Here is a 56,356-nt window from a genome sequence, read left to right as displayed (position 1 = left end):
GCGAGGCCGCCCACTTGACGGCGGCCGCCGTGGTGACGGGCCTCGTGCTCGGCACGGTCTACGGGTGGGCGGGGGCGCAGTCCCTGCTCGGCTCGGTGAAGCTGAGCCCGGATGCCTCGCCCGCCGGCACGCTCGTCGCTCCGTCGATCCCGGGGTGGACGATCCTCGGCATCGTCGTGGCAGCCGCGGTGCTGACCCTGATCGCCGCCGTCGTCCCGACCCGCCTGGCCACCAGGGTCACCCCGGTGGCGGCGCTGGCCGAGTAGCCCGGGGCGCGGGTGCCCCGGCGCCCGCGCTCGCCTGCCCCCCACCCGGGCCCCGGCCAAGGCCTCGCGAACGGTCGCGACATGCCGTGTCCTACGTCGGGGTATCGGCGGCAACGGCGTGTCGCGACCGTTCGCGCCGCACCGCACCGCCAAGCGTCCGGCCGTGCCGCCCTGGAAACACCGGGCCGCGCCGCCGGGCCGCGCCGCCGCGCCGGGCAGCACCCGGCCGGGCAGCACCGGGCCAGCAGCTGGGGGCCCTCAGTCGTCGGCGATCGAGACGTCGGACTCGGGGTCGTACGCCCACGTCGGGGCGAGCGCCTTCACGCGCGCTTCGCGCCACTGCCAGACCGCCCAGAGCACGGGCCAGAGGACCGGCGCGGTCGCCCCGCCGATCGTGAGACGGTCGCGCCACAGCGTCTTGCTCGGATCGCCCGGCGCCGGCGAGATCGCCATCTGGTGGTCCCAGACGTCGAGGGTCCCGAGCGCGCCGGTCAGAGGCATCCCGCTGTCGCGGAAGATGCGCACGTCACCGCGGGAATCGCGTGTGAAGCGGTCGCTGGCGTGGATGAGCTGGCGGCCCATCGGCACTCCGGCGAAGGACATCTCCACGGGAACGTCGGTTCCCGGAGTGAACGACGAAGGCAGGCCCTTCGGGTCGAGCGCCGCCAGCTCGAGGAACGGACCGTACAGTTCGCCGACGGCGCTCGGGGAATGCAGAGCGCGCCACGCCGCATCCGCATCGCAGTCGATCACGAATTTCAAAAGGATGCGCATGACTCCAGTCTCGCATCGGCATCGCAGGCGGGTCGCGCAGGCGCTCCCCGTCTGACCCGGCAGACCCGATCCGACGGGATCCACCGCCCGGTGCCCACCCGTTGAACGCACGGTCCGCCGCCGAGTGGACGACGTCGGTGCGCCGTGAACCCAGGCATTCGGCGCGACCTCGTGCGCTCGCCGGTACCCCGGCACCCGCCCGGCACCGCGCCGCACCCGGCCCCGACGGCGGGGCATTCGGCGACGTCTTAGGCTCGAAGGATGTCCGAACGGCCCCCGCAGACAGCCATCGCCTTCGACCAGCACGCCTACCAGGTGCGCTTCGAGTGGGGCGTCGACGGGCTGCGCCGGCTGGCGGCATCCGATGTCGTCGTGGTCGTCGATGTGCTCCGATTCTCGACGTCGGTGACGGATGCCGCGGCCCGAGGCGCCTCGGTCGCCCTCTCCGACGCTCGGGCGACGTCGATCAACGGTGCGGCCGTCGCCGCTGCGGCGGCCGAGCGGGGCGGACCATCGGCCCTCGTCCTCGCCGGGTGCTTGCGGAACGCGTCCGCGGTCGCCCGCGCCATCCTCGACGAGCAGGTGCGTCGCGGAGCGCGCACGAGCGTCGCCGTCGTCGCGGCGGGCGAGCTCGTCTCGCGGAAACCGTCCGCCCCCGTGCGCTTCGCGATCGAGGATCAGCTCGGTGCCGGCGCGATCATCGACGCGCTCGCCGTGCGGGGCATCGACCACAGCTCGCCCGAGGCCGCGATCGCGGGGGAGTCCTTTGGTGCGCTCCGTCGGGCGGCTCGGCACCTCGTGAGCGCGAGCGGCTCCGGCCGCGAACTCGCGGCGGCCGGCCATGGCGAAGATGTGTCCCGCGCCGCACAGGTCGACGCCGACACCGCGGTGGCGGTGCTCCGCGAGGGGGTGTTCGAGCCTCTGGTCTGAGGGTGCGACCGCGGAGCCACGGCGGCCGACCGCGACCCGGCCCTATCCCCGCCGACCCATCCCCGCCGACCCAGCCCCGCCGAACCGCTCCATCAGCGAACTGCCCCGTCAGCGGGGCGTCATCGCCGCCAGTCGGGTCGCCGTCGAGATGTCGCGGCGACTCCACGCGAAGAGGAACCGGTCGTCGAATCTCGGCGCGCACTTCACGCACGACGTCGGTCGGTTCGGTCGGCGGTGCCGGTAGGCGACGTGGCCGGCCGGACACGTGCCGACCCACGGAGCCAGCTCGACGGCAGTCTCACCGTGGTGGGTGACACCGCCGACGTAGCCGAGGTCGCGGGCGATCGCCTTCCACGTCGGGCCGTGTGCCGCGGGGGCGCCGGCCAGGGCGTGGGCGACCTCGTGCAGCAGCGTCTGGTGGTTCGTGTCGTCGTCGTAACGTGCCGTGAGGTACCGAGAGACACTGATGCGCTTACGGGTGTAGTCGCACTGCCCGGCGCGGCGTTTCGCGTTGTCGAACGCGAACGACCACGACGAGTCCAGGTGCTGGGCGATCAGCGCCTCGGCCCAGTGGCGCACACGATGCAGTTCCGACATGTCACAAGGCTAGAACGTACCTACGACACTCGGGTCAGCTGGCGGCGAATGTACGGGTGCGGCGTCGGTCCGCCGCGTCGACGGCCATCAGCGTCGACTCGAGCTGCGCATCCGTGGCACCCGACTCCTGGCGCAGGAACAGTGTGCGCTTGAAGTCCGCACGGGCAGCCTCGAAGTCGCCGGCGTCGAAGAACATCTTCCCGCGCTGCTGATAAGCGAACGCGGCGATGCCCGACCAGTTCTGGCCTTCGGCCTCGTCGGCGCACATCGTCAGCTCCTGCTCGGCGGCCGCGTACGCGCCGCGGAAATGCTGTACGGAGGCGTGCAGGATGCGGGCGCGGAGAAGATCCTTGCGCGTGCCCGCCATGCGGGCCACCCGCACCGACTGCTCGGAGATCACCAGGGAGTCTTCGAGACGGCCGAGCACCTTGAGCAGCCAGACGCGCTCGAGCAGGGCAGGCAGACTCCGCTGCTCGCCGATCTCCTCGAGGCGTGCTGCGCACTCCCGCTCGTCGACGATCTCCCGCAGGGTGTCCTGGTCGTACCCGTGGATAAAGCTCACCGTCGATTCCCTTCGCGCGTGGATGAACGCCGGTCCAGTCTGCCCCGGAAGGCCGGACGATCCTCGAGGGCACGCCGGGCGCGGCATCCGCTCTGCACGTTCTTCGGCGTGTCGTCCCGATCAGCGTTCGAACAGGGATGCCGCGGGCTTCGGTGACGGCGTCGCGTCGGCGTCCGTCACCGGCAGCGCGCCGCGCGTGAACTCGCGCACCTCGGCGCCCTGCGCGACTTTCGCCGGATGCGGCCCCGCCGCCATGAGCCGCGGCAGCCACTGCGTCGGGAGGGCAGTATCGGATGCCGCGACCACGAGGTTCCCGAACCGACGGCCCTTCAGCACCTGGACCTCGGCCAGCACGACGACGTGCGGAAGCACCGCCTGGACGGTCGCGACCTGACGACGGGCGAACGCGAGTCCGGCGCCGTCCGCGACGTTCACGAGCAGCACTCCCTCGGGAGCGAGCAGGTCGGCCGCCGCCCGGTAGAACTCGATCGACGTCAGATGGGCGGGGGTCTGCGAGCCGGAGTACACGTCCGACACGAGCAGGTCGACGGCGCCGGTGAGGGCGTCGGGAAGGCGGCCGACGCCGGCGCGGGCATCTCCGATACGCGTGCGGATGGCCGCCCCGCGGGGGAGGGGCAGCTGCGCCTTGACGAGGTCGACGAGCGCCTGTTCCAGTTCGATGACCTGCTGCCGCGAACCCGGCCTGGTCGCCTCGATGTAGCGGGGGATCGTCAGGGCGCCGGCGCCGAGGTGCACGGCGGTCAGGGGTTGGCCGGGAAGCCGCAGCTGGTCGATGACCGCGCCCATCCGGGCGACGTATTCGAAGTGCAGATGCGTGGGGTCGTCGAGGTCGACGTGCGATTGCGGAGTCCCGTCGACGTCGAGTTCGAACCCCGTGGTGAATCCCGACGGCACGATGCGCGCGATCGTCCCGTCGCTCAGACGCGTCTGGGGGTGTTCGCTCTCGATGACGCGGGCTCTGGCCATGGCTCCACGGTAGACGTCACGCGCCACCGAGAGGTCCCGGAATCGACGTCGCTAGCCTGGACCCATGCGCCCGATCGACCTGAACGCCGACCTCGGCGAGACCGTCGACGGTGTGCCGACGGCCGACGACGAGGCGATGTTCGCCGTCATCTCGAGTGCGAGCATCGCGTGCGGAGGCCACGCGGGGGATGCCGCATCCATGCGCTCGGCGGTGGCCGCCGCCGCGCGCGCCGGAGTGGCCGTCGGTGCGCATCCGGCCTACGAGGACAGGGCGAACTTCGGGCGCATCGCCCACCGGGTCGACCCGCTCGTGCTGCGCAGAGCCGTGACGCGTCAGCTCGACGGTCTGATCGCTGCGGGCGCCGACCTCCGCTACGTCAAACCGCACGGCGCGCTCTACCATGCCGTCACCGTCGATCCGGGGCAGGCCGATGCCGTCGTCGCGGCGGTCGCCGATGTCGCGGACCGGCTCGGCCGGACGCTGCCGATCCTCGGGCTCGTCGGTCGGATCGCCACCGCCGCCGCCGCTGCGGGGGTGCCGTTCGTCCGCGAAGCCTTCCTCGATCGCGGGTACGCCCCCGACGGCGGGCTGATCCCGCGCAACACCCCCGGAGCGCTGCTCCGCGACCCCGAGATCGTTGCGGAGCGCGCGCTGCGGTTGGCGTCCGACGGCGAGGTGATGGCCGTCGACGGATCATGGATCGAGACGGATGCCGCGTCCCTCTGCCTGCACGGAGACACCCCCGACGCCGTGGCGATGGCACGCGCGGTCCGTCACGCGCTCGACGCGGCGGGGATCGAGGTGAGGGCCCCGTGGTGAAGGACGGCCGTACCGGCGTGACCACCCCGGTGCTGCTGCCCATGGGGGAGCGCGCCGTGCTGGCGGAGCTCCCATCCCTGAGCGAGGTGCTCGCGCTGCACGCACGCCTGATGCCCTCCCGTCCCGGGGGCGTCGTCGACCTGGTGCCGGCCGCTCGCACGGTCCTCGTCTCGTTCGACCCCGCGCAAATCTCCGCCACGGCGGTGCGCGCATGGATCGGCTCCGCTCCGGAGTCGCGGGTGATGACGGCGGAGGAGCCCGCCCGCGTCGTCACGATCGACGTCCGCTACGACGGTGCCGACCTCGCCGACACCGCCCTGCTGCTGGGCATCACGCCTCCCGCGCTCATCGATGCGCACCGGACCGCCCGGTGGACCGTCGCCTTCACCGGCTTCGCGCCGGGATTCGGGTACCTCGTCAGCGCGGACTGGACCTTCGACGTGCCCCGCCTTCCGACACCCCGCACGCACGTTCCGCCGGGAGCGGTGGGTCTCGCCGGTGAATTCACCGGGGCGTATCCGCGAGCGACTCCGGGAGGCTGGCGACTGATCGGGTCGACCACCGCGCGCCTGTTCGATCCGGATGCCTCGTCCCCGACGCTGCTCGCTCCGGGAATGTCGGTGCGCTTCCGCCGGGTCGACGAGCCGTGAACCGGCTCGATGGCGGCACGCCTGCCCTCCGTGTCGACGCGCCCGGTCTTCTCGCGACGATCCAGGACCTCGGCCGGCCGGGCTCGGCATCGCTCGGCGTCGCGCGCTCGGGGGCCCTCGACCGTGGCGCTCTCCGCACCGCGAATCGCCTCCTCGGCAACCACGAGGGGGCGGCTGCGATCGAAGTCACGATGGGCGGGTTCCGCGCGACGGCCGTCCGCGACCTGTGGTTCGCGGTCACCGGCGCGTGGGGCGCTCTCCGCCTGGACGGCCGACCCCTCGATCCCTACGAGGCGCACCCCTGGCCCCAGGGCGGGCTTCTCGACGTGGACCGGTTCGCGCACGGCAGCCGTGCGTACCTCGCGATCCGAGGCGGTCTCGACGCTCCACGCGTGCTGGGCTCGCGTGCGACCGACCTGCTGGCGGGCATCGGTCCCGGAGCGCTGCGGCCCGGCGACCACATCGCGCTCGCCGAGGAGGTCGTCCTCCCCATCCCGCCCTCCGTCCTCGCCCCGTGGGGAGCGCCCGTCGACGACGACGTGCGGATCGGGCTCGCCCCCGGACCGCGCTCCGACTGGTTCTCGGCATCCGCCCTGCACGTTCTCTACGACACGGTGTGGACCGCCTCGGACAAAGCCGATCGCGTCGGTGTCCGCCTCGACGGACCCGCGCTGGAGCGGGCGCGGACGGACGAGCTTCCGAGCGAGGGGATGGTGCCCGGTGCACTCCAGGTGCCCCCGGGCGGGCGGCCGACGATCCTCCTCGCGGACGGTCCGGTGACCGGCGGCTACCCCGTCATCGCGGTGGTGGCGGATGCTTCGCTCGACGCCCTCGGGCAGGTCAGGCCGGGCACACGGCTGCGCTTCGTCCACGCCAGGGTCGACCGGTGACCGGTGGACGCCGCGTATTTCCGCGGTTCCGCGCGGTTATACCGCAGTCATTCGCACTCGTCAAGGACCCGACTGGACACGGCGGGTCATCCGCCGTATAGTTGTTCTTTGCGCTCCCATTCCCCCTGTCTTCATATGGTGGTCGGCTGCGCCCTCGCACCCCCGTTGGGAAGTCACGGCGTGTGTTGTGAGGGCACGGGAATGATCTGAGCACTCCACCTGACGACAAGGAAACAGGGCCCTACTCGGGCCCATGGAGGTTATCCCTTGGCTGCTGCGCCCAACGCAACCAACCCCACCACCAACAAGAACGGCCGAGGCGCTTCTCGCCTCTCGTTCGCCAAGATCTCCGACACGCTGGAGGTCCCCGACCTCCTCGCGCTGCAGACAGAGTCTTTCGACTGGCTCGTCGGCAATGAGCTCTGGAAGACGCGCGTTGCGGAGGCGAAAGCCATCGGACGCACCGATGTTCCCGAGATCAGCGGTCTCGAGGAGATCTTCGAGGAGATCTCTCCGATCGAGGACCTCAGCGAGACGATGCAGCTGAGCTTCACGAACCCGTATCTCGAGCCGGAGAAGTACTCGATCGAGGAGTGCAAGGAGCGCGGCAAGACCTACGCCGCGCCGCTGTACGTCGAGGCCGAGTTCATGAACCACCAGACCGGTGAGATCAAGACCCAGACGGTCTTCATGGGCGACTTCCCGCTCCAGACCGCCAAGGGCACGTTCATCATCAACGGCACCGAGCGTGTCGTCGTGTCGCAGCTCGTGCGTTCGCCCGGTGTCTACTTCGACAAGACCCCCGACAAGACGTCCGACAAGGACATCGTCTCGGCGCGCGTCATCCCGAGCCGCGGTGCGTGGCTCGAGTTCGAGATCGACAAGCGCGATCAGGTCGGCGTTCGCATCGACCGCAAGCGCAAGCAGTCCGTCACGGTGTTCCTGAAGGCCCTGGGCCTCTCCAGCGAAGACATCATGGCCGAGTTCGCCGGCTTCGACTCGATCGAGGAGACGCTGTCGAAGGACACGATCCTCACGAAGGAAGACGCGCTCCGCGACATCTACCGCAAGCTCCGTCCGGGCGAGCAGGTCGCCGCCGAGGCAGCGCGCGCGCTGCTGGACAACTTCTACTTCAACTCCAAGCGCTACGACCTCGCGAAGGTCGGTCGTTACAAGATCAACCAGAAGCTGGGTCTCGAGTCGCCGCTGAGCGAGTCGGTGCTGACGGTCGAGGACATCGTCGCGACCATCAAGTACCTGGTGCGCCTGCACCGCGGTGATGCGACGTTCGAGGGCCTCCGCGGCGGTCAGAAGACCGACATCCGCATGACGGTCGACGACATCGACAACTTCGGCAACCGTCGCATCCGCGCGGTCGGCGAGCTGATCCAGAACCAGGTCCGCACCGGTCTGTCCCGCATGGAGCGCGTCGTCCGCGAGCGCATGACCACGCAGGACATCGAGGCGATCACGCCGCAGACCCTGATCAACGTGCGCCCCGTCGTCGCCGCGATCAAGGAGTTCTTCGGAACGTCGCAGCTGTCCCAGTTCATGGACCAGAACAACCCGCTCGCGGGTCTGACCCACAAGCGCCGCCTCTCGGCGCTCGGCCCCGGTGGTCTGTCGCGTGAGCGCGCAGGCGTCGAGGTCCGTGACGTCCACCCCTCGCACTACGGCCGCATGTGCCCGATCGAGACCCCCGAAGGCCCGAACATCGGCCTGATCGGATCGCTCGCCTCGTTCGCGCGGATCAACGCGTTCGGCTTCATCGAGACGCCGTACCGCAAGGTCGTCAGCGGCAAGGTCACCGAGCAGATCGATTACCTCACCGCCTCCGAGGAGAACGACTACATCGTCGCCCAGGCCGGCGCCGAGCTGAAGGCCGACGGCCACTTCGTGCAGGAGCGCGTGCTGGCCCGTCGTGGCGACGGCGGCGAGGTCGACCTCTTCCCGGCGGGCGAGATCGGCTACATGGACGTCTCGCCGCGCCAGATGGTGTCGGTCGCGACCTCGCTCATCCCCTTCCTCGAGCACGACGATGCGAACCGCGCCCTCATGGGTGCGAACATGCAGCGTCAGGCGGTCCCGCTGCTGCGCAGCGAGTCGCCGATCGTCGGAACGGGTATGGAGGGCTATGCGGCCGTCGACGCCGGTGACGTCGTCACGGCCGACAAGGCCGGTGTGGTGCTCGAGGTCTCGGCCGATGTCGTGACCATCCAGCTCGACGAGGGCGGCACGCAGGACTACTTCCTGCGCAAGTTCGACCGGTCCAACCAGGGCACGAGCTACAACCAGCGCGTCGTGGTCTCGGCCGGCGAGCGCGTCGAGGCCGGCGAGGTCATCGCAGACGGTCCCGCGACGGAGAACGGCGAGCTCGCGCTCGGCAAGAACCTCCTCGTCGCATTCATGACCTGGGAGGGCCACAACTTCGAGGACGCGATCATCCTCAGCCAGAACCTCGTGAAGGACGACACCCTCTCCTCGATCCACATCGAGGAGTACGAGGTCGACGCCCGCGACACGAAGCTCGGCAAGGAGGAGATCACCCGTGATCTTCCGAACGTGAGCCCCGACCTGCTGAAGGACCTCGACGAGCGCGGCATCATCCGCATCGGCGCCGAGGTCCGCCCGGGCGACATCCTCGTCGGCAAGGTCACGCCGAAGGGCGAGACCGAGCTTTCGGCCGAGGAGCGCCTGCTGCGCGCGATCTTCAACGAGAAGAGCCGCGAAGTCCGCGACACGTCGCTGAAGGTGCCCCACGGTGAGCAGGGCACGATCATCGCGGTCAAGGAGTTCAACGCCGAGGACGGCGACGACGAGCTGGGCTCGGGCGTCAACCGCCGCGTCGTGGTCTACATCGCCCAGAAGCGCAAGATCACCGAGGGCGACAAGCTCGCGGGTCGTCACGGCAACAAGGGCGTCATCGCCAAGATCCTCCCGATCGAGGACATGCCCTTCCTGGCCGACGGCACGCCGGTCGACATCATCCTGAACCCGCTCGGCATCCCCGGCCGCATGAACTTCGGCCAGGTGCTGGAGCTTCACCTCGGATGGATCGCCAAGCAGGGCTGGAAGGTCGAGGGCAACCCCGAGTGGGCGGCTCACCTTCCGGAGGCTGCCTTCTCGGCACCCGCCGGCACCAAGGTCGCGACCCCGGTGTTCGACGGAACGCGCGAGGACGAGATCGCGGGTCTGCTCGACTCCACGACCCTCACGCGTGACGGTGAGCGTCTGGTCGACTCCTCGGGCAAGACGCTGCTGTTCGACGGTCGCTCCGGCGAGCCGTTCCCGGCACCCGTCTCGGTCGGCTACATGTACATCCTGAAGCTGCACCACCTCGTCGACGACAAGATCCACGCGCGCTCGACGGGTCCGTACTCGATGATTACGCAGCAGCCGCTGGGTGGTAAGGCGCAGTTCGGTGGTCAGCGCTTCGGCGAGATGGAGGTGTGGGCCCTCGAGGCCTACGGTGCGGCATACGCCCTCCAGGAGCTCCTCACGATCAAGTCCGACGACATCCTCGGCCGAGTCAAGGTCTACGAGGCGATCGTCAAGGGCGAGAACATCCAGGAGCCCGGCATCCCCGAGTCGTTCAAGGTGCTCATGAAGGAGATGCAGTCGCTCTGCCTGAACGTCGAGGTCCTCTCGGCCGACGGCACGCCGGTGAATCTCCGCGACACCGACGACGACGCGTTCCGTGCAGCCGAAGAACTCGGCATCAACATCTCCAGCCGCTTCGAGTCCTCGTCCATCGACGAGATCTGATCCCGGCCTCCCCGCAAGAATTCCGACACAGGAGAACCAGTGCTCGAATCAACCACTTTCGACCAGCTTCGCATTGGCCTCGCCACTGCCGACGACATCCGTCGTTGGTCGTTCGGTGAGGTCAAGAAGCCCGAAACCATCAACTACCGCACGCTGAAGCCCGAGAAGGACGGCCTCTTCGGAGAGCAGATCTTCGGACCCAGCCGTGACTGGGAGTGCGCGTGCGGCAAGTACAAGCGCGTCCGCTTCAAGGGCATCGTCTGCGAGCGCTGCGGCGTGGAGGTCACCAAGTCCTCCGTCCGCCGTGAGCGCATGGGCCACATCGAGCTCGCCGCACCCGTCACCCACATCTGGTACTTCAAGGGCGTGCCCTCGCGCCTCGGCTACCTGCTGGACATGGCGCCGAAGGACCTCGAGAAGGTCATCTACTTCGCCGCCTACATGGTGATCTCCGTCGATGAGGAGGCGCGTCACCGCGACCTCCCCACGCAGGAGAGCAACATCCGGCTCGAGCTGAAGACCCTCGCCGACCGCCGTGACTCGCGCATCGCGACCCGACTCCAGAAGCTGGAGGAGGAGCTCGCGGCGCTCGAGGAGGAGGGCGCCAAGGCCGACCAGAAGAAGAAGGTCAAGGACGCCGCCGAGAAGGAGATGGCCTCGATCCGCAAGACCGCGGATGACCAGGTCACCCGCCTCGAGAAGGTGTGGGAAGACTTCCGCACCCTCTCCGTCGGCGACCTCAAGGGCGAAGACGAGATCTTCCACGAGCTGCAGGACCGCTTCGGTCAGTACTTCGAGGCCCACATGGGCGCCGAGTCGATCAAGCGTCGTCTGCTCGCGTTCGACCTCGCACAGGAGTCCGAAGACCTGCACCTGCAGATCTCCGAGGGCAAGGGCCAGCGCAAGATCCGCGCGATCAAGCGCCTCAAGGTCGTCAACTCGTTCCTGCAGACCGGCATGAGCCCCGCCTCGATGGTGCTCGACGTCGTCCCGGTGATCCCGCCGGAGCTGCGCCCGATGGTGCAGCTCGACGGTGGCCGCTTCGCGACCTCCGACCTGAACGACCTCTACCGTCGCGTGATCAACCGCAACAACCGCCTCCGTCGTCTGATCGATCTCGGCGCCCCCGAGATCATCGTCAACAACGAGAAGCGGATGCTGCAGGAGGCCGTCGACGCACTGTTCGACAACGGCCGCCGCGGTCGTCCCGTCACGGGTACCGGCAACCGGGCGCTGAAGTCCCTCAGCGACATGCTGAAGGGCAAGCAGGGCCGGTTCCGCCAGAACCTGCTCGGCAAGCGCGTGGACTACTCGGGTCGTTCGGTCATCATCGTCGGACCCCAGCTCAAGCTGCACCAGTGCGGTCTGCCCAAGCAGATGGCGCTCGAGCTCTTCAAGCCGTTCGTCATCAAGCGCCTGATCGACCTCGGCCACTCGCAGAACATCAAGGCGGCCAAGCGCTCCGTCGAGCGCGCGCGCCCCGAGGTGTGGGACGTGCTCGAGGAGATCATCCGCGAGCGCCCCGTGCTGCTGAACCGCGCACCGACCCTGCACCGTCTCGGCATCCAGGCTTTCGAGCCCCAGCTCGTCGAGGGCAAGGCCATCCAGCTGCACCCGCTCGTCTGCACCGCGTTCAACGCGGACTTCGACGGCGACCAGATGGCTGTCCACCTGCCGCTGTCGGTCGAGGCCCAGGCCGAGGCGCGCATCCTGATGCTCGCGTCGAACAACATCCTGAAGCCGTCGGACGGTCGTCCGGTCACCCTGCCGTCGCAGGACATGATCATCGGCCTGCACCACCTGACCACCCTCAAGGAGGGGGCGATCGGCGAAGGCCGCGCGTTCGGTTCGGTGGGCGAGGCGATCCTGGCCAAGGACGAGGGAACTCTCGACCTGCAGGCCAAGGCGCGCATCCGCATCCCGGGTCTGACGTTCCTCGAGGCCGAGGGTGACACCCCCGAGTCCATCGCGGCGTACGAGCGCAACGGCCTCGTCGAGACGTCGCTGGGTCAGGCGATCTTCAACGACACCCTGCCCAAGGGCTACCCGTTCGTCCGCGAACCGGCCGACAAGGGCAAGCTCTCGCAGATCGTGAACAAGCTGGCGGAGGAGTACCCGAAGGTGGAGGTCGCGGCCTCCCTCGACCGGATCAAGGACGCCGGCTTCTACTGGGCCACCCGTTCGGGTGTCACCGTGGCGCTGTCCGACATCCTCACGCCCCCCAACAAGGGCGAGATCGTCGGTCGTCACGAGAAGCGCGCAGCCAAAGTCCAGTCGCAGTTCGAGAAGGGACTCACCACCGACGCCGAGCGTCGTCAGGAGCTCATCAAGATCTGGACAGAGGCCACCGACGAGGTGCAGGTCGCGATGCGGGCCAACTTCCCGGAAGACAACACCATCAACCGCATGGTGTCCTCCGGTGCTCGTGGTAACTGGCTGCAGATCCGCAACATCGCGGGTATGCGCGGCCTGGTGAACAACCCCAAGGGTGAGATCATCCCCCGTCCGATCATCTCCTCGTACCGCGAGGGTCTGTCGGTGGCGGAGTACTTCATCGCGACGCACGGTGCCCGCAAGGGTCTGGCCGACACGGCTCTGCGTACCGCAGACTCGGGGTACCTCACGCGTCGTCTGGTCGACGTCTCGCAGGATGTCATCATCCGTGAAGAGGACTGCGGCACGAACAAGGGCCTCGAGCTGCCGATCGCGACCGCGGGTGCCGACGGCGCCCTGGTCAAGGACCCCAACGTCGAGAACTCGGTGTTCGCCCGGACGCTCGCGTCCGAGGTCACCGGTCCCGACGGCACGGTCCTGGCGGTGGCCGGCGACGACGTGGGCGACATCCTCATCAACAAGCTGGTCGGGGCGGGTGTCGAGACCATCAAGGTGCGCTCGGTGCTCACGTGCGAGTCGGCTGTCGGTGTCTGCGCGCAGTGCTACGGCCGTTCGCTCGCGACCGGCAAGATCGTCGACATCGGCGAAGCGGTCGGCATCATCGCCGCCCAGTCGATCGGCGAGCCCGGCACCCAGCTGACGATGCGTACCTTCCACACCGGTGGTTCCGCGTCGGCCGACGACATCACGCAGGGTCTTCCCCGCGTGCAGGAGCTGTTCGAGGCGCGCACCCCCAAGGGTGCGTCCCCGATCGCCGACTCCGACGGTCGTATCACGATCGACGAGACCGACCGCGCCAAGAAGGTCATCCTCACGCCCGACAACGGTGAGGAGCCGCACGTCTACCCCGTGCTCAAGCGCGCGACGCTGCTGGTCGAAGACGGCCAGCACGTCACGGTCGGTCAGCCCCTGCAGGTCGGCACGCTCGACCCCAAGGAGGTCATGCGTGTCATGGGCGCCCGCGAGGTGCAGCGTTACCTCGTGAACGGCGTTCAGGGCGTCTACCGGTCGCAGGGTGTGCCGATCCACGACAAGCACATCGAGGTCATCGTGCGTCAGATGTTGCGCAAGGTCACGGTCGTCGACCACGCCGGCACCGACCTGCTTCCGGGTGAGCTGGTGGACTTCAAGAAGTACCAGCAGATCAACCGCGAGGCCGTGGCCGAGGGCAAGCGTCCCGCGTCGGGTCGTCCCGAGCTGATGGGTATCACGAAGGCGTCGCTCGCGACCGAATCGTGGCTGTCGGCCGCCTCCTTCCAGGAGACGACCCGCGTGCTCACCCAGGCGGCGATGGAGGGCAAGAGCGACCCGCTCGTCGGCCTCAAGGAGAACGTCATCATCGGAAAGCTCATCCCCGCCGGAACGGGACTCGCGAAGTACCGCGACGTCATCGTCGAGGCGACGGAAGAGGCGAAGAGCGAGCGGTACCCCAACCGCATCTTCGCTTCGGACGGCGCGTACAGCGACGCCGACCTGAGCTACGTCGATTTCGACAGCTTCTCGACGGACGACTTCACGCCCGGCACGTACAACTGATCGATCGGATGCCTCGTCCCTGCGCACTGCGCACGGATGAGGCATCCGCTCCTCCTCGAAGGGCCCCGGTTCACGCCGGGGCCCTTCGTCGTCCCCGCGTGCCGAGCCGGGGCGTGGCAGCCTGACGATTAGCGTGGAGGAGGGCGGGGGAGGTGGAACGTGGCACGCATAGGCGGGCGCAATCTGTGGATCGCGATACCGGTCGGCGTGCTGTGCACCGCTGTCGTGGGTGCGCTGGTGGTGCTCTCGGCACCCATGATCCCCGTCGCTGCGACGTGGGTCGGTGATTCCCTGCGCACCGCGTCCACGTACACCGAGCCCAGCGCCACCCCCGGGTCGCCGCAGGCGTTCGCGTCGGCGACGACGTCGGGGTGCCGGTCGCTCTACCCCGACAGCCTGTGGTCGGAGCTCACGTGGACGCCGGACGTGCTGCTCGAGCAGACGACCGGGCCGCCCGCGGGGGATGCACCTCTGACCGCGGCGCTGGCGCCCGACGTCCGGGTCACGTGCGTCTGGAACGCGCCCGGCGGCAGGTCGATCTCCACGACGGTCGCGGCCGTGGCGGGCGGCTCCGCCGACGTCGCACAGGCCGCACTCACGGCCTCCGGATTCACCTGCGACACCCATGCCGGACTCCTCTGCATCCGCGCGTCGGGCGATGTCGTCGAGGAGCACCTCGTGCGGGACGACCTGTGGATCTCGAGCGTCGAGTCGGCCTGGCATCCGGTGGGGTACACGGCCCGTGTCCGCGATTTCATCTGGGGGTGAAGCTCAGCCCCAGATCGACGCGATGATGCTGTCGGTGTACCCGGACGGTGCGAGGTTGGAGTACATCGTGTCGATGAGGACACCGTCGCGCCAGTAGAGCGTCCGCCCGTCGGTGACGGGATACTGCATGTTCTGCCAGGTCTTCTCGCACCGCGTGCCCATGTCGGGCGTGTAGCAGTTGAAGCCCTCGGTGTCGGCGAGGTCGTTCAGCATGTCCAACGCCGGTCCGCGGTTCATCCGCGAGATGGTGGTGAACAGGCCGGTCGTGTCGGCGCGGGGATCGCGCCAGGCGCACTCGAGGCTGCCGTCGGCCTGCACGCCGGTGGGCACGCCGAGCGCGGGGTCGTTCAGCGGGGTGCCGGCGAGCTGCGCGCGGACCGCATCGGAGAGCATCGCTTCGCAGTCCACGGGAATGGCGACCGGAGCGCTCGTGGAGGTCGGCGCGGGGGAGGGGCTGCCGGTGGGCGACCCGGAAACGCCCGGCGAGGCTCCGGGTGTGGCGCCGTCTGTGCGGGACGGTGCGGACGTCGCGGGTGTCGCCTCGCCGTCCGCGGGAGCGCAGGCGGCCAGCATGGCGCTCAGCGCGACGACGGATGCTGCGAGGAGTACGGTGTGACGGCGCCGTCGTGTCATGCGCCCACGATAGCGGCGGCGACCATCTTCCCCGCGGATGCGACACACGACGGCATGCCTGCGGGGCCCCGCAGAGGGTGCGCGCTAGCCTCCGTATGCGGGGACGTCCCTCGCGTGAGGAGTGCTTCCGATGAGTGACCACAAGTCGACGTACGGCGAACCGGTCGAAGACACGACACCGGTCGACGACACCACGCATGTCGACGACGTCGTGGGGAGTGCGCACGCGGGCCTGGCAGACGCAGAGGCCGCGCGCAGCGCGGTCGACGAGACTCCCGGCGACGACAAGGTGCGGTTCTCCGACGCATCCGCATCGGAGCCTGTCGCCGACGCCCTCGTGGACGGCGATTCCACGTCCCCCCACGACCACTCCGCGCGCGACTCTTCGCGCGACGTTGCCCAGCCCGCCTTCGCCACTCCGGTCGAGCCCGTCGAGTCGGCGGAGCCGATCGTGGCCGTCCCCGTCACCGACCGTGCGCGCGACGACGCGGACACGGTGGTGACGCCCGCGTCCGACTCGGGCGACCTCTCTTTCGACGAATCCGCCTACATCACGTCTGCCGCCGTCGCGGCGCCGGCGGCGGTCGCCGCCCCGGCCCCGCAGCCGATCTTCGTGCAGGCGCCGGAGATGCCGCGTCCACGCGGGAACCGCGCCGCGGCAGGAGCGATCGGTCTCCTCGCCGCCGTCGTCTTCGCGATCCTCTACCTCGGTGCGTGGCTGGCGCTCGGCACCCTCGACGGCACCGTGACGGCGCAGAACGTCGGCGAGACCGTGGTGTCCACTTTCGGGACCTGGGCCTTCTGGGTTCCCGTCGTCGTCTTCTACATCTCCTTCTGGCTGCTCGGTGCGATCATCAACCGCGGTCGGTGGGGCATCTGGGTGATCTTCGGCCTGCTCGTCGGGGCAGCGAGCTACGGCGGTCACATCCTCGGCCAGCTCTTCCAGGCGCCGTTCTGGATGCTGACGGCCACCGCAGGACAGGAGCTCATCGAGAGCCAGCTGCTCGCTCCTCTCGCGATCGTCGCCTTCGTGCTGGGCCGTGAGATCACGATCTGGTTCGGCGCATGGGTCGCCGCCCGTGGGCGGAAGGTGACCGAGCTGAACATCGAGGCGCAGCGCGAATACGAGCGCACGCTCGAAGCCGGCCCGCAGCTCGTCCGCGCCTGAGATGTCGGGAATGCCCGAGCCGTCGGGCGTTCCCGTCCGCCCGGGCATGGCGCTCGTCTTCTCGCTCGTCGGCTTCTTCGCACTCGCGATCTTCGGGTTCGGGATGACGAGTCTCATCACCGACTCCGACGTCATCGCGGTCGAAGGGCTTGGACCCATCCCGGGGGTGTTCGCGCTCGTGTGCGCCGCTGGGGGATTCGCGGGTTCCCTGTGGCTCGGCATCCGCAGCGTCCACCCGTCCTACGTCGTCGCACTGCCGGTGGCGATCGCGTCGTTCCTGTTCTATCTGGTGGGTCTCGGCTTCGGCGCGCTGGTCGGCGACGCCGGCCTCGTCCAGGCGGTGTCAGCCGTCGGTGGCGTGGCGACGTCTTGGTTCGGAATGGTCGTCGCGGTCACCGGCCTGGTCTGCGCCGCAGGCGGTGTCGCGCTCGTCCGACCGCGGACCGCACGCCCCCATTGGCCGTGGGAGAACGGCGACGAGTAGTCACGACATCCCCTTCCCGCGGAATCATCGCCGGTGAACCGGCGATTCCCGGATGCAGCGCAGTACGGTGGAGCACGTGGAGCGTTCGCTCGAGACTCAGGTGAGCCAGGCGGTGGATGTCTGGTTGCGCTGGCTACCCCGCTGGGAGCCCGCGACACACCGTGGACGGATCGCTCCCTGTCGGCGTTGCTTCGGTTCGCCCGTGCTGTCGGCAGCGGGACTCGGCGCCGACGTGCCGCACGGCGTGCAGCACGGACTTTCCACGCGCATCAAGACCATCGTCGATCACTCGGTCGCCGAGTACACGGCTCGGAACCTTCCGATGCTGCAGACCGAGCTCGATCAGCAGTCGGAGCGCAACCGCGCACGCAGCTATCGCCCGGCGGAGGGCCTTGAGCCGGAGTTCGAGGGTCTCCCGCTCGACCCCGAGCCGGTCCCCGGCGCGCCCTTCCTCTTCACGATCTCGGAGCTCGCCGAGGAGGCGGCCGCGGATGTCCCGGCACTGCCGCCGCTCACCCCTGCGGCGAAGGCGGCATTGCGCCAAGAGGTCGGTCTCGCCGACGATTACGCGAACATGATCGGGCGGGAAGTCTGCGCGATCCTGCTCCACCATCGTCTGCGCATCCAGGCGGCCATCGCGCAATACGTCGAGCCGCAGATCGAGGCGATGCTCGACGAACTCACCCGATCGCTGGACGCTCCCTTCGACCCGCGAGACTCCGGGGACGCCGGTTCTCCACCCCGCTGAGGGGCCTTCGTCGGCCCTCGACGTCGACGGCACCGTGTCGAGTATTCTGATCTGGCCCGAGATCGCCGAGAGGAGGGGGCGCGTTCCGCATCGGACACGCCCGCGTACATGAGTGACCTTTCCCCCGTGATCATCGGAGTCTTCCTCTGGCTGGCCGTCTACGTCTGGACCGCCGCCAGCCTGCACGCACTGTTCCGCAAGGCCGGCGAGGAAGGCTGGAAGGCCTGGGTGCCGTTCCTGAACGTCGCCACGCTGCTGCAGCTGGGAGGGTTCTCCGGCTGGTTCGTCCTGCTCGGCCTCGTGCCGCTGGCGAACATCGGTCTGCTGGTCCTCCTGATCATCGCCTACCACCGCATCAATCTCGCTTTCCGCTACGGCGTGGGCATGACCGTCCTCGCCGCCCTGCTGCTCCCGGTCTGGTCGAGCATCCTCGGATGGGGTTCCGCGCGATGGGTGGGAGCGCCCACGGCCGCCGCAGGACCGATGCGCAGAGGCGAGGGCGGTGACCACGGGCAGAGAGCGCCGGCGGCCTACCACCCGGCGGTGAGCGGAGACGCGCCGACCAGGGCGTCTACCACGTCCGGTTCCGCCGACGCGTCGTCCGTTCCACCACTGCCGCCTCGCCCACCGCTGCCTCACACGAGCCCGTCGTCGACCGGCAGGACCGACGACACCCGCCGTCCCGTCGCTCCGGCCTGGGCGCCGAGCGTCGACTCGGCTCCCGCGCCCCGCCGTTCGTCCGCCGTCTCCGCAGACGAGCTTTCTCACCCCACCGCGACCGTCGCTCAGCCTCCTGCCTTCGTGCCGACGCCTGCGCCGACTGCGGCGCCGACCGCGTCGCCTGCCCCTGCGCCTTCGGCGACGTCCTCGTCCCGAGAGGAGGATGCCGCGCCGCTGGACTGGTGGGCGGTCCCCCCGGTCCCGCCTCTGGCCGACGAGCCCCCGCTGCCCCGTCGTTCGAACGCGGTGGGGCTCGATCCCCTCGATGAGGACACCCGCGACGTCGGCGGCCTCGGTCGTGACGATGCGGCCGTGTATGCCGATGCGGATGCGTGGGCTGCTCCCGAGATCGCGCCGCCTCCGCCGGCGTACTCGGCGGGGCCGCTCCGGTCTCGTCGTGCCGCACCGGCGCCGGACGAATTCGCGGACGAACCGTTCGACACGTCCTTCGAGGTCTCGGCGGTTGCAGGGGCCCCCACGCTGGGTGCACCGGTGTCCGCGATGTCCTCCGTCTCGGCCGTCCAAACCGGTGCAGCTCTGCCGGACGACGCGGTGTTCCGCGTCGAAGAATCTCCGCTCGACGACGACGATGACGTCTTCGACGAGACCGTCGTGGCTGTCCGCCGTCGCGCGGTGTGGCACCTGAGCCCGCCGCTGGGCGCACCGATCGCGGTGACGAGCGACGTGCTGATCCTCGGTCGTCGACCGGCGACCGATCCCGACTTCCCCGACGCTCAGCTCGTCCCGATCTCGGACGAGACGCGGACGATGTCCAAGACGCACGCCCGGCTGGAGTTGCGCGGCGACGAGTGGGTCATCATCGACCTGGACTCGACGAACGGCGTCGTCCTGCTGCGGGACGACGGCGCGGAGGAGGACGCCGCACCGGGGGTGGCCGAGCCCGTCGGCACCAGCTTCCTCCTCGGCGACGCGGAGCTCCATCTGATCAGGGACGTCCCCCTGACCTGAGGTGTTCGCGGCAGGCGATCATCGCGAGACCGGCCACGTTTGACCCACCCGGGTGATCACGCGTATCATTGGGAGGGTGTGCGCTCATGCGCGCCCTGCGTTGCGCCTCGGCACAGCATGGGGAGCTGCCGCACCATCTCAGGGAACCGACCTGCGAACAGGTCAACCCCCACGGCATGTCCACCACACACCCGACGGTCATTCTGTCGCGCAGGTGGATCCACGTGAACCCGTTCGTCACGAATCGAAAGATTCGGGATGCCTCGGTGGAGAGAACACGAACGCTGTCACCGTGCAGCAACAACAAGGAGAGAACGTGCCAACTATTCAGCAGTTGGTTCGCAAGGGACGCTCGCCCAAGGTCACGAAGACCAAGGCGCCGGCGCTCAAGGCGAACCCGCAGCAGGCGGGTGTCTGCACCCGCGTGTACACGACCACGCCCAAGAAGCCGAACTCGGCGATGCGCAAGGTCGCCCGTGTGAAGCTCCGCAACGGCGCCGAGGTCACCGCCTACATTCCCGGCGAGGGCCACAACCTGCAGGAGCACTCGCTCGTGCTCGTCCGCGGCGGTCGCGTGAAGGACCTCCCCGGTGTGCGTTACAAGATCGTCCGTGGCGCCCTGGACACCCAGGCCGTCAAGAACCGTAAGCAGGCTCGCAGCCGCTACGGCGCGAAGAAGGGCTGACCCCGATGCCTCGTAAAGGTCCCGTCACCAAGCGCCCCGTCGTCAACGACCCGGTCTACGGTGCTCCGATCGTCAGCCAGCTCGTGAACAAGATCCTCGTGGACGGCAAGAAGTCCATCGCCGAGTCGATCGTCTACACCGCCCTCCGCGGCGTGGAGGCCAAGAACGGCGGCGACGCCGTCGCCACCCTCAAAAAGGCGCTCGACAACGTCCGCCCCACCCTCGAGGTCAAGAGCCGCCGCGTCGGTGGCTCCACCTACCAGGTGCCGATCGAAGTCAAGCCGCACCGCGCGAACACGCTGGCGCTGCGCTGGCTCGTGAGCTACGCCAAGGGCCGTCGCGAGAAGACGATGATCGAGCGTCTCCAGAACGAGATCCTGGATGCCTCGAACGGTCTGGGTGCCGCGGTCAAGCGCCGCGAGGACACCCACAAGATGGCCGAGTCGAACCGCGCCTTCGCGCACTACCGCTGGTAACCCGCTTCGTCTCCGACTTCGCTCGCTCACCGACCGACCCCGGCCGGTGAGCGAGCGGGCGAGACGGAACGCCTCTGAACCAAAACCACAAGTAAGGACATCCCCGTGGCACAAGACGTGCTCACCGACCTCACCAAGGTCCGCAACATCGGCATCATGGCTCACATCGATGCCGGCAAGACGACGACGACCGAGCGCATCCTGTACTACACGGGAACCAACCACAAGATCGGCGAGACCCACGACGGCGCCTCGACGACCGACTGGATGGAGCAGGAGCAGGAACGTGGCATCACGATCACCTCTGCTGCAGTGACCTGCTTCTGGGACAAGAACCAGATCAACATCATCGACACCCCCGGCCACGTGGACTTCACGGTCGAGGTGGAGCGCTCGCTCCGCGTCCTCGACGGTGCCGTCGCCGTCTTCGACGGCAAGGAGGGCGTCGAGCCCCAGTCCGAGACCGTCTGGCGTCAGGCCGACAAGTACAACGTCCCCCGTATCTGCTTCGTCAACAAGATGGACAAGCTCGGCGCGGACTTCTACTTCACCGTCGACACGATCATCAACAAGCTCAAGGCCAAGCCGCTGGTCATCCAGCTGCCCATCGGCGTCGAGAACGACTTCGTCGGCGTCGTCGACCTGGTCGAGATGCGAGCGCTGGTCTGGGCGGGCGACTCCAAGGGTGATGTCACCATGGGCGCCAAGTACGACGTGCAGGAGATCCCGGCCGACATGGCCGATGTCGTCGCGAAGTACCGCGAGATGCTGCTCGAGACGGTCGCCGAGACCGACGAAGAGCTGCTCGAGAAGCACTTCGGTGGCGAGCCCCTGACGGTCGCCGAGATCAAGGCTGCGATCCGCAAGCTCACCGTCAATTCGGAGATCTACCCCGTGCTGTGTGGCTCGGCGTTCAAGAACCGCGGCGTGCAGCCGATGCTCGACGCAGTCGTGGACTACCTTCCGTCGCCGCTGGACGTACCGGCCATCGAGGCTCATGACCCGAAGAACGAAGAGACGGTCATCCTGCGCCACTCCGACCGCGAGGAGCCGTTCACGGCCCTGGCGTTCAAGATCGTCACGCACCCGTTCTTCGGTCGCCTGACCTACATCCGCGTGTACTCCGGCCACCTGGATTCGGGTGCGCAGATCGTCAACTCGACCAAGTCCAAGAAGGAGCGCATCGGGAAGATCTTCCAGATGTACGCCAACAAGGAGAACCCGGTCGATTCGGTCACCGCCGGTCACATCTACGCCGTCATCGGCCTCAAGGACACCACCACGGGCGACACGCTCTCCGATTCGCAGCACCAGGTCGTGCTCGAGTCGATGACGTTCCCCGAGCCGGTCATCGAGGTCGCGATCGAGCCGAAGACGAAGGCCGACCAGGAGAAGCTGGGTCTTGCGATCCAGAAGCTCGCCGAGGAGGACCCGACGTTCCGCGTCGAGCAGAACTCCGACACCGGTCAGACCGTCATCAAGGGCATGGGCGAGCTTCACCTCGACATCCTCGTCGATCGCATGAAGCGCGAGTTCCGCGTGGAGGCGAACGTCGGCAAGCCGCAGGTCGCCTACCGCGAGACCATCAAGAAGTCGGTCGACCGTCACGACTACACGCACAAGAAGCAGACCGGTGGATCGGGTCAGTTCGCGAAGATCCAGTTCGCGCTCGAGCCCCTCGAGGTGACGGCCGACAAGACCTACGAGTTCGAGAACAAGGTCTCCGGTGGTCGCATCCCGCGCGAGTACATCGCGCCGGTCGACCAGGGCTTCCAGGACGCCATGAACGTCGGCGTGCTCGCCGGCTACCCCATGGTGGGTGTGAAGGCCATCCTCATGGACGGTGCGTCGCACGACGTCGACTCGTCCGAGATGGCGTTCAAGATCGCCGGTTCCATGGGCTTCAAGGAGGCCGTCCGTAAGGCGAACCCCGTCATCCTCGAGCCGATCATGTCGGTCGAGGTCCGTACTCCCGAGGAGTACATGGGCGACGTCATCGGCGACCTCAACAGCCGCCGTGGTCAGATCCAGTCGATGGAGGATGCCGCCGGCGTCAAGGTGGTCCGTGCGAACGTCCCGCTGTCCGAGATGTTCGGCTACATCGGCGACCTCCGCTCGAAGACCTCCGGCCGCGCCGTCTACTCCATGGAGTTCGACAGCTACGCCGAGGTCCCGCGCGCCGTCGCGGATGAGATCGTCCAGAAGACCAAGGGCGAGTAGTCCGTCGGATGCTGCGGCCCCAGGGTCGCGGCATCCGCTCATTCACAACTTCACAGTTTCACCCCATCCCTCCCTACTAAAGTAGGAACCAATCCCCGTAGAGAACCGGTCGCAAACCAGTGCCCGGAACTCCTACAAGAACGTCCTGAGGAGGACCCAGTGGCTAAGGCCAAGTTCGAGCGCACCAAGCCGCACGTGAACATCGGAACGATCGGTCACGTCGACCACGGCAAGACCACGCTCACCGCAGCGATCTCCAAGGTGCTTGCAGACAAGTACCCGTCGGCGACCAACGTCCAGCGCGACTTCGCGTCGATCGACTCGGCTCCCGAGGAGCGCCAGCGCGGCATCACGATCAACATCTCGCACGTCGAGTACGAGACGCCGAAGCGCCACTACGCGCACGTCGACGCCCCGGGTCACGCTGACTACATCAAGAACATGATCACCGGTGCCGCCCAGATGGACGGCGCGATCCTCGTGGTCGCCGCGACCGACGGTCCCATGGCTCAGACGCGTGAGCACGTGCTGCTCGCCAAGCAGGTCGGCGTGCCCTACCTGCTCGTCGCGCTGAACAAGTCCGACATGGTCGATGACGAAGAGATCCTGGAGCTCGTCGAGCTCGAGGTCCGCGAGCTCCTCTCGAGCCAGGACTTCGACGGCGACAACGCCCCCGTCGTCCGCGTCTCGGGCCTGAAGGCTCTCGAAGGCGACGCCGAGTGGGTCGACAAGATCCTCGAGCTCATGGAGGCCGTGGACTCGTCGGTTCCCGACCCCATCCGCGACAAGGACAAGCCGTTCCTCATGCCCGTCGAGGACGTCTTCACGATCACCGGTCGTGGCACGGTCGTCACGGGCCGCGCCGAGCGTGGCACCCTGTCGATCAACTCCGAGGTCGAGATCGTTGGTCTGCGCCCGACGCAGAAGACGATCGTCACCGGTATCGAGATGTTCCACAAGCAGCTCGACGAGGCCTGGGCCGGCGAGAACTGTGGTCTGCTCCTGCGTGGCACCAAGCGTGACGACGTCGAGCGCGGCCAGGTCGTCGTGAAGCCCGGTTCGGTCACGCCGCACACCAACTTCGAGGGCACGGCGTACATCCTGTCCAAGGAGGAGGGTGGGCGTCACAACCCGTTCTTCACGAATTACCGCCCGCAGTTCTACTTCCGCACCACGGACGTCACCGGCGTCATCACGCTGCCCGAGGGCACCGAGATGGTCATGCCCGGCGACACCACCGACATGACGGTCGAGCTGATCCAGCCCATCGCCATGGAAGAGGGCCTCGGCTACGCGATCCGTGAGGGTGGCCGCACCGTCGGCGCCGGCACGGTCACGAAGATCATCAAGTAGGTTCTCCTACTCGCAAGGGGTCGTGCCTTCGGGCACGGCCCCTTCGTCGTACCCGGCGCGTGGCGTGCCCGCATCGGGCGGGGCCCGTCGCTCCGGGTCCTGACAGCCCGGTTGGGCTCGATCGTGCGGTGATCCTGGTCGGAAAGCGGTCTCCTTGTCCCCCATTTGTCCGGGTTGACGGCCCTCCAGATCGGCCATAGCGTGAAAGCGTTGCCTCCATAGGCGACGATTTTGCCCGATCTCGATGCGGCCGGTCCTCGCCCGGCAGTCTCGTCCCGTGGTCCGGGGGGACCACTGAACAAGGATGCCGATGGACTCTCTTCGTCGCGCCCGCAGACACGTGCGAGGCGGCGGTTTCGCCGTGTCGACGGCGTTGGTGGCCGCGCTGATCGGCGGCCTTCTCGGATCCCCGAGCGGGCAGGCGGCGGCAGCGGTGCCCTCACCGACGCCGACGACCACGTCCGCGGTCGAAACACCGGCGCCGACGCCCTCGGAGACCGAAGAGCCCTCGGAAGGCGTCGATCCCACGGAGACCGCGACACCGGAGCCCAGCGACAGCTCCTCACCCGCGCTGCCCACGGATGACCCGGACACGGCCGACGCGGGCGTTCCGGTGCCTACGACCGCACCGGTGCCCGGTGAGACCCCCGCGGGGGAGGCGTCCAGTCCGACGACCGACGCGCCGGCGCCCGACCCGCACAGCTGGGAGGAGCAGCCCCGCGCGGGACCATTCTCGGCCAGGGCGGAATTCGGGATCCTCGCCGCCGGTGTCCCCGACGCGCCGACGCAACTGGCGATCGAGACATTCGAGCAGAATCAGGCGAACGTGCCGACGGGCATCGCGACATACCCGACCTCGGGCGCGGCGCGCTACACGGCCGCGGCATTCTGGCAGTCCACGTCGAACTGCACGGGTGTGCTGACGAACTACGACGCGGTGTTCCCGGGCAACACCTACTGCTCGACGCTGCTGGGCCTGGGTACCCTCCCGCAACGACAGACGCGTCGCATGGCGGATGTGCTCGGCCAGGTGTCGGCCGGCGTGGTGGGTGGAGCGACGACGGCCGTCAATCAATCCTCGGCGACGACGCGGGCCAACCACGCACTCGCGGCGACCACCGCGGCGACCATCTCGTCCTCAGCGAATCAGATCGTGATCGAGTCCGCGGCGCCGACGGGCATCGCTCCGACCGCCTCGCGCTACTACACCCTGGGTCTCGACATGGTCGGGGACGAGTGCGGCTCGACACAGGCCCAGCTCGACATGTTCTTGCTCATCGGCACGACGCCGCGTCAGTTGACGGCGTCCGCGTTGAACGCCTGCGCGCTCACCGGCAACCTCTACACGTCGCCCACGATCAGCACCACGAACCCCGTGGACGTCGCGTGGGGTGCATCCGTCAAGGCGGCCCGGCTGACCGCCGACACCGCCGTGCTGCTCACCGCCGCAGAGGCGACCGCGGCACGTGTGCGCGTCACGAACCGCACCGGCGCAGTGAACGGGAACGTCTTCGCGATCGACAACGTGCGGCTGCTCGATGCGACCCCGGCGCTGGATGTCGCTTTCGCGCCGGCCTCGGTGCCTGCGGGGACGGTCTCGACCCTGACCTACACCGTCACGAACACCAGCGAAGCAGCCGCCAAGCCCGACTGGTCGTTCTCGAACAGCCTCCCGGCGGGTCTCGTCGTGGCACCGACACCCGCCGTGGGTGGGACGTGCGCGAACTCGACCGGAACGGCTTTCACCGTCGCGGCCGCGGCGGGCGGGTCCACCGTCTCCGCCGTCGGCGGGGACCTGGTAGCGGGCACGACATCGTGCACCGTCACCGTGAACGTGCTGTCGACCTCTGTCGGCAGTTACACGGTCGGGCAGGCCGACCTGACGACACCGCTCCTCGACGACACCACGGCGACGCTCGCCGTCACGGCGGCCACCACCATCACCGTCCGGAAGAACATCGTGTCTCGCGCGTCGTCGACGGATCAGTTCACGCTGTCGCTCCGCAACGGCACGACGGTACTCGCGTCCGCAACGACGACCGGCACCGCGACGGGTCTCCAGGCCGCTCAGGTGAATCGGTACATCGTCCAGCCCAACACCACATACACGATCCATGAAGCCCCCGTATCGGGTGCGGGACTCGCGTACGGAAGCAGCTACGAGTGCGTCCGCGGGGGAACCGTCGTGGCTGCCGGGGCGAATCCGGCGGGGACGATCACGACACCGGCCGACCAGGGCGCCGAGATCGTCTGCACCTTCACGAACACGACGCAGACGGTGCGGCTCGCCTGCGACACCAACCACTTCTACTCGGTGAGCCCCGCCGGGGCGCTGGTGCAGGGCGACATCGTCTCGGGGACGACGACGACGGTGGGTTCGTGGTCCGCGGCGACGTCCAGTAACGCGCTCGGCATCGGTGCGGGGGGCACGATCGCCTATTCGATCGACAGGTCCTCGGATGGCACGGACGTCACCTCCGTTCTCAAGTGGAGCGCCGGCGGCGGATTCCAGACCCTCCCCAGCTCGAGCTTCGCCACGGTCGCCGGCGGAACAGAGATCACCGGCTCGATCGTGGCTGGAGCGGTCGACCTGTCGGGCCAGCGCTATGTCTTCGGCAAGTTCGCCAACTCGCAGTTCTATCTCTGGAGCTTCACCGAATCGAACCCCACCGCCACCCGGTTCGCGTTCCTGGGGTCGTTCCCCACCGGATCCGCGCCGAACGGCAACGGCGACATCGCCTTCGACGCCCGGGGAAACCTGTACGTGCTGGGCGCGACCAGCGACACGTCCAACAGCGCCGCGATCTTCACGGTCACCGCCGCGGCACTGGCCGCCGGGACGGGGGGAACGCTCGCCGTCGGAGCATCCACGTCGAAGGTGTTGGCCGGCACCGATACGAGCCCGACCTTCGGAAGCGTCAACGGCATCGCCTTCACTCCGCGGGGAACCGCCTACCTGTCCTCGACGACATCGGCGTACGAGTTCGACCCCACGACGTGGACCCGTGTCCCGAACACCCCTCGGGTGGCCATCGACTCCACCGACCTCGCGGGGTGCACGTCGCCGTCCACCCTGACGGTGCAGAAGAACATCGTCGGCCGGGCCGCGACGGCCGACCAGTTCCAGCTGACGGCGAGCAACGGCGCCGTCACCATCGCCACGGCCACCACCACGGGCTCGGCGGTCGGTCGGCAACCCGCGCAGATCGGACCCGTGCCCGTCGTCACGGGCACCTCCGTCACCATCTCCGAGGCGATGGCGACGGGCTCGACGTCGGTGATCGGGATCTACACGACCATCTACGAGTGCTGGGCCGACGGTGTCAGGCTCGCCACCGGCACGACCACGACGGGTTCCGTGACGATACCCGCCCGGCTGAGTGCTCAGGTCGTCTGCACCTACTTCAATTCGCCCCGGGCGGCATCGTCCGTCACCGTCACCAAACTCGTCCAGGATCCGGTGTCCGGCGTCACGCAGCCCAGCGCCGGCTGGACACTCGGCGTGTCCGCCGCGGCCACAGCCGGGGCCGCGACGGTTCTCCCCAGTGAGGCTCCACAGCAGCAGTCGGATGCTGCGGGGACGGCTGTCTGGTCGGTGCTGTTCAGCGCTGTCACGGCGCGCGCGACGCTCACCATCTCGGAGGTGCAGCGTACGGGCTTCACATTCGTCTCCGGATCGTGCACGGTCAACGGCGTCGCGACCCCGGTGTCGTTCTCGACCTCGAGCTCCGGGATCGTCAGCGGCACGATCGCCGGTGTGCAGTCGGCGTCGACCGTCGCGTGCACCATGACGAATCGGCCGACGGCGTCGCTGACCCTGGTGAAGATCGTCAGCTCCGGGTCCGCGCTCCCCACCGATTGGGTGCTCTCGGCCGTCGGCCCCACAGGCGCCCTCCCCGGTCCGAGCGGACGTTCCGGGAGCGCTCAGGCGACGGCCGTCCCGGTGACGCCGGGCCTGCCCTACCGGCTGGGCGAATCGGCCGGGTCGCTGGTGTACGTGCAGACCGGAGCATGGCAGTGCGTCACTGGTACCGGTCAGCAGGTCGCGGTCTCGTCGGCAGGAGACGTCGTCGCGCCGTCGTCGTCGACGGTGACCTGCACGGTGACCAATGCCACAGCATCCATCACCCTGCTGAAACAGGTGCAGAGTCCGCAGACCGGCTTCCAGCCCGCGAACTTCCGGGTCACGGCGACACCTGCCGCGATCAGTGGCGGAGTGGTTCCGACCGAGAGCCGGCTGGGTGCCGACTACTCCGCGACGGGAAATCCGTCGAGCACCTTCGAGGTGCGGCCCGGGCATTCCTACACCCTGACGGAGGCCGCGGCGGACCCCGCGCGTCCCCTGGCGTACCGACAGCTGCGTCTCGAGCGCCTCGTCGGATCGACATGGACTCCCGTGTCGTCCGCGACCGTCACGGCCCCGGCAGCGGGCCAGGCGGCGATCTACCGATTCGTCAACGCGCCCGTGCTCCCTCCCCAGCTGCCCTTGACCGGCGGCACCGGAACCGACGTGTACCTGTACACCGGATCCGCCGTCTTGGTCCTCGCACTTGCCCTCGCCGTCTGGCACGGGCGACGCCGTACGCGAAGGAGTGCCTTCTGACACCGATGACTCTTGCGCCCGGTACCCGTCCCTCACCTCACACAGTTCCACACCACCTCATCACCGAATGGAGAAATCCCATGTCCTCGTCCACTCTCCGGCGGGTCACCGCCGCTCTCGGCGCGCTGGCTCTGGCCGCCGGCGCGGCGATCGTGACCGTCACACCCGCGCAGGCCGTCACCTCGCCGGGAAACATCGACACCACGCAGCCACGCAGTCTCACCGTGCACAAGTTCGCGCTCGGCCCCGGCAACGGGGCTCAGGCGGGCACGGGTCAGGAGCTCCCTGCCGGCACCAACCTGGGCACCCCCCTTCCGGGGGCGGTCTTCACCGCGACGCTGGTCGCGGGCGTGGACCTCACCACACCCGAGGGCTGGGCCATCGCGACCAACCTGACCCCGCAGACGGCGTCGACACGCCTCTCCACGACGTCGTTCACCTCAGCGCCCTCGTCCGCGAACGGCACCGCGACCTTCCCGTCGACCATGCCGATCGGCCTGTTCTACGTGCAGGAGACGGTCCTGCCCGCAGACGCGACCAACCCCACGGCACCGTTCCTCGTGTCCCTGCCGCTGCCCACCGGACCCTCCGGCGCGCCGGCGAACCAGTGGATCTACGACGTGCACGTCTACCCGAAGAACGCGGTGACCGAGCTGACCAAGACGAGGGTGGTGCCCGCGGCGAACTCCGCTGAGGCGCGAAACCCCGACCTGATCCGCTGGGCGATCGCCTCCAGCATCCCCACGCTGGCGGCGGGCGACACGATCACCACCTTCACGCTGGTGGACAACGTCCCGACCGACCTGGAGTTCGTCGCCACGCCGCCGGCAGGCGTCTCGCCCACGACCGTGACGGTCACCAGTGCCGCCGGCATCGCGCAGTCGTTCGCCATCGGCACGGACTACACGGTCACGAACACGGCCGCGACCTCGACACTGGCGTTCACCCCGGCGGGACTCGCTCGTCTGACTCTTCTGCAGGGTGGGGTCGTGTCCTTCAACGTGCTGACGCGAGCCGTGTCGATCCCCGGCAACGGACTCATCGTCAACAGCGCCACGGGCAACATCAACGGCGCGGTCGAGACGGTGACGGGTACGACGCCGATCGGTCAGTTGACGGTCTCCGCGTACTCGGCCGGCAACGGCAGCCCGCGGGCACAGCTCGCAGGCGCGGTCTATCAGGTGTACCTGAACCAGAACGACGCGAACCTGCAGCAGAACGCGATCCTCATCAACGGGATCACGGACTGGACGACCGCGGCGAACGGCCTCGTCGCGATCCCGATCATCACCCCCGGTAACTACTACGTGCGTGAGATCACCCCGCCCACCGGCTTCAACCTGCCGACGTCGAACCCGGTGCAGACGGTCGTCGTCGCCGGCCCGAGCTCGACCGTTCCGCCGGTGCAGAACTACGTCGAGTTCAACCACACCCAGGTGTCGGCAGCGAACTTCCTCCTGCCGCTCACGGGTGGCGATGGCGGTGTGTGGTTCGGTGTCGGCGGTGGCGCCCTCGTCATGCTGGCGATCGGCGCCGCGCTCATCGTGTCGCGTCGCCGTACGCTGGCCGAGCGCGCGTCCGCGTAGCCTGACGTGATGACAGCGAAGGCGGGGCGTCGGCACGACGCTCCGCCTTCGTCGTTCCCGGCAGTGGCCACGGAGGCCCCGACGCGCCGGATGCTGCGCCGATCGACGCGGTGGCGGCTTCCCGCCGTCCCGCTCGCGATCGCGCTCGTCTGTCTCGCCGGCGCCGGACTGCTTCTGTTTCCGACGATCGTCTCCTGGTTCAGCCAATACGAGCAGTCGCAGCGCATCGATCAACTGACCCACGACGTCGCCGACCTCGGCGCCGAGACGCTGCACGAGCGCGTGCAGGAGGCACGGGCGTACAACGAAGCCCTGACCGGCGGCGGCGCGAACATCGCCGCGAACGAGCGACTGCCGCTGGCGGACGAGCCCACCCCGGACGGCGACTACGCGGATGTGCTCCGCGCCGACGCCGACGGACTCATGGCGCGCCTGAAGATCCCGTCCATCGATGTCGACCTGCCGATCTACCACGGCACGAGCAACGAGGTCCTGGACCATGGTGTCGGCCACCTCGAAGGCACGGCCGTGCCGGTAGGTGGAGCATCCACTCACTCCGTCCTGACGGCGCACCGTGGCCTGGCGACGTCGGAACTGTTCACGCACCTCGACCGGGTCCGACTCGACGACGTCTTCACCGTGGAGGTCTTCGGCGAGGTGCTGGCCTACCGGGTGATCGACACACGGGTCGTCGAACCGTCCGAGACGGAGGCTCTGCTCCCCGAGACGGGCAAGGACCTCATCACCCTGGTGACCTGCACGCCGCTGGGCGTCAACAGCCATCGCATCCTGGTGACGGGGGAGCGCATCATCCCCACTCCGGTGCAGGATCTCGCGGACGCCGGCCAGCGCCCCGACATCCCCACCTTCCCGTGGTGGGTCCTCATCGCGGTCGGGGTGATCCTGCTGCTGGTGCTCTACGTCTGGCTCTCCGGTCGGCCTCGTCGACGGCCGTGACGCGGGGTGACCGGGGTGTGGCGGGCGGCGGGCCGAGCCGCCACAATGTAACTCGACGTCCACGTCGGGCGAAGAAGGAGTGGGATATGGGCATCGATGACCTCGTGAACCAGGGCAAGCAGTTCCTCGATCAGAACAAGGACAAGATCGGCGACGCACTGAAGAGCGACCAGGCCGAGCAGGTGAGCGACAAGGCGCTCGACGCGGCCGCCGAGTTCGTGAAGAAGATCGCTCCCGACAGCGTGGACGAGAAGGTCGACGGCATCCGTGCCTCCGTCGACAAGCAGATCGGCACCGAGTAGGCGTTCGCACCAGAAGCGGCCGGCGCGGATGATCCCGCCGGCCGCTTCCGCGTGTGCGGGCGACCCACCTGCGAAGCGCCTGAGTCCGGGGCTGCGCGACACGCCCGAGTTTGCGACACGCCCGGGCGACACGTAGACTACTGAGGTTCCACATTCCGGCGGTTGCACTCGTGTGCCCCGGATCACTGCCAGGGCAGTGCATAGGCGGCGCTCCGGCGCACAGTCTAGGCCGCGGGCAGCAGGACGATAATCCACTTCTCCACCCGGTTCGCGCCGGGCGCACGCGTGCGTGCCGGGGAAGCGGAGCCGGATGCCTCGGCAGCCGGTCTGACAGCTGAACAGTGGTGCAGCATGCGCCGCGGCAACGCGGTGAACGAAGTGCCTATGGGTGCGGGATAACGGATCCCACACCCCCGTGCGTCCAATGCGGTTCACGGCCCTGATACGGGGCCGGGGACGTAAGACGCGAGAAGAGAGAGAGCAGACAATGGCGGGACAGAAGATCCGCATTCGCCTGAAGTCGTACGATCACGCAGGCCTCGATTCGTCGGCCCGCAAGATCGTCGACACCGTGACCCGTGCAGGCGCGACCGTCGTGGGCCCCGTGCCCCTTCCGACCGAGAAGAACGTCGTCGCCGTCATCCGGTCGCCCCACAAGTACAAGGACAGCCGCGAGCACTTCGAGATGCGCACCCACAAGCGTCTGATCGACATCATCGACCCGACGCCCAAGGCCGTCGACTCGCTGATGCGTCTCGACCTGCCGGCCGATGTCAACATCGAGATCAAGCTCTGAGGTTCGACATGGCTGACATCAACTCAAAGATTTCGAAGGGACTGCTGGGCACGAAGCTCGGCATGACCCAGGTCTGGAACGACCAGGGCAAGCTCGTCCCCGTCACCGTCATCGAGGTGGCGCCGAACGTGGTCACCCAGGTTCGCACCCCCGAGAAGGACGGCTACAAGGCCGTGCAGATCGCCTACGGGCAGATCGACCCCCGCAAGGTGAACCAGCCGCTGACCGCGCACTTCGAGGCCGCCGGCGTCACGCCGCGCCGTCACCTCACCGAGGTCCGCACCGCGGACGCCGCCGACTACACGCTGGGCCAGGAGCTCACCGTGGACGGCGCGTTCGAGGCCGGCCAGCTCGTCGACGTCGTCGGCACGAGCAAGGGCAAGGGCTTCGCCGGTGTCATGAAGCGTCACAACTTCAAGGGCGTCTCGGCATCGCACGGTTCGCACCGCAACCACCGCAAGCCCGGCTCGATCGGCGCATCGTCGACTCCGAGCCGTGTCTTCAAGGGCATGCGCATGGCCGGCCGTATGGGTGGCGAGCGCGTGACCGTCCTCAACCTCACGGTGCACTCCGTCGACGCCGAGAAGGGTCTGCTGCTCGTCAAGGGCGCCGTCCCCGGTGCTCGCGGCCGCATCGTCTACGTCCGCAACGCAGTGAAGGGGGCCTAGTCTCATGGCCGACTCGACTCTCGCGCTCGACGTCCTGACCGCCGATGGCAAGAAGGCAGGCTCCGTCGAGCTGCCCGCCACGGTGTTCGACGTCAAGACGAACATCCCGCTCATCCACCAGGTCGTCGTCGCGCAGCGCGCGGCGGCTCGCCAGGGAACCCACTCGACCAAGCGTCGCGGTGAGGTCTCGGGCGCCGGCCGCAAGCCCTTCAAGCAGAAGGGCACGGGTAACGCCCGTCAGGGATCGATCCGCGCGCCGCACATGACCGGTGGTGGCATCGTCCACGGACCCAAGCCGCGCGATTACTCGCAGCGCACGCCCAAGAAGATGATCGCGGCAGCCCTCCTGGGTTCGCTCAGCGATCGCGCTCGGGGCAACCGGCTGCACGTCGTGGAGTCCTTCGCCATCGAGGGCGCGCCTTCGACCAAGGCGGCTTCTTCGGTGCTCGCCGGGTTCTCCGCGACCAAGAACGTCCTCGTGGTCATCGACCGCAACGACGAGATCACGGTCAAGAGCGTGCGCAACCTCGCGTACGTTCACGTGCTGACGTTCGACCAGCTCAACGCCTACGACGTGCTCGTCTCGGACGACATCGTCTTCACCAAGGCCGCATACGACGCTTTCGTCTCGGCGAAGCTCGCGGCCAAGGCCGACGCCAACGAGGAGGTGACGGCATGACCGCCGTCAACAAGGACCCCCGCGACATCATCCTGAAGCCGGTCGTATCGGAGAAGAGCTACGGGCTCATCGACGAGGGCAAGTACACGTTCTATGTGGACACCCGTGCGACCAAGACGGAGATCAAGCTCGCGATCGAGAAGATCTTCGGCGTCAAGGTGGCCGCGGTCAACACGATCAACCGCGTGGGCAAAGCCCGCCGGACCCGCTTCGGCACGGGGAAGCGCAAGGACACCAAGCGCGCCATCGTGACCCTGAAGTCGGGCACCATCGACATCTTCACGGCAGTCGGCTGACGGCCGGGACAGAGGACTAGAGAACAATGGCAATTCGCAAGTACAAGCCCACGACCCCGGGTCGTCGCGGCTCGTCGGTGGCCGACTTCGCTGAGATCACCCGATCGACGCCCGAGAAGTCGCTCCTCCGCCCGCTCAGCAAGACCGGTGGCCGCAACAACCAGGGTCGCATCACCACCCGTCACATCGGTGGTGGGCACAAGCGCCAGTACCGTGTCATCGATTTCCGTCGCAACGACAAGGACGGCATCGACGCGAAGGTCGCTCACATCGAGTACGACCCGAACCGCACCGCGCGCATCGCCCTCCTGCACTACGCAGACGGTGAGAAGCGCTACATCATCGCGCCGAACAAGCTCTCGCAGGGCGACGTCGTCGAGTCGGGTGCCGGCGCGGACATCAAGCCCGGCAACAACCTGCCGCTGCGCAACATCCCCACCGGTACCGTGATCCACGCGATCGAGCTGCGTCCCGGTGGCGGTGCCAAGATGGCGCGTTCCGCCGGAGCATCCGTTCGCCTCGTGGCGAAGGACGGCATCTACGCCCAGCTGCGTCTGCCCTCGGGTGAGATCCGCAACGTCGACTCGCGCTGCCGCGCGACCATCGGCGAGGTCGGCAACGCCGAGCAGTCGAACATCAACTGGGGCAAGGCCGGTCGCAACCGCTGGAAGGGCATCCGCCCGACCGTCCGCGGTGTCGCGATGAACCCGGTCGACCACCCGCATGGTGGTGGCGAGGGCAAGACGTCCGGTGGACGTCACCCGGTGTCGCCGTGGGGCCAGAAAGAGGGCCGCACGCGTCACGCCAACAAGGAAAGCGACAAGTACATCGTCCGTCGTCGCAACGCCGGCAAGAAGCGCAAGTAGGAGTAGAGGAAGATGCCACGCAGTCTTAAGAAGGGCCCCTTCGTCGACGATCACTTGCTTCGCAAGGTCGTCGTCCAGAACGAGGCGGGTTCCAAGAACGTCATCAAGACCTGGTCACGTCGCTCGATGATCGTGCCGGCCATGCTCGGCCACACGATCGCCGTCCACGACGGTCGCAAGCACATCCCCGTGTTCGTGACCGAGACCATGGTCGGACACAAACTGGGCGAATTCGCGCCCACCCGCACCTTCCGCGGCCACGTGAAGGACGACAAGAAGGGCCGTCGCCGCTAACGCGGTGGCGCAGAGGAGAGAGAAATGGTGGACTCCATCGCACGCGTGCGACACATCCGCGTGACCCCTCAGAAGGCTCGTCGTGTCGTCGCTCTCATCAAGGGGAAGCAGGCCGAAGAGGCCCTCGCCATCCTGAAGTTCGCGCCGCAGAGCGCGAGTGAGCCGATTTACAAGCTGGTTGCGTCTGCGATCGCGAACGCTCGAGTGAAGGCAGACTCGACGAACGAGCACCTGGATGACCAGGACTTGTACGTCAAGAACGCCTTCGTCGACGAGGGTTCGACGCTCAAGCGCTTCCGGCCCCGCGCACAAGGTCGCGCGTTCCAGATCAAGAAGCGCACGAGCCACATCACGGTCGTGCTTTCCACGCCCGAGGTCGCTGACGCGGCTCCGGCCGCCCAGCAGAAGGCGAGCAAGTAATGGGCCAGAAGGTAAACCCGTACGGCTTCCGCCTCGGCATCACCACTGATCACGTGTCGCGGTGGTTCTCGGATTCGACGAAGCCCGGACAGCGCTACGCCGACTACGTGGCCGAGGACATCAAGATCCGTCAGCTCCTCCAGAAGAACCTGGACCGCGCGGGCGTCAGCAACATCGAGATCGAGCGCACCCGTGACCGCGTTCGCGTCGACATCCACACCGCCCGCCCGGGCATCGTGATCGGTCGTCGCGGCGCCGAGGCCGAGCGCATCCGCTCCGACCTCGAGAAGCTCACGAGCAAGCAGATCCAGCTGAACATCCTCGAGGTGAAGAACCCCGAGGCCGACGCTCAGCTGGTGGCGCAGGGTATCGCCGAGCAGCTCACCGCTCGTGTGGCATTCCGCCGCGCGATGCGCAAGGGTCTGCAGGGCGCCCAGCGCGCCGGCGCCAAGGGTGTCCGCATCCAGGTCTCGGGCCGTCTCGGCGGCGCCGAGATGAGCCGGTCGGAGTTCTACCGCGAGGGTCGTGTGCCGCTGCACACGCTGCGGGCGAACATCGACTACGGCTTCTACGAGGCCAAGACCACCTTCGGCCGCATCGGCGTGAAGGTCTGGATCTACAAGGGCGATCTCACCAACAAGGAACTCGCACGCGAGCAGGCCAACGCGCCGAAGGCTCCCCGCGGTCGTGACGACCGTGGTGGCGACCGTCGTCGTGCGCCCCGCACCGAGGCCCCCGTCGCAGAAGGAGCGTCTGCCTGATGCTTATCCCCCGCAAGGTCAAGTACCGCAAGCAGCACCACCCGGGTCGTTCGGGCCAGGCAACCGGTGGCACGAAGGTGTCGTTCGGTGAGTACGGAATCCAGGCTCTGACGCCCGCCTACGTGACGAACCGTCAGATCGAGTCCGCTCGTATCGCGATGACCCGTCACATCAAGCGTGGCGGCAAGGTGTGGATCAACATCTACCCCGACCGTCCGCTGACCAAGAAGCCCGCCGAAACCCGCATGGGTTCCGGTAAGGGTTCGCCCGAGTGGTGGGTCGCGAACGTCAAGCCGGGTCGCGTCCTCTTCGAGGTCGCCGGTGTCAACGAGGAGCTCGCTCGCGAGGCCCTGACCCGTGCAATCCACAAGCTGCCCCTGAAGGCACGCATCATCAAGCGCGAGGAGGGCGACGCGTAATGGCGATCGGCACCAAGCAGCTCGCTGTGAGCGAGCTCGATACGTTCGAAGACCAGCGCCTCGTCGAGGAGCTGCGCAAGGCCAAGGAAGAGCTGTTCAACCTGCGCTTCCAGTCGGCCACCGGCCAGCTCGAGAGCCACGGCCGCATCCGTGCGGTCAAGCGCGACATCGCGCGGCTCTACACCGTGATCCGTGAGCGCGAGCTCGGCATCCGTGCCACGCCCGCTCCCGTTGAGGTCGCGACGAAGGCGAAGAAGACGAAGGCCAAGAAGGCGGATGCCGCCGACGAGGCCGTGAAGGAAGAGGCCGAGTGATGGCTGAGACCACTGAGAAGAAGGCCGCGCCCAAGAAGGCTGCGCCCAAGAAGAGTGCACCCGCGAAGGCTGCTGCCGAGGCCCCCGTGGCCGAGGTCGTGGAGGCCAAGGGTCACGAGAGCTCCGAGCACGACGTCCGCGACGCCGCCGCGCGTGGCTACCGCAAGTCGCGTCGTGGCCTCGTCACGAGCGACAAGATGGACAAGACGATCGTCGTCGAGGTCGAAGACCGCGTGAAGCACCCGCTTTATGGCAAGGTCATCCGCCGCACGTCGAAGGTCAAGGTCCACGACGAGAGCAACAGCGCCGGTATCGGCGACCTCGTGCTCATCAACGAGACCCGTCCGCTCAGTGCTACGAAGCGCTGGCGTCTGGTCGAGATCCTCGAGAAGGCCAAGTAGGCCTCCGGCCCACTTGGAACCCAAGGAGTAAGAAGTGATTCAGCAGGAATCCCGCATCAAGGTCGCCGACAACACCGGCGCCAAGGAGTTGCTCACGATCCGTGTGCTCGGTGGCTCGCAGCGTCGGTACGCCGGCCTGGGTGACACCATCGTCGCCACGGTCAAGGACGCGATCCCGGGCGGCAACGTCAAGAAGGGCGACGTCGTCAAGGCTGTCGTCGTTCGCGTCGTCAAGCAGACCCGCCGTCCCGACGGCTCGTACATCAAGTTCGACGAGAACGCCGCCGTCATCCTGAAGAGCGACGGGGAGCCCCGCGGCACCCGCATCTTCGGACCGGTCGGTCGTGAGCTTCGCGACAAGAAGTTCATGAAGATCGTCTCGCTCGCCCCGGAGGTCATTTGATCATGGCGAAAATCAAGAAGGGTGACCTGGTTCAGGTCATCGCGGGCGCCAAGCCCGAGCGTGGCGGAGACCGCGGCAAGCAGGGGAAGGTCCTCGAGATCCTCACCGAGCAGAACCGCGTCATCGTCGAAGGCGTGAACTACGTCACGAAGCACAACCGTGTGGGCCAGACCCAGCGCGGCACCAAGACGGGTGGCATCGAGACCTTCGAAGCCCCCATCCACATCTCGAACGTCGCACTCGTCGACCCCTCGACCAAGAAGCCGACCCGCGTCGGACACCGTGTCGAGGAGCAGACCAAGGACGGCGTCAAGCGCACCGTCCGTGTGCGCTTCGCGAAGAAGTCAGGCAAGGACCTCTGATGAGCAGCACCACTGCCGTGGAGGCTGGCAAGACCCAGCCCCGCCTGAAGCAGAAGTACCGTGGCGAAATCCTGCAGAAGCTGCAGGAGGAGTTCGGCTACACGAACGTCAACCAGATCCCCCGCCTTGTGAAGGTCGTGGTGAACACCGGCGTCGGCGAGGCAGCTCGCGACGGCAAGGTGATCGATGGTGCGGTCGACGACCTCACCAAGATCACCGGCCAGAAGCCGATCGTCACCAAGGCACGCAAGTCGATCGCGCAGTTCAAGCTGCGCGAGGGACAGCCCATCGGCGCCCACGTCACGCTTCGTGGCGACCGCGCCTGGGAGTTCCTGGATCGCCTGGTGAACCTCGCTCTGCCCCGTATCCGCGACTTCCGCGGCCTGTCGGGCAAGCAGTTCGACGGACACGGCAACTACACGTTCGGTCTGCAGGAGCAGTCGGTCTTCCACGAGATCGACCAGGACAAGATCGACCGCGTCCGCGGCTTCGACATCACGGTCGTCACGACCGCGGCGACGGATGACGAGGGTCGTGCGCTGCTGCGTCACCTCGGCTTCCCGTTCCGCAACGAGGACGCGAAGGCGTAAGACTCTCGTGGACCCGGAATTCTCCGGGTCCACACCACCACAGGTCGGCGGGCGTGCACCGCGCGTCGAAACCTGGTGAACGAAGGAAAAACACACATGGTAATGACAGACCCGGTCGCAGACATGCTGACCCGTCTGCGCAACGCGAACTCGGCGCACCACGACACCGTGTCGCTGCCGAGCTCGAAGCTCAAGACGCACATCGCCGAGATCCTCAAGCAGGAGGGCTACATCGGCAGCTGGCTCGTCGAGGAAGCTCGTGTCGGCCAGACGCTGACCCTGACGCTGAAGTACGGCCCGAACCGCGAGCGGTCGATCGCCGGCATCAAGCGCGTCTCGAAGCCCGGACTCCGCGTCTACGCGAAGTCGACCGAGATCCCCACCGTCCTCGGTGGCCTCGGCGTGGCGATCCTGTCCACCTCCTCCGGTCTGCTCACAGACCGCCAGGCAGAGCAGAAGGGCGTGGGCGGAGAAGTTCTCGCCTACGTGTGGTGACCCCCGAATGTCTCGTATCGGACGTCTTCCCATCGACATCCCGGCCGGCGTGACCATTGCGGTCGACGGTCAGGCCGTGTCGGTCAAGGGCCCCAAGGGCGACCTGTCGCTCGTCGTGTCGCGGCCCATCGAGGTCAAGGTCGAAGAGGGCCAGGTGCTCGTCACCCGTCCCGACGACGAGCGCGAGTCGCGCTCGTTGCACGGCCTCACGCGCACGCTCATCAACAACAACATCATCGGTGTGACCGAGGGCTACACAAAGGGCCTCGAGGTCGTCGGAACCGGTTACCGCGTTGCGCAGAAGGGCGGCTCGATCGAGTTCGCCCTCGGCTTCTCGCACCCCGTGCTCGTGGAGCCGCCCGCCGGCATCACGCTCACCGTCGAGGGCAACAACAAGGTCACCGTCAGCGGCATCGACAAGCAGGCCGTCGGCGAGGCGGCCGCGAACATCCGCAAGATCCGCAAGCCCGAGCCCTACAAGGGCAAGGGTGTGCGGTACGCCGGCGAGGTCGTTCGTCGCAAGGCCGGAAAGAGTGGTAAGTAGTCATGGCCGTGACATCTAAGTCCGTATCCCGTTCACGCCGTCACGCCCGTCTTCGCAAGAAGGTCGTGGGGACGTCCGTGCGGCCGCGCCTGGTCGTGACCCGCTCCGCGCGTCACGTCTTCGTGCAGCTCGTCGACGACAGCCAGGGTCACACCGTGGCCTCGGCATCGACGCTCGAGACCGATCTCCGTGGGTTCGATGGCGACAAGACCGCCAAGGCGCGCAAGGTCGGCGAGCTCGTCGCCGAGCGTGCGAAGGCCGCCGGCGTCTCTGACGCCGTGTTCGACCGTGGTGGCAACCGCTACGCGGGTCGCGTCGCCGCTATTGCGGACGGCGCCCGCGAAGGAGGTCTGAACCTGTGAGTGACAACAAGGAGAACACTGTGACCGCCGAGACCGAAGCTCCGGCCCAGGCGACCACCGAGGCGGCAGCCGCTGCCACCGAGGCGCCCGTCGAGCGTGAGCGTGAGCCCCGCCGCGGCGGACGTGAGCGCAACCAGAACCAGCGGGACCGCAACAGCTCGCGGGATGACAAGAGCCAGTTCCTGGAGCGCGTCGTCACCATCAACCGCGTGTCGAAGGTCGTCAAGGGCGGCCGTCGCTTCAGCTTCACGGCACTCGTGGTCGTCGGCGACGGCAACGGCATCGTGGGCGTCGGCTACGGCAAGGCGCGCGAAGTGCCCCTGGCCATCTCCAAGGGTGTCGAAGAGGCCAAGCGCAACTTCTTCCGCGTTCCGCGTGTCGGCTCGACCATCCCGCACCCCGTGCAGGGTGAGGCCGCTGCCGGTGTCGTGCTTCTGCGTCCTGCGTCCTCCGGTACCGGTGTGATCGCCGGTGGCCCGGTCCGCGCCGTCCTCGAGTGCGCCGGAATCCACGACGTCCTGTCGAAGTCGCTCGGTTCGTCGAACACGATCAACATCGTGCACGCGACCGTCGCGGCGCTGAAGCAGCTCGAAGAGCCGCGTGCGGTCGCCGCACGTCGCGGACTCGAGTTCGACCAGGTCGCTCCGGCCCGTCTCGTCCGCGCCGAGGCTGACGCCTTGGCCGCCCAGAAGGTAGGTGCCTGATGGCCGCCCGGCTCAAGGTGACCCAGATCAAGTCCAAGGTGAGCGAGAAGCAGAACCAGCGCGACACGCTGCGCAGCCTCGGTCTCAAGCGGATCAACGACTCTGTCGTCCGCCCCGACGACGCGCAGACGCGCGGTTACGTCAAGACCGTCGCCCACCTCGTCAAGGTTGAGGAGATCGACTAATGGCCGACAAGGCTGACAACACGGCGAACACCGCCGTCGAGCCGAAGAAGGCCGCCTCCAAGAAGGCCGCCGACAAGGCTCCCAAGAAGGCATCGACGAAGACGGATGCTCCGGCATCGCGTCCCGGCGTGCTCAAGGTGCACCACCTGCGTCCGGTGCCCGGATCCCACAAGGCCAAGACCCGCGTGGGTCGCGGTGAGGGATCGAAGGGCAAGACGGCAGGTCGCGGTACCAAGGGTCAGAAAGCCCGTTACCAGGTCAAGGCAGGATTCGAGGGTGGGCAGATGCCGCTGCACATGCGCACCCCGAAGCTCCGTGGCTTCAAGAACCCCTTCCGCGTCGAGTACCAGGTTGTGAACCTGGAGAAGCTCGCGGAGCTCTACCCGGCAGGCGGCGACGTCACCGTCACCGACCTGGTGGCCAAGGGTGCGGTTCGCAAGAACGAGAAGGTCAAGGTGCTCGGCGCCGGCGACATCGGCGTGAAGCTGAACGTCGCGGTCGACAAGGTCTCCGGTTCCGCACAGGAGAAGATCGTCGCCGCAGGCGGCACCGTCAAGTAGTGCATCACAGGAGGGGCCGGAGTTCGCTCCGGCCCCTTCTGAGTTACCCTGGATGCCGGTGCGCCTGCGCGCTCCGGCATCCCCTCTGGAGGCAACCTCTTGTTCAGCGCCATCGCGCGGGTCTTCCGGACCCCCGACCTACGTCGGAAGATCGCATTCACTCTGGCGATCATCGCCATCTACCGCCTCGGCGCCCACGTTCCCGCGCCATTCGTCGACTTCCCCAACGTGCAGTCCTGCCTCGCGCAGAGCTCCGGCACCGAGGGGCTGCTGTCGTTGGTCAACCTCTTCTCCGGTGGCGCGCTCCTGCAGCTGTCGATCTTCGCGCTGGGCGTCATGCCGTACATCACCGCGACGATCATCGTGCAGCTGCTCCGCGTGGTGATCCCGCACTTCGAGGCTCTCTACAAGGAGGGCCAGGCGGGCCAGTCGAAGCTGACCCAGTACACCCGGTACCTGACGATCGCTCTCGCGCTGCTGCAGTCGACCACGCTGGTCACCGTCGCGCGCAGCGGGGCACTGTTCGGCACCACCGGCATTCCGGAGTGCGAGCAGCTTCTGACGAATGACGTGTGGTGGGCTCAGCTCCTGATGATCATCACCATGACGGCCGGTACCGGCCTCATCATGTGGTTCGCCGAGCTGGTCACCGAGCGTGGCATCGGCAACGGCATGTCCATCCTGATCTTCACGTCGATCGCGGCATCGGTGCCCGTCGCCTTCTGGTCCATCTGGCAGGCGAAGGGCTTCGAGGTCTTCCTGCTGGTGGTGGCGGTGAGCATCGTCGTGGTCGCCCTGGTGGTGTTCGTCGAGCAGTCGCAGCGACGTATCCCCGTGCAGTACGCCAAGCGCATGGTGGGTCGCCGCACCTACGGCGGCACGAATACCTACATTCCGATCAAGGTGAACATGGCCGGTGTCGTGCCGGTCATCTTCGCGTCGTCGCTGCTCTACATCCCCGCACTGATCGCGCAGTTCAACCAGCCGCAGGCCGGCGAGACCGCCCCCGGCTGGGTCGTGTGGATCACGACGTACCTGACGAAGGGCGATCACCCGCTCTACATGGCGCTGTACTTCCTCCTGATCGTGGGCTTCACGTACTTCTACGTCGCCATCACGTTCAACCCGGTCGAGGTCGCCGACAACATGAAGAAGTACGGCGGGTTCATCCCCGGCATCCGTGCCGGTCGGCCCACCGCCGAGTACCTCGACTACGTGCTCACCCGCATCACCCTCCCGGGGTCCATCTACCTGGGTCTGATTGCCCTGCTCCCGTTGATCGCGCTCTCCCTGGTCGGCGCGAACCAGAACTTCCCGTTCGGCGGGGCGTCCATCCTGATCATCGTCGGCGTCGGACTCGAGACGGTGAAGCAGATCGATGCTCAGCTGCAGCAGCGTCACTACGAAGGGCTCCTCCGATGACGAACGCCTCGCAGAACGCCGACGACAGGCGGCCCGCGGCGCAGCAGCCCCGCCTGCTCATCGTCGGGCCGCAGGGCTCGGGCAAGGGAACGCAGGGCGCGCGGGTCGCCGAGATGTTCGGCATCCCCGCCATCTCGACCGGCGACGTCTTCCGCACGCACATCAAGGACGAGACCGAGCTCGGCACGAAGGTCAAGGCGGTCATCGAGTCGGGCGACCTGGTCTCCGATGAACTGACGTTCGCGCTGCTGCGCGATCGTCTCAACGAGGGCGACACCGGCGGCGGCTTCCTCCTCGACGGCTTCCCGCGCAACCTCGCGCAGCTCGGGCTCCTGAACGAGTTCCTGGCTCCGCGGTCCGAGGCGCTCACCGCCGTCATCGCCCTCGACGTACCGCGCGAGATCAGCGTCTCCCGCCTCGCCGAGCGCGCCCGTGTCGAGGGTCGATCGGATGACACCGAGGAGATCATCTCGAACCGTCTCGCGATCTACGAACGCGAGACGGCGCCGATCCTCGACGTGTACCGCGACCACGGCATCGTGGACGACATCGACGGTGTCGGCTCCCTCGATGCCGTGACACACCGGATCGTGGCCGCGCTGGCCGAGCGCGGCATCGTCCCCGCCTCCTAACGTGGGACTGCGCCGCTCGATCTACAAGACCCCCGCGCAGCTGCGGGCCATGGTCGAACCCGGGCTGATCACGGCTGACGCGCTGGCCGCCGTCCGCGCGCTGGTCGCACCGGGGGTGACGACGCTCGAACTCGACGCCGCGGCATCCGCGGTGATCACGGGCCGCGGGGCGAAGTCGAACTTTCAGATGGTGCGCGGGTACCGGCACACCATCTGCTCGTCGGTGAACGAGCAGGTCGTGCACGGGATCCCCGGCGATCGGGTACTCGAGCCCGGCGACATCCTCTCGATCGATGCGGGCGCCGAGTACAAAGGGTGGAACGGGGACTCCGCCTTCACGATCGTGATCCCGGACGAGACCCGCCCCGAGGTCGTGGCCGAGCGCGAAGAGCTGTCCCGCGTGACCGAGGGATCGCTCTGGGCCGGAATCGCCGCGCTGGCGACGGCAGCCCATCTCGGTGAGGTGGGCGCGGCCATCCAGGCGCACATCGACGCCACCGGGCACGGGTACGGCATCCTCCGGGACTACGTCGGGCACGGCATCGGTCGCAAGATGCACGAGGCGCCGTCGATCTTCAACTACCGCGTCGCCGATCCGGGCCCCGAGGTGCGCCCGGGTCTGGCGGTCGCGATCGAACCCATGGTCGTGATCGGCGATCAGGCCACCCTCGTCGAGGACGACGACTGGACGGTCTCCACCGTGGACGGCTCGGCGGGCTCACACTGGGAGCACAGCGTCGCCGTCCATGATGGCGGAATCTGGGTGCTCACCGCGCCCGATGGTGGGGCAGCGGGTCTGGCGCCGTTCGGCATCGAACCTGTCGCGATAAAGGACTAGGAACGGGATTATGGCTACGGCAGTGCGCAAGAGGAATTGGTTCGCGATCTGGATCAGTGTGGCGGTGGTAGTAGTTCTCGTCGCTGTCGCCGCTCTCGTCGTGGTGTTGAACAACGCCGCCTCGGGCCCCGGGACCGCACCCGAGGCCGCGAACATCAACGCCGAGACCGGAGCCATCGCCGTAGGTGAGGGGAGCGGAACGCTCGACACCTACATCGACTTCATGTGCCCCGTCTGCAAGCAGTTCGAGACGTCCTACGGATCGTCGATCCAGGGGCTCGTCGACGACGGCACGATCACGCTGAACATCCACCCGATCTCGATCCTCGACCGCGCCTCGTCGGGCACCGAGTTCTCCACCCGCGCGGCCAGCGCGATGTACTGCGTGGCGGCCGCCGACCCCGACAACGCGCTGCCGTTCATGCAGGCGATGTTCGCGAACGCCCCCGCCGAGGGTTCGACCGGTCTCACCGATGAGGAGATCGTCTCGATCGCCGAGGGCGCGGGCGTGACGGATGCCTCGGACTGCATCACGAACGGCACCTACACGAAGTACGTGGCGTCGATGACTCCGAAGACCCCGGTCGCGCCGGGGTCGTCGGGGATCGGCACCCCGACGATCGCGGTCAACGGCGAGGTCATCGCGAACTCGACGCTGCCCGCGCCGGCCGAACTGGCGTCGCTCTTCCAGTAGCAGCAGCCGGGCTGGGGGCGGCGTGTCACGACCGTTCATGGGATGCGTTGCTGCGGTGCGGAGCAGGGCGAGCGCCCATCGATCGTTCGGTCGCGCACCCGCGATCTCCGCGACACGCCCGAGTTGCCGAGAGTGCCGATAACACATACACTTGATCTTTGGTGCTTGCGCCCGTTTCGGCGTGTCCGACGGAGAAATCCGCGGAACCCGAGCACCACAATCCCATCCAACGCAGACCGACCGGTCTGCACAAGTGTGAGCGAGTGTATGGCGAAGAAAGACGGTGTCATCGAGATCGAAGGCGTGATCTCAGAGGCCCTGCCCAACGCGATGTTCCGTGTTGAGCTGAGCAACGGACACAAAGTCCTCGCGACGATCTCCGGCAAGATGCGGCAGAACTACATCCGCATCATCCCCGAGGACCGCGTGGTCGTGGAGCTCAGCCCCTACGACCTGACTCGCGGGCGCATCGTCTACCGCTACCGCTAGACCGGTCGAGAAGTAACGAGCGAAGAGCGGGTGCTCCGGCATCCGATCATCGACTCGAAGACAGCGAAAGAAGCACAACATGAAGGTCAAGCCCAGCGTCAAGCCGATCTGCGAGCACTGCAAGGTGATTCGCCGCCACGGTGTCGTCATGGTCATCTGCAAGAGCAACCCGCGCCACAAGCAGCGCCAGGGCTGAGACACAGATTTCTCCGGATGCCGCGGCGACGCGGCATCCGGATCCCACAACTGAATACACATCGGCAGCACCAGAACCTCGCGAGAGGGGACACCCCGGGCTGGAGGCCCGGGCACAGGTTCTGCTCCACACCTCCACGACACTCCTAGGAGAGCCGCATGGCACGTCTCGCCGGCGTCGACATCCCGCGCGATAAGCGCGTGGTCATCGCCCTGACCTACATCTACGGCATCGGCCGTACCCGTTCCACCGAGATCCTCACCGCCACCGAGATCAGCCCCGACGTCCGCGTCAAGGACCTGAGCGACGACCAGCTGATCCAGCTGCGCGATCACATCGAGGGCACCTACAAGGTGGAGGGTGACCTCCGTCGCGAGGTCGCCGCCGACATCCGCCGCAAGGTCGAGATCGGATCCTACGAGGGCATCCGCCACCGCCGCGGCCTGCCCGTGCGCGGACAGCGCACCAAGACGAACGCCCGCACCCGCAAGGGACCCAAGCGCACCGTCGCCGGCAAGAAGAAGGCGCGCTAGGCCGCCGCCTGCGCTCAGGATTCAGGAGAACAGAACTATGGCTCAGGCCAAGACCGCCGCGCGCAAGCCGCGCCGCAAGGAGAAGAAGAACATCGCGTTGGGCCAGGCCCACATCAAGTCGACGTTCAACAACACCATCGTCTCGATCACCGACCCGGCCGGCGCCGTCATCAGCTGGGCCTCGTCGGGTGGCGTGGGCTTCAAGGGCTCGCGCAAGTCGACCCCGTACGCTGCCGGTATGGCTGCCGAGTCCGCTGCGCGCCAGGCGCAGGAGCACGGCGTCAAGAAGGTCGACGTCTTCGTGAAGGGCCCGGGTTCGGGCCGCGAGACCGCGATCCGCTCGCTGCAGGCCGCCGGCCTCGAGGTCGGCTCGATCAACGACGTGACGCCGCAGGCGCACAACGGCTGCCGTCCGCCGAAGCGCCGCCGCGTCTGACCGACTCGCGCAGGGTGCGGGTCCTACGGGATCCGCACCCGGCCGGTCGGCACGGTCGCTCGGCGGCCCACACGCATTCAGACAGCGGATGCCTCGGCCCCGTGCCATCGCGGGAACCCCACGGCATCCCGAACAAAACTCAACACCTCACCACATGCAAGTGCCATATAGCGGGCACTTCGCCGAAAGGAACACATAGTGCTTATCGCACAGCGTCCCACACTGACCGAGGAGAAGGTCGGGGAGTTCCGCAGCCGTTTCGTCATCGAACCGCTGGAGCCTGGCTTCGGCTACACGATCGGCAACGCGCTGCGTCGCAGCCTCCTGTCGTCCATCCCCGGTGCAGCCGTGACCAGCATCCGGATCGACGGCGTGCTCCACGAGTTCAGCACGATCCCCGGTGTGAAGGAAGACGTCACCGAGATCATCCTGAACATCAAGCAGCTCGTGGTCTCGAGCGAGCGCGATGAGCCCATCACGGCGTACCTGCGCAAGACCGGCGCCGGTGAGGTCACTGCAGCCGACATCTCCGCCCCGGCCGGTGTCGAGGTGCACAACCCCGAGCTCGTCATCGCCACGCTGAACGACACCGCGAAGTTCGAGCTCGAGCTCACGATCGAGCGTGGACGCGGCTACGTCTCCGCGACGCAGAACCGCAACGAGTACGCCGAGGCCGGACAGGTCCCGATCGACTCGATCTACTCGCCGGTCCTCAAGGTGAGCTACCGCGTCGACGCGACCCGCGCCGGCGAGCGCACCGACTTCGACAAGCTCGTGCTGGACGTCGAGACCAAGAACTCGATCAACCCGCGCGATGCCGTCGCCTCCGCCGGTCGCACGCTCACCGAGCTGTTCGGTCTGGCGCGCGAGCTCAACGTCGAGGCCGAGGGCATCGAGATCGGCCCCGCGCCAGTCGAGACCGTCCTCTCCAACGAACTGTCGATGCCGATCGAAGACCTCGATCTGTCGGTGCGTTCGTACAACTGCCTCAAGCGTGAGGGCATCAACACGGTCAGCGAGCTCGTCGCACTCTCTGAGACGCAGCTCATGAACATCCGCAACTTCGGTCAGAAGTCGGTCGATGAGGTGCGCGACAAGCTCATCTCGCTCGGCCTGTCGCTGAAGGACTCGGTCCCCGGGTTCGACGGCGCTCACTTCTACGGCGGCTACGACGACGAAGCCGTCTGAGCCCCACCCGAATTCTGATCTGGAGTAATTGAGAATGCCTAAGCCCACAAAGGGACCCCGCCTCGGAGGCGGACCCGCACACGAGCGTCTGCTCCTCGCGAACCTCGCCGCCGCGCTGTTCACGCACAAGAGCATCACCACCACCGAGACGAAGGCCAAGCGCGTCCGCCCGCTGGCCGAGCGTCTGGTCACGTTCGCGAAGCGCGGCGACCTGCACGCGCGTCGTCGCGTACTGGGCGTCATCGGTGACAAAGAGGTCGTGCACGTCCTCTTCACCGAGATCGCTCCGCTCGTCGCCGACCGCGAGGGTGGCTACACGCGCATCACCAAGATCGGCAACCGCAAGGGCGACAACGCCCCCATGGCGGTCATCGAGCTCGTGCTCGAGCCGGTGAACCCGAAGCCGAAGTCGGCCAAGAAGTCCGCCGCCGCCGCTGCCGCAGCGCCCGTCGAGGCCGCCCCGGTCGAGGACGCTCCCGCCGAGGACGCTCCGGTCGAGGACGCGTCGGCAGACGCCGGCGCCGAGTCGCCCGAGGAGGGCGCGGCCGCCGAGGCTGCCGCCGAAGACGCGACCGAGGCCCCGGCCGAGGCGAAGTCCGAGTAATCCGATCCCGCCGGCTCGCCCCGGCGACGTTCGACGCGAAGCCCCGCGTGCCCCGTGCACGCGGGGCTTCGTCGTGCATGCAGGGATCCCGCTCGCCGGTCGACCGACCCGACGGCCGCCCGTCCCCGACTTCTGTCGAACCGCCGCGCACCAGCGGGAATCAGCCCCACAGCACGACTCCCGCGTCACGCGGCAGAACTTGGGGACGCAAAGCGAGCGGCGGCGATGAACTGGCTACCCGACCAGCGCCCACGCGGTCGCCGACGTCGGAACGATCGAAGCCGCCGCGCTCGGCGCACGTAGGCTGGGGGCGTGCGTCTCCGCCTCGACCTCTCCTACGACGGCACGGCGTTCCGCGGATGGGCCCGTCAGCCGGGCCTCCGCACCGTTCAGGGCACCCTCGAGGATGCCCTCGCCCGGGTGCTCGGGTCCGACCCGCGCCTGGTCGTCGCCGGACGCACCGACTCCGGAGTGCACGCGACCGGGCAGGTCGCGCACCTCGATCTCGACGAGGCCCAGGTGGCACGGCTCTCCCAGCATCGGGCGCAGGCCGAGGCCTCCGACGCTCTCCTCGCTCGTCGCGTCAACGGCGCGCTCGGGGCGTATTCCGATGTGACCATACGCTCGAGCGCCGTGGCGCCCGAGGGCTTCGATGCGCGCTTCAGCGCCGTCTGGCGCCGCTACGAGTACCGCATCGCCGACGCATCGGCGGGCTACGACCCCCTCGAGCGACACCGGACGACGAACGTGCGCACGCGGCTCGACGAGCAGGCGATGGATGCCGCAGCCCGTTCACTCGTCGGGTTGCACGACTTCGCCGCCTACTGCAAGCCCCGCGAGGGGGCGACCACCATCCGTACCCTCCTGGATTTCGCATGGCGACGGGACGGGCGAGGCATCCTCGAGGCACAGGTGCGCGCCGACGCGTTCTGTCACAGCATGGTCCGCGCGCTGGTGGGCGCCTGCGTCGCCGTGGGGGAGGGGCGGCTCGCCGTCGACGACGTCCAGCGCATCCGGGACGACGGGCTGCGCACGCCCGACGTCACCGTGTTGGCTGCTCGCGGTCTGACCCTGACGGAGGTGGGCTACCCCGCCGATGACCTGCTGGCCCTGCGCGCGGAGCAGACGCGGGCCCGGCGGGACGCGGATGACGGGCGCATCGGCGGCAGCGAGCGATAACCGTCGCGGCGCTATGCATCCCCTTCGAAGTAACCTTCCGGTCACCGGCGCGGGCCTAAACTGAGGGCCTCATGAAGGTCATCTCGTACAACCTCCGTAAGCATCGGGCCGCCGGAGAGCTGACGGCTCTGGTCGAACGCTACAACGCCGACGTGCTGTGCGTGCAAGAGGCCGACACCACCGACATCCCCGAGCGCGTCGCGGGTCTGAGGCTCGCCGACTCGACGAACCGCAACAGGCTGGGTCTCGCGGTGTATTACCGCGAGAACACGTTCCAGCTCGTCGAGGTACGCGCCCTGGCACTGAAGAAGTCGCTGCACGACCGCGTCCTCAAGCCCGCAGAGGAGCGGATGCTGGGGGTCCGGCTCCACGACATCGACGACCGCCGCGATGTGATCGTGGCCTCGTTCCACGCGGCGCCGCTCACGGCGCTCAATTCCCTCCGACGCCATCAGATCAAGACGGCTCTGACCGAGCTGTCCGCGCTCGGCGAGGGGCTGCCGGCGCTGATGGTGGGCGACTACAACTACCCGGTGTTCAAAGAGAATCTCGGACAGAAGGTGCGCGAGCACGGGTACGAGCTGAACCTCAGCGATTCCCGCACGTACACGCGGTACAAGTTCTTCCGCGGGCACTACGACTTCGCGACATCCGTCGGCTTCACCATCGACGGAGTGCGGACCCTCCCGCAGGGACTCAGCGACCACCTTCCGATCCTGGTGACCGCGCGGCATCCCGCGGATACGGCGGTCGGCGTCGCCTGAGCCGCCGAAAGAACGGGTCAGCGCGCCTGCAGACTGCCGATCAGCGTCTGGATGGCGGCACCGCCCGTGCGCTCCCACCGGTCACCGCCGTTGTCCGTGGCGAGGGCGGCCGCCGCACGTGCCAGGTAGACGAGGGCGTTCAGTTCGTAGCCGACAGTCGAGGTCTGCGCCCAGCCGATACTCGCGGAAAGCTGTAGCGGCCGGTCTCCGGCGTCCAGCCCCGCCACTTTCGTCAGCACGTCCCGCAGAAGGTCGCGCACCACGGCGTCGGAGCGGGGGACGACCGCGATGACGACTCCGGGCTCGGGGGTGCCGATGGTGCTGTCCAGCGGGAGCACCGCCGCGATCTCGGCCTCGAACTGCCGGACGATCGCCCCGATGGCCGAGGCCCCTGCGGTCTGACGGACGTCGGCGACGTCATCGAGCACGATCGCGACGACCGACCAGGATTCGCCGAGACGCTGAGCCTCCGCGAGATCGGTGAACGCCGCCCGCTCGAAGGCCTCCCACTGCCCCGCGGCGGGCCGGCCCTGCCGCGAGCGGCGGCCGATCGCCAGACCCAGCACGGTGACGAGTGAACAGGCCATGTAGAGGAGGACGACGAACATCGACGTGACGCGCACTTCGTCGACGCTCGCGTCGGTGTTCGCGAGCTGGACCGTGAAACCGCCGGCCACGTTGGCGAGTCCGAAGAGGAAGAAAGCGGCCGAAGCCACCACGAGCGGGAGGAGGATTCCCGGTCGAGGTCGCGGCACCCGCCACCACTCCACGACGATGAGTCCGGCGAAGGCTCCCGCGGCGAAGATGACGGCACGGCGTGCCACGTCGGCGCCGTCGGCCTCATACGTGACGACGAGCAACGTCCCGGCGCCCACGGCGACCACGGCAGCGATCCACGGGAGGCTGCGCACGCCGCGCACGGCACGCAGGCCGGACCACATCAGTGCGGGAACACCCGCAATCGCGCCGAACGACAGGGGGAGCAGGAGCGGGATGCCGCTGATGCCGCTCGTGATGCCCGCGAACGTGCCCACCATCAGCAGCGTGTAGGCGTACGACCAGTACAGCGTCGCCCGGCTGGGGGACAACAGGAAGGCCACGCCGATCGACAGCATGGCTCCGATCGTCGCGAAGGTGGCCAGGGCGATGCTCAGGTACGGCATCCATTGCATGATCACGCCGCTCATCGCGCGGCATCCGTGTCGGCACCGGCATGCTGGGGGATGCGGACGGTCACCGTCGTGCCCTGACCGGCTTCGCTCTCGATGGTCAAGGTGCCGCCATGCGCCGACACGATGTCGCGACTGATCCCGAGACCCAGGCCGGTCCCGCCGGACTTCTCCTTGGCGTTCGCGGTGCGGAAGTAGGGGGTCATGATCTTCGGCAGATCGTCCTGCGAGATCCCGATCCCCGTGTCGGTGACGGTCACGGCGACCGCATCGTCGAGCACTGCCCCCACGATCTTCACGCCGCCCGCTCGCGGGGTGTACTTGATGGCGTTGCTGATCACGTTGTCGATCACCTGACGCAGGCGGAAGGCGTCGACGGCCGCACGCAGGGGGGTGTCGGCGCGGATGTCGATCGACACGTCGTGTGCGCGCGCGGACGGACGGAAGGAGTCAACGGAATCGATCAGGATGCCACGTAGGTCGATCTCGTCGACCGGAGCCGGGGCTGCCTGGCCCGCGCGCGACGAACTGAGCATCGTCGTCGTCATCTCCAGCATCCGGTCTCCCGCGTTCAGCATCGCCTCGAGCCGCGCCCGCATGCGAGGTGCGAGGGTGTCGTCCTCGAGGGCGAGCTCCGCGGTGCTGATGATGATCGTCAGCGGATTGCGCAGTTCGTGGGAGGCGATCGCCACGAGACGCTCGCGCTCACGCTGGGCGTGCGTGATGGCGGTGACGTCGTGCACGAGCAGAAGCGTGCTGGACTGCTCTTCATCGGCGCCGCCGAGCCGCCTCGCGCTGATCGACAGGGCGCGCCACTCGCCGTCCGGCGTGAAGAGCCACACGCGTGCGTCCTCGAACGTCTCGCCCCGCGCCGCGCGCGCGAACGGTCGATCGGGTATCGGGACGGGCATGCCTCGCTGGGTCGCATACTCTACGGACTTCCCGGGCTGGTTGAGGTCCAACGCATCCAGCCCGTAGAGGCGGGAGTACGTGTCGTTCACCGCGAGGATGCGTCCCGCGAGCGACAGCCGGGCCACCCCCATGTCGACGCTGTTCAGCAGCTCGTTGGCCTGCCGCTCCAGTTGGGCCTGGCGGATCGCCGTCGCTTTCAGACGGCGGGCCTGGCGCCGCTGCAGTCGCCGATAGGCGCGGATCTGACTCATGGCCTGGTGCACGCTGATGGCGACGAACGAGAACGAGAGGGTCACGATGATCGTCCGCAGGGCGTTGGCGCTCGTCGGTGCGCTGGCCAGATCGACCACCATCATCATCGTGATCAAGCCGAGCATCGCGCTCGTCGCGATCACATCGAAGTGGATGGCGACCCAGACGACGGGGAACACCCAGAGGAACCCGAATCGCAGTTCGGTGGTGCCGGCGAGCACTCCGATCGCCAGAGCGTCCAGGAACGGGAGCACGAGCACGGCACCCCGGGGCAGCTTCGCCCACGGCACCGCCAGCGAGGCGAGGGTGATGACGACGATCACCAGAGATCCCACCGTGAAGTGCCACGTCGCGAGGAGCTGCGGGGAGATCGCGAAGACCAGGACGGCGAGGATCAGGATGCTGGCTCCGAGAAGGAGCTGCGTCAACCAGATCGATCGCGTGCGAGAGCTGACGGGCACGCGTATCCGCGCCGTCAAAGCTTCACCTACTGAGGACGCGCCCCCGCTCGTCATGTTTCCGAGTGTAGGCGCTCGCGCGTCCGTCCTCGTGGACCCTGCCCGCACCGGGAGCGGCGCGGGCGTGCCAAGCGCGTCGCGAACCCTAGACTGAGCGGGTCTTCAGTTCTCGCGTCGGTCGCTCGACGCGGAACGTCGTATCGGAGCGGGGGCCCCAGGTGAACGATGTTGCTCGACGCCGGATGACGGCGGGTGCGCTCGCCGTCGCAGTGACGATGGTCTTGACGGGCTGTGGAGCGGCGCCCTGGGCGACCCCGGGAAGCGGGGGGAGCAACGGCCCGAGCCCGAGCGCCAGCCCGAGCACGTCGGAGGTGCCCGCCCCGATCCCCAACGACCTCTCCGGGGGCTCCACCCAGCGCGAACTCCAGGCCGGCGCGGTCGCCGCGAGCGTCAACTACTGGTCGGACCTCGCGATGGTGGACTGGACCTCCGGTGCGCTGAAGCCGGTGAGCATGTCGCTCGAGACCACGATCACCCCGAGCGACGGCCAGAAGGTGTATCTGCAGAAGGCGACCATGGTGGCTTCCCCGTTCAGTGCGGATGGTGCGCTGTCGTCGCTGTCGCCGCAGATCGACTCCGCCAGCGTCAACCCGGGCTATCTCGTCCTCAGCCCGTACAGCTACTCGCAGACGTTCAACGTCGGACCGGTCCCCGCGGAGTCCACGTACGTCGTGCTGCAGTTCACGTACGACTTCCTTGTGCAGACCACTCCGACATCGAACGAGTACGCGAAGCAGACCGCGACGGACTCGGTGACCGTCGCGATCGCCCCGGGTTCCTGACCCGTCGCGATCGTCGCCTCCGTCGGCCCTCGAGTCGCTCACGCACCGCGCGGGCGGGGTCGGCAGCCCCCCGCTGATTCCTTGCGCAAACCTTGCGCTTACGTCCGCTGTTTTCGGGTGATTACTTCTGGCGCGTGCGCCACTCTGGATCCATAGGGCGGGGGGACCGTTCCGAAGACACCCACGAGAACGAGACGAGACCGCCGTGACCAGTATCGACAGCTCGCGCAAAGCGACCGAGCCGAGCGTGGACGAGATGTCCACCGACATCCAGCTCGCCACCGATTTCGAGTCGGTCCTCGAGCACACCTCGGTGCACCGCTCGACGATCGGCTGCATCATCCCCGCGTACAACGAGGAGGAGTCGATCCGCGACGTGATCGAGGGCCTTCTCGCCCAGACGCGCGTGCCCGACGTCATCCACGTGATCGTGAACAACAGCTCCGACGCCACGGTGAAGATCGCCTCCGAGTTCGCCGGCGCGCACGAGATCACCACCGAGCTCGGCGAGCAGTTCACCGAGGTGTTCGTGCACGACATCGGCAAGAACCCCGACAAGAAGGTCGGCGCCCTGAACTACGGGTACTCCCTGGTCGAGGGCTACGACTACCTGCTGGGCGTCGACGGCGACACGGTCGCCGACAGCCGCGCGGTGGAGTTCCTCGAGACCGAGGCCGTGTCCGACACGCGCATCGGCGGAATCTCGGCGATCTACTCGATCGATGACAAGCCGATCAAGGGCCTGATCGCGAAGTTCCTCATCACCGGGCAGCGCACGCAGTTCGCCGCGTTCAACCTGACGAACATGCTGCGCGGACGCAACATGGCGGTGCTGGGCGGGCAGTTCTCCATCTTCGCGACCCAGGCACTGCGCGACGCCATGCAGCAGAACCACCAGTCCACCCCGTGGGTGAAGGACAGCGAGGTCGAGGACTCGCTGCTGTCGCTGCAGATCAAGAGCGCCGGATACCTCACCAAGATCAGCCCCTACGCACGCGCCGACGTGGGCGGTATGACCACCCTGCGCGGCTACGACGCACAGCAGGTCAAGTGGACCTACGGTGCCATCGAGCTTCTGTGGCCCGGACAGCGCGGCGACACGAAGGGTCAGCCGTTCCACCCCAATCTGCGGGTGCGGTGGCTGGAGAACTTCGGGATGCTCGTGAACCTGTTCGTGCGCGTGGCGTTCATCGTGCTCCTGGCAGGGTCGCTCTCGATCAACGCCTTCGTGTTCTCGCCGTGGTGGATCATCCCGATCGTGATGGCGATGCTGCTGAACCTGCGCATGGCCATGACCATCAAGAACTACAACAGTCGCGACGTGATGTTCGCCGTGCTGCTGTTCCCTGCCGAGATCTTCATGTGGATCAGGCTCAGTCACTTCCTTCGGTCATGGACGCGATTCCTCTCCCGCAAGAAGGTGGACAACTGGGCCATGCAGGCCAAGGCGGAGCGCGGCGGCGGCCTCGGCCACTGGACCCCGCTCGTGATCCTCATCGTCGCCGTGATCGCGATGGCCGTGATCTGGTCGATGCTCGGCCCGGTGGTCCAGTCCTCGATCCTGTGGGTCGGATGGCCGATCGTCGGGATCGTCACCATCCTGCAGACCGTGTCGATGTTCACGAAGCTGATCCGCCGTCAGCACGGCTACAAGGTCTGACACCTCCTCGCACGACGGCGGGGGGGGGGGGGGGGGGGGGGGGGGGGGGGGGGGGGGGGGGGGGGGGGGGGGGGGGGGGGGGGGGGGGGGGGGGGGGGGGGGGGGGGGGGGGGGGGGAAGGGGGGG

61 protein-coding genes (1 of these 61 cut by a window edge) are annotated in these 56,356 nt (G+C 67.8%); 54 read left to right on the top strand and 7 right to left on the bottom strand.

All coding sequences use genetic code 11. The features are described from left to right. Positions 1–266, top strand: the 3' portion of a protein-coding gene (locus ACFXOO_RS13265; RefSeq protein WP_394563920.1) for an FtsX-like permease family protein. It extends 1,171 nt beyond the left edge of the window; only the last 266 of its 1,437 coding nucleotides appear in the window; its start codon lies beyond the left edge, outside the window; its stop codon occupies positions 264–266. A 258-nt stretch (positions 267–524) separates the two neighbouring features. Here the strand turns inward: ACFXOO_RS13265 and ACFXOO_RS13260 are convergent, their stop codons facing one another. Next, positions 525–1,040 (bottom strand): hypothetical protein, encoded by a 516-nt coding sequence (locus ACFXOO_RS13260; protein WP_378841594.1) that lies wholly within the window; start codon positions 1,038–1,040, stop codon positions 525–527. A gap of 261 nt (positions 1,041–1,301) precedes the next feature. Between ACFXOO_RS13260 and ACFXOO_RS13255 the strand changes: the two genes are divergently transcribed. Further along, a complete protein-coding gene (locus tag ACFXOO_RS13255; protein ID WP_394563833.1) occupies positions 1,302–1,970 on the top strand; it encodes a 2-phosphosulfolactate phosphatase in 669 nt (222 codons plus the stop codon). Positions 1,971–2,078: 108 nt separating this feature from the next. Here ACFXOO_RS13255 and ACFXOO_RS13250 read toward each other — a convergent pair whose 3' ends face one another. From ACFXOO_RS13250 to ACFXOO_RS13240, 3 genes are all read right to left on the bottom strand, one after another. Beyond that, positions 2,079–2,567, bottom strand: coding sequence for a SprT-like domain-containing protein (locus tag ACFXOO_RS13250; RefSeq protein WP_378841591.1), 489 nt, complete (start codon positions 2,565–2,567; stop codon positions 2,079–2,081). Positions 2,568–2,601: 34 nt separating this feature from the next. Further along, positions 2,602–3,129: a hypothetical protein gene (locus ACFXOO_RS13245; RefSeq protein WP_394563832.1), complete on the bottom strand. Its 528-nt coding sequence runs from the start codon at positions 3,127–3,129 to the stop codon at positions 2,602–2,604. Between the two features lie 120 nt (positions 3,130–3,249). Beyond that, a complete protein-coding gene (locus ACFXOO_RS13240) occupies positions 3,250–4,116 on the bottom strand; it encodes a spermidine synthase (RefSeq protein WP_394563830.1) in 867 nt (288 codons plus the stop codon). 64 nt (positions 4,117–4,180) lie between these two features. Between ACFXOO_RS13240 and pxpA the strand changes: the two genes are divergently transcribed. The 6 genes from pxpA (at position 4,181) to ACFXOO_RS13210 (ending at position 14,939) form a co-directional block, all read left to right on the top strand. Next, entirely contained in the window at positions 4,181–4,936 is a 756-nt protein-coding gene (pxpA, locus tag ACFXOO_RS13235) for a 5-oxoprolinase subunit PxpA (protein ID WP_394563829.1), read from the top strand. After that, entirely contained in the window at positions 4,933–5,586 is a 654-nt protein-coding gene (locus ACFXOO_RS13230; protein WP_394563828.1) for an allophanate hydrolase subunit 1, read from the top strand. The genes pxpA and ACFXOO_RS13230 overlap by 4 nt, the downstream gene beginning before the upstream one ends. After that, positions 5,583–6,476: a biotin-dependent carboxyltransferase family protein gene (locus ACFXOO_RS13225; protein WP_394563827.1), complete on the top strand. Its 894-nt coding sequence runs from the start codon at positions 5,583–5,585 to the stop codon at positions 6,474–6,476. The genes ACFXOO_RS13230 and ACFXOO_RS13225 overlap by 4 nt, the downstream gene beginning before the upstream one ends. 267 nt (positions 6,477–6,743) lie before the next feature. Beyond that, entirely contained in the window at positions 6,744–10,241 is a 3,498-nt protein-coding gene (rpoB, locus tag ACFXOO_RS13220; RefSeq protein ID WP_378841579.1) for a DNA-directed RNA polymerase subunit beta, read from the top strand. 39 nt (positions 10,242–10,280) lie between these two features. Next, positions 10,281–14,171 carry a DNA-directed RNA polymerase subunit beta' gene (gene rpoC / locus ACFXOO_RS13215; protein ID WP_394563826.1) on the top strand — a complete coding sequence of 1,297 codons (3,891 nt, stop codon included), beginning with the start codon at positions 10,281–10,283 and terminating at the stop codon, positions 14,169–14,171. 159 nt (positions 14,172–14,330) lie between these two features. Then, on the top strand, positions 14,331–14,939 hold the full coding sequence (locus ACFXOO_RS13210; protein WP_378841576.1) for a hypothetical protein: 609 nt from the start codon (positions 14,331–14,333) through the stop codon (positions 14,937–14,939). A gap of 3 nt (positions 14,940–14,942) precedes the next feature. Here the strand turns inward: ACFXOO_RS13210 and ACFXOO_RS13205 are convergent, their stop codons facing one another. Beyond that, complete coding sequence (locus tag ACFXOO_RS13205; RefSeq protein WP_394563825.1) at positions 14,943–15,572, bottom strand: hypothetical protein; 630 nt, start codon at positions 15,570–15,572, stop codon at positions 14,943–14,945. Positions 15,573–15,702: 130 nt separating this feature from the next. Here ACFXOO_RS13205 and ACFXOO_RS13200 point away from each other — a divergent pair, with 130 nt between their 5' ends. From ACFXOO_RS13200 to ACFXOO_RS12985, 44 genes are all read left to right on the top strand, one after another. Continuing rightward, complete coding sequence (locus tag ACFXOO_RS13200; RefSeq protein WP_378854397.1) at positions 15,703–16,740, top strand: ABC transporter; 1,038 nt, start codon at positions 15,703–15,705, stop codon at positions 16,738–16,740. Positions 16,741–16,750: 10 nt separating this feature from the next. Next, positions 16,751–17,224: a hypothetical protein gene (locus tag ACFXOO_RS13195; RefSeq protein ID WP_394563824.1), complete on the top strand. Its 474-nt coding sequence runs from the start codon at positions 16,751–16,753 to the stop codon at positions 17,222–17,224. 76 nt (positions 17,225–17,300) lie between these two features. Continuing rightward, the gene (locus tag ACFXOO_RS13190; protein WP_378841724.1) at positions 17,301–17,972 is read left to right on the top strand and encodes a spermidine/putrescine ABC transporter substrate-binding protein; all 672 of its coding nucleotides are present in this window, start codon (positions 17,301–17,303) and stop codon (positions 17,970–17,972) included. Positions 17,973–18,080: 108 nt separating this feature from the next. Further along, complete coding sequence (locus tag ACFXOO_RS13185) at positions 18,081–19,661, top strand: DUF5684 domain-containing protein (RefSeq protein ID WP_394563823.1); 1,581 nt, start codon at positions 18,081–18,083, stop codon at positions 19,659–19,661. A gap of 316 nt (positions 19,662–19,977) precedes the next feature. Continuing rightward, positions 19,978–20,346 (top strand): 30S ribosomal protein S12, encoded by a 369-nt coding sequence (gene rpsL, locus ACFXOO_RS13180; RefSeq protein WP_378841566.1) that lies wholly within the window; start codon positions 19,978–19,980, stop codon positions 20,344–20,346. 5 nt (positions 20,347–20,351) lie between these two features. Continuing rightward, positions 20,352–20,822: a 30S ribosomal protein S7 gene (rpsG, locus tag ACFXOO_RS13175; protein WP_378841564.1), complete on the top strand. Its 471-nt coding sequence runs from the start codon at positions 20,352–20,354 to the stop codon at positions 20,820–20,822. 105 nt (positions 20,823–20,927) lie between these two features. Beyond that, the gene (fusA, locus tag ACFXOO_RS13170) at positions 20,928–23,042 is read left to right on the top strand and encodes an elongation factor G (protein WP_378841562.1); all 2,115 of its coding nucleotides are present in this window, start codon (positions 20,928–20,930) and stop codon (positions 23,040–23,042) included. Positions 23,043–23,201: 159 nt separating this feature from the next. Then, positions 23,202–24,395: an elongation factor Tu gene (tuf, locus tag ACFXOO_RS13165; protein WP_378841561.1), complete on the top strand. Its 1,194-nt coding sequence runs from the start codon at positions 23,202–23,204 to the stop codon at positions 24,393–24,395. 310 nt (positions 24,396–24,705) lie between these two features. Next, on the top strand, positions 24,706–28,998 hold the full coding sequence (locus tag ACFXOO_RS13160; protein WP_394563822.1) for a hypothetical protein: 4,293 nt from the start codon (positions 24,706–24,708) through the stop codon (positions 28,996–28,998). An 80-nt stretch (positions 28,999–29,078) separates the two neighbouring features. Further along, positions 29,079–30,584, top strand: a complete 1,506-nt coding sequence (locus ACFXOO_RS13155; protein ID WP_394563821.1) for a SpaH/EbpB family LPXTG-anchored major pilin — start codon at positions 29,079–29,081, stop codon at positions 30,582–30,584. A gap of 9 nt (positions 30,585–30,593) precedes the next feature. Further along, positions 30,594–31,541, top strand: coding sequence for a class C sortase (locus tag ACFXOO_RS13150; protein WP_378854403.1), 948 nt, complete (start codon positions 30,594–30,596; stop codon positions 31,539–31,541). Between the two features lie 86 nt (positions 31,542–31,627). Further along, positions 31,628–31,843, top strand: a complete 216-nt coding sequence (locus ACFXOO_RS13145) for a hypothetical protein (RefSeq protein ID WP_378841553.1) — start codon at positions 31,628–31,630, stop codon at positions 31,841–31,843. Positions 31,844–32,330: 487 nt separating this feature from the next. Beyond that, the gene (gene rpsJ, locus ACFXOO_RS13140; protein WP_378841551.1) at positions 32,331–32,639 is read left to right on the top strand and encodes a 30S ribosomal protein S10; all 309 of its coding nucleotides are present in this window, start codon (positions 32,331–32,333) and stop codon (positions 32,637–32,639) included. Positions 32,640–32,647: 8 nt separating this feature from the next. Then, the gene (rplC, locus tag ACFXOO_RS13135; RefSeq protein ID WP_378841549.1) at positions 32,648–33,307 is read left to right on the top strand and encodes a 50S ribosomal protein L3; all 660 of its coding nucleotides are present in this window, start codon (positions 32,648–32,650) and stop codon (positions 33,305–33,307) included. Between the two features lie 4 nt (positions 33,308–33,311). After that, entirely contained in the window at positions 33,312–33,986 is a 675-nt protein-coding gene (gene rplD, locus ACFXOO_RS13130) for a 50S ribosomal protein L4 (protein WP_378841547.1), read from the top strand. Further along, on the top strand, positions 33,983–34,282 hold the full coding sequence (gene rplW, locus ACFXOO_RS13125; protein ID WP_378841545.1) for a 50S ribosomal protein L23: 300 nt from the start codon (positions 33,983–33,985) through the stop codon (positions 34,280–34,282). The genes rplD and rplW overlap by 4 nt, the downstream gene beginning before the upstream one ends. Before the next feature lie 26 nt (positions 34,283–34,308). Then, positions 34,309–35,148, top strand: coding sequence for a 50S ribosomal protein L2 (gene rplB, locus ACFXOO_RS13120; protein WP_378841543.1), 840 nt, complete (start codon positions 34,309–34,311; stop codon positions 35,146–35,148). Between the two features lie 12 nt (positions 35,149–35,160). Next, a complete protein-coding gene (rpsS, locus tag ACFXOO_RS13115; protein ID WP_378841541.1) occupies positions 35,161–35,442 on the top strand; it encodes a 30S ribosomal protein S19 in 282 nt (93 codons plus the stop codon). Between the two features lie 24 nt (positions 35,443–35,466). Beyond that, positions 35,467–35,862: a 50S ribosomal protein L22 gene (gene rplV, locus ACFXOO_RS13110; protein WP_378841539.1), complete on the top strand. Its 396-nt coding sequence runs from the start codon at positions 35,467–35,469 to the stop codon at positions 35,860–35,862. Continuing rightward, on the top strand, positions 35,862–36,623 hold the full coding sequence (gene rpsC / locus ACFXOO_RS13105) for a 30S ribosomal protein S3 (RefSeq protein WP_378841537.1): 762 nt from the start codon (positions 35,862–35,864) through the stop codon (positions 36,621–36,623). Before rplV ends, rpsC begins: the two co-directional genes overlap by 1 nt. Beyond that, the gene (gene rplP, locus ACFXOO_RS13100; RefSeq protein WP_378841535.1) at positions 36,623–37,042 is read left to right on the top strand and encodes a 50S ribosomal protein L16; all 420 of its coding nucleotides are present in this window, start codon (positions 36,623–36,625) and stop codon (positions 37,040–37,042) included. The genes rpsC and rplP overlap by 1 nt, the downstream gene beginning before the upstream one ends. After that, positions 37,042–37,356, top strand: coding sequence for a 50S ribosomal protein L29 (gene rpmC, locus ACFXOO_RS13095; protein WP_378841533.1), 315 nt, complete (start codon positions 37,042–37,044; stop codon positions 37,354–37,356). Before rplP ends, rpmC begins: the two co-directional genes overlap by 1 nt. Positions 37,357–37,454: 98 nt before the next feature. Then, positions 37,455–37,757, top strand: a complete 303-nt coding sequence (rpsQ, locus tag ACFXOO_RS13090) for a 30S ribosomal protein S17 (RefSeq protein ID WP_378841722.1) — start codon at positions 37,455–37,457, stop codon at positions 37,755–37,757. Positions 37,758–37,791: 34 nt separating this feature from the next. Continuing rightward, positions 37,792–38,160, top strand: coding sequence for a 50S ribosomal protein L14 (gene rplN, locus ACFXOO_RS13085; protein ID WP_378841531.1), 369 nt, complete (start codon positions 37,792–37,794; stop codon positions 38,158–38,160). A gap of 2 nt (positions 38,161–38,162) precedes the next feature. After that, positions 38,163–38,522: a 50S ribosomal protein L24 gene (gene rplX / locus ACFXOO_RS13080; RefSeq protein ID WP_378841529.1), complete on the top strand. Its 360-nt coding sequence runs from the start codon at positions 38,163–38,165 to the stop codon at positions 38,520–38,522. Beyond that, positions 38,522–39,112: a 50S ribosomal protein L5 gene (gene rplE / locus ACFXOO_RS13075; RefSeq protein ID WP_378841527.1), complete on the top strand. Its 591-nt coding sequence runs from the start codon at positions 38,522–38,524 to the stop codon at positions 39,110–39,112. Before rplX ends, rplE begins: the two co-directional genes overlap by 1 nt. Positions 39,113–39,208: 96 nt before the next feature. After that, the gene (gene rpsH / locus ACFXOO_RS13070; protein WP_378841525.1) at positions 39,209–39,607 is read left to right on the top strand and encodes a 30S ribosomal protein S8; all 399 of its coding nucleotides are present in this window, start codon (positions 39,209–39,211) and stop codon (positions 39,605–39,607) included. Between the two features lie 7 nt (positions 39,608–39,614). Beyond that, the gene (gene rplF, locus ACFXOO_RS13065; protein ID WP_378841523.1) at positions 39,615–40,151 is read left to right on the top strand and encodes a 50S ribosomal protein L6; all 537 of its coding nucleotides are present in this window, start codon (positions 39,615–39,617) and stop codon (positions 40,149–40,151) included. Between the two features lie 2 nt (positions 40,152–40,153). Then, the gene (gene rplR, locus ACFXOO_RS13060) at positions 40,154–40,513 is read left to right on the top strand and encodes a 50S ribosomal protein L18 (RefSeq protein ID WP_378841521.1); all 360 of its coding nucleotides are present in this window, start codon (positions 40,154–40,156) and stop codon (positions 40,511–40,513) included. A gap of 20 nt (positions 40,514–40,533) precedes the next feature. Next, positions 40,534–41,217, top strand: a complete 684-nt coding sequence (rpsE, locus tag ACFXOO_RS13055) for a 30S ribosomal protein S5 (RefSeq protein ID WP_394563820.1) — start codon at positions 40,534–40,536, stop codon at positions 41,215–41,217. After that, positions 41,217–41,402 (top strand): 50S ribosomal protein L30, encoded by a 186-nt coding sequence (gene rpmD, locus ACFXOO_RS13050; RefSeq protein WP_091484804.1) that lies wholly within the window; start codon positions 41,217–41,219, stop codon positions 41,400–41,402. Before rpsE ends, rpmD begins: the two co-directional genes overlap by 1 nt. Beyond that, entirely contained in the window at positions 41,402–41,962 is a 561-nt protein-coding gene (gene rplO / locus ACFXOO_RS13045) for a 50S ribosomal protein L15 (protein WP_378841517.1), read from the top strand. The genes rpmD and rplO overlap by 1 nt, the downstream gene beginning before the upstream one ends. A 99-nt stretch (positions 41,963–42,061) precedes the next feature. After that, positions 42,062–43,384: a preprotein translocase subunit SecY gene (gene secY, locus ACFXOO_RS13040; protein ID WP_378841515.1), complete on the top strand. Its 1,323-nt coding sequence runs from the start codon at positions 42,062–42,064 to the stop codon at positions 43,382–43,384. Then, positions 43,381–44,016 carry an adenylate kinase gene (locus tag ACFXOO_RS13035; protein WP_394563819.1) on the top strand — a complete coding sequence of 212 codons (636 nt, stop codon included), beginning with the start codon at positions 43,381–43,383 and terminating at the stop codon, positions 44,014–44,016. Before secY ends, ACFXOO_RS13035 begins: the two co-directional genes overlap by 4 nt. Position 44,017: 1 nt before the next feature. Next, entirely contained in the window at positions 44,018–44,854 is an 837-nt protein-coding gene (map, locus tag ACFXOO_RS13030) for a type I methionyl aminopeptidase (protein WP_378841511.1), read from the top strand. 10 nt (positions 44,855–44,864) lie between these two features. Then, on the top strand, positions 44,865–45,548 hold the full coding sequence (locus ACFXOO_RS13025; RefSeq protein ID WP_378841509.1) for a DsbA family protein: 684 nt from the start codon (positions 44,865–44,867) through the stop codon (positions 45,546–45,548). Between the two features lie 267 nt (positions 45,549–45,815). Further along, a complete protein-coding gene (infA, locus tag ACFXOO_RS13020) occupies positions 45,816–46,037 on the top strand; it encodes a translation initiation factor IF-1 (RefSeq protein WP_017201569.1) in 222 nt (73 codons plus the stop codon). A gap of 79 nt (positions 46,038–46,116) precedes the next feature. After that, the gene (rpmJ, locus tag ACFXOO_RS13015; RefSeq protein ID WP_378841507.1) at positions 46,117–46,233 is read left to right on the top strand and encodes a 50S ribosomal protein L36; all 117 of its coding nucleotides are present in this window, start codon (positions 46,117–46,119) and stop codon (positions 46,231–46,233) included. 158 nt (positions 46,234–46,391) lie between these two features. Then, positions 46,392–46,766 carry a 30S ribosomal protein S13 gene (rpsM, locus tag ACFXOO_RS13010; RefSeq protein ID WP_378841505.1) on the top strand — a complete coding sequence of 125 codons (375 nt, stop codon included), beginning with the start codon at positions 46,392–46,394 and terminating at the stop codon, positions 46,764–46,766. Positions 46,767–46,803: 37 nt separating this feature from the next. Continuing rightward, the gene (rpsK, locus tag ACFXOO_RS13005) at positions 46,804–47,202 is read left to right on the top strand and encodes a 30S ribosomal protein S11 (RefSeq protein WP_150448852.1); all 399 of its coding nucleotides are present in this window, start codon (positions 46,804–46,806) and stop codon (positions 47,200–47,202) included. A gap of 198 nt (positions 47,203–47,400) precedes the next feature. After that, on the top strand, positions 47,401–48,390 hold the full coding sequence (locus ACFXOO_RS13000; protein ID WP_378841503.1) for a DNA-directed RNA polymerase subunit alpha: 990 nt from the start codon (positions 47,401–47,403) through the stop codon (positions 48,388–48,390). A 34-nt stretch (positions 48,391–48,424) separates the two neighbouring features. Further along, complete coding sequence (gene rplQ, locus ACFXOO_RS12995) at positions 48,425–48,994, top strand: 50S ribosomal protein L17 (protein ID WP_378854411.1); 570 nt, start codon at positions 48,425–48,427, stop codon at positions 48,992–48,994. Between the two features lie 312 nt (positions 48,995–49,306). Continuing rightward, positions 49,307–50,173 (top strand): tRNA pseudouridine(38-40) synthase TruA, encoded by an 867-nt coding sequence (gene truA / locus ACFXOO_RS12990; RefSeq protein WP_394563818.1) that lies wholly within the window; start codon positions 49,307–49,309, stop codon positions 50,171–50,173. A 71-nt stretch (positions 50,174–50,244) separates the two neighbouring features. Continuing rightward, positions 50,245–50,937, top strand: coding sequence for an endonuclease/exonuclease/phosphatase family protein (locus ACFXOO_RS12985; RefSeq protein WP_378841497.1), 693 nt, complete (start codon positions 50,245–50,247; stop codon positions 50,935–50,937). A gap of 17 nt (positions 50,938–50,954) precedes the next feature. Here ACFXOO_RS12985 and ACFXOO_RS12980 read toward each other — a convergent pair whose 3' ends face one another. Together ACFXOO_RS12980 and ACFXOO_RS12975 are read right to left on the bottom strand one after the other, a co-directional pair. Next, positions 50,955–52,124, bottom strand: coding sequence for a hypothetical protein (locus ACFXOO_RS12980; protein ID WP_378841495.1), 1,170 nt, complete (start codon positions 52,122–52,124; stop codon positions 50,955–50,957). Then, positions 52,121–53,731, bottom strand: coding sequence for a sensor histidine kinase (locus ACFXOO_RS12975; protein ID WP_394563817.1), 1,611 nt, complete (start codon positions 53,729–53,731; stop codon positions 52,121–52,123). Before ACFXOO_RS12975 ends, ACFXOO_RS12980 begins: the two co-directional genes overlap by 4 nt. Positions 53,732–54,099: 368 nt before the next feature. On the opposite strand from ACFXOO_RS12975, the gene ACFXOO_RS12970 reads away from it, so the two are divergent. Further along, positions 54,100–54,570 carry a hypothetical protein gene (locus ACFXOO_RS12970; protein WP_394563816.1) on the top strand — a complete coding sequence of 157 codons (471 nt, stop codon included), beginning with the start codon at positions 54,100–54,102 and terminating at the stop codon, positions 54,568–54,570. Between the two features lie 256 nt (positions 54,571–54,826). Then, on the top strand, positions 54,827–56,230 hold the full coding sequence (locus tag ACFXOO_RS12965) for a glycosyltransferase family 2 protein (RefSeq protein WP_378841720.1): 1,404 nt from the start codon (positions 54,827–54,829) through the stop codon (positions 56,228–56,230). The last annotated feature ends 126 nt before the right edge of the window (positions 56,231–56,356 follow it).

Source organism: Microbacterium sp. P03 (assembly GCF_043556235.1).
In the GTDB taxonomy this organism is placed as follows: Bacteria; Actinomycetota; Actinomycetes; order Actinomycetales; family Microbacteriaceae; genus Microbacterium.
Note: the sequence above shows the minus strand (reverse complement) of the source record. Positions and strands in the feature narration are given on the sequence as shown.

Bases quoted from the DNA above. Each gene is read 5' to 3' on its own strand.
- ACFXOO_RS13260 (WP_378841594.1), bottom strand. From the start codon at position 1,040: ATGCGCATCCTTTTGAAATTCGTGATCGACTGCGATGCGGATGCGGCG.
- ACFXOO_RS13255 (WP_394563833.1), top strand. From the start codon at position 1,302: ATGTCCGAACGGCCCCCGCAGACAGCCATCGCCTTCGACCAGCACGCC.
- ACFXOO_RS13250 (WP_378841591.1), bottom strand. From the start codon at position 2,567: ATGTCGGAACTGCATCGTGTGCGCCACTGGGCCGAGGCGCTGATCGCC.
- ACFXOO_RS13240 (WP_394563830.1), bottom strand. From the start codon at position 4,116: ATGGCCAGAGCCCGCGTCATCGAGAGCGAACACCCCCAGACGCGTCTG.
- pxpA (WP_394563829.1), top strand. From the start codon at position 4,181: ATGCGCCCGATCGACCTGAACGCCGACCTCGGCGAGACCGTCGACGGT.
- ACFXOO_RS13205 (WP_394563825.1), bottom strand. From the start codon at position 15,572: ATGACACGACGGCGCCGTCACACCGTACTCCTCGCAGCATCCGTCGTC.
- ACFXOO_RS13200 (WP_378854397.1), top strand. From the start codon at position 15,703: ATGAGTGACCACAAGTCGACGTACGGCGAACCGGTCGAAGACACGACA.
- ACFXOO_RS13195 (WP_394563824.1), top strand. From the start codon at position 16,751: ATGCCCGAGCCGTCGGGCGTTCCCGTCCGCCCGGGCATGGCGCTCGTC.
- ACFXOO_RS13185 (WP_394563823.1), top strand. From the start codon at position 18,081: ATGAGTGACCTTTCCCCCGTGATCATCGGAGTCTTCCTCTGGCTGGCC.
- rpsG (WP_378841564.1), top strand. From the start codon at position 20,352: ATGCCTCGTAAAGGTCCCGTCACCAAGCGCCCCGTCGTCAACGACCCG.
- ACFXOO_RS13160 (WP_394563822.1), top strand. From the start codon at position 24,706: ATGGACTCTCTTCGTCGCGCCCGCAGACACGTGCGAGGCGGCGGTTTC.
- ACFXOO_RS13155 (WP_394563821.1), top strand. From the start codon at position 29,079: ATGTCCTCGTCCACTCTCCGGCGGGTCACCGCCGCTCTCGGCGCGCTG.
- ACFXOO_RS13150 (WP_378854403.1), top strand. From the start codon at position 30,594: ATGACAGCGAAGGCGGGGCGTCGGCACGACGCTCCGCCTTCGTCGTTC.
- ACFXOO_RS13145 (WP_378841553.1), top strand. From the start codon at position 31,628: ATGGGCATCGATGACCTCGTGAACCAGGGCAAGCAGTTCCTCGATCAG.
- rpsJ (WP_378841551.1), top strand. From the start codon at position 32,331: ATGGCGGGACAGAAGATCCGCATTCGCCTGAAGTCGTACGATCACGCA.
- rplC (WP_378841549.1), top strand. From the start codon at position 32,648: ATGGCTGACATCAACTCAAAGATTTCGAAGGGACTGCTGGGCACGAAG.
- rplD (WP_378841547.1), top strand. From the start codon at position 33,312: ATGGCCGACTCGACTCTCGCGCTCGACGTCCTGACCGCCGATGGCAAG.
- rplW (WP_378841545.1), top strand. From the start codon at position 33,983: ATGACCGCCGTCAACAAGGACCCCCGCGACATCATCCTGAAGCCGGTC.
- rplB (WP_378841543.1), top strand. From the start codon at position 34,309: ATGGCAATTCGCAAGTACAAGCCCACGACCCCGGGTCGTCGCGGCTCG.
- rpsS (WP_378841541.1), top strand. From the start codon at position 35,161: ATGCCACGCAGTCTTAAGAAGGGCCCCTTCGTCGACGATCACTTGCTT.
- rplV (WP_378841539.1), top strand. From the start codon at position 35,467: ATGGTGGACTCCATCGCACGCGTGCGACACATCCGCGTGACCCCTCAG.
- rpsC (WP_378841537.1), top strand. From the start codon at position 35,862: ATGGGCCAGAAGGTAAACCCGTACGGCTTCCGCCTCGGCATCACCACT.
- rplP (WP_378841535.1), top strand. From the start codon at position 36,623: ATGCTTATCCCCCGCAAGGTCAAGTACCGCAAGCAGCACCACCCGGGT.
- rpmC (WP_378841533.1), top strand. From the start codon at position 37,042: ATGGCGATCGGCACCAAGCAGCTCGCTGTGAGCGAGCTCGATACGTTC.
- rplX (WP_378841529.1), top strand. From the start codon at position 38,163: ATGGCGAAAATCAAGAAGGGTGACCTGGTTCAGGTCATCGCGGGCGCC.
- rplE (WP_378841527.1), top strand. From the start codon at position 38,522: ATGAGCAGCACCACTGCCGTGGAGGCTGGCAAGACCCAGCCCCGCCTG.
- rpsH (WP_378841525.1), top strand. From the start codon at position 39,209: ATGGTAATGACAGACCCGGTCGCAGACATGCTGACCCGTCTGCGCAAC.
- rplF (WP_378841523.1), top strand. From the start codon at position 39,615: ATGTCTCGTATCGGACGTCTTCCCATCGACATCCCGGCCGGCGTGACC.
- rplR (WP_378841521.1), top strand. From the start codon at position 40,154: ATGGCCGTGACATCTAAGTCCGTATCCCGTTCACGCCGTCACGCCCGT.
- rpmD (WP_091484804.1), top strand. From the start codon at position 41,217: ATGGCCGCCCGGCTCAAGGTGACCCAGATCAAGTCCAAGGTGAGCGAG.
- rplO (WP_378841517.1), top strand. From the start codon at position 41,402: ATGGCCGACAAGGCTGACAACACGGCGAACACCGCCGTCGAGCCGAAG.
- ACFXOO_RS13035 (WP_394563819.1), top strand. From the start codon at position 43,381: ATGACGAACGCCTCGCAGAACGCCGACGACAGGCGGCCCGCGGCGCAG.
- ACFXOO_RS13025 (WP_378841509.1), top strand. From the start codon at position 44,865: ATGGCTACGGCAGTGCGCAAGAGGAATTGGTTCGCGATCTGGATCAGT.
- infA (WP_017201569.1), top strand. From the start codon at position 45,816: ATGGCGAAGAAAGACGGTGTCATCGAGATCGAAGGCGTGATCTCAGAG.
- rpmJ (WP_378841507.1), top strand. From the start codon at position 46,117: ATGAAGGTCAAGCCCAGCGTCAAGCCGATCTGCGAGCACTGCAAGGTG.
- rpsM (WP_378841505.1), top strand. From the start codon at position 46,392: ATGGCACGTCTCGCCGGCGTCGACATCCCGCGCGATAAGCGCGTGGTC.
- rpsK (WP_150448852.1), top strand. From the start codon at position 46,804: ATGGCTCAGGCCAAGACCGCCGCGCGCAAGCCGCGCCGCAAGGAGAAG.
- rplQ (WP_378854411.1), top strand. From the start codon at position 48,425: ATGCCTAAGCCCACAAAGGGACCCCGCCTCGGAGGCGGACCCGCACAC.
- ACFXOO_RS12985 (WP_378841497.1), top strand. From the start codon at position 50,245: ATGAAGGTCATCTCGTACAACCTCCGTAAGCATCGGGCCGCCGGAGAG.
- ACFXOO_RS12980 (WP_378841495.1), bottom strand. From the start codon at position 52,124: ATGAGCGGCGTGATCATGCAATGGATGCCGTACCTGAGCATCGCCCTG.
- ACFXOO_RS12965 (WP_378841720.1), top strand. From the start codon at position 54,827: ATGTCCACCGACATCCAGCTCGCCACCGATTTCGAGTCGGTCCTCGAG.